Origin of the sequence: Bradyrhizobium sp. CCH5-F6, from assembly GCF_001556045.1 — a bacterium.
In the GTDB taxonomy this organism is placed as follows: domain Bacteria; phylum Pseudomonadota; class Alphaproteobacteria; order Rhizobiales; family Xanthobacteraceae; genus Bradyrhizobium.
This window is the reverse complement of the sequence record NZ_LSIC01000178.1, coordinates 115343-169336: the sequence shown is the minus strand read 5'-3', so window position 1 is coordinate 169336 and position 53994 is coordinate 115343. Positions and strand designations below refer to the sequence as shown.

The 53994-nt window shown below is 63.2% G+C and carries 62 protein-coding genes (2 of these 62 only partly in view); 29 read left to right on the top strand and 33 right to left on the bottom strand.

The genetic code is table 11. The features are described 5' to 3' along the window. The 5 genes from AX729_RS30765 to AX729_RS30745 all read right to left on the bottom strand — a co-directional run. Positions 1-636: the 5' portion of a BMP family ABC transporter substrate-binding protein gene (locus tag AX729_RS30765; protein WP_061027950.1), read on the bottom strand. 441 nt of this gene lie to the left of the window's left edge; 636 of the gene's 1077 nt are visible here — the first part of the coding sequence; its start codon is at positions 634-636; its stop codon lies off the left edge, out of view. A gap of 76 nt (positions 637-712) precedes the next feature. Then, positions 713-1630 (bottom strand): ABC transporter permease, encoded by a 918-nt coding sequence (locus AX729_RS30760; protein WP_061027926.1) that lies wholly within the window; start codon positions 1628-1630, stop codon positions 713-715. Further along, positions 1617-2708: an ABC transporter permease gene (locus AX729_RS30755; RefSeq protein ID WP_061027925.1), complete on the bottom strand. Its 1092-nt coding sequence runs from the start codon at positions 2706-2708 to the stop codon at positions 1617-1619. The genes AX729_RS30760 and AX729_RS30755 overlap by 14 nt, the downstream gene beginning before the upstream one ends. Further along, a complete protein-coding gene (locus AX729_RS30750) occupies positions 2692-4281 on the bottom strand; it encodes an ABC transporter ATP-binding protein (RefSeq protein WP_061027924.1) in 1590 nt (529 codons plus the stop codon). The genes AX729_RS30755 and AX729_RS30750 overlap by 17 nt, the downstream gene beginning before the upstream one ends. Before the next feature lie 120 nt (positions 4282-4401). Continuing rightward, complete coding sequence (locus AX729_RS30745; RefSeq protein WP_061027949.1) at positions 4402-4887, bottom strand: nucleoside deaminase; 486 nt, start codon at positions 4885-4887, stop codon at positions 4402-4404. Positions 4888-5277: 390 nt separating this feature from the next. On the opposite strand from AX729_RS30745, the gene AX729_RS30740 reads away from it, so the two are divergent. Together AX729_RS30740 and AX729_RS30735 are read left to right on the top strand one after the other, a co-directional pair. Continuing rightward, complete coding sequence (locus AX729_RS30740; RefSeq protein ID WP_061027923.1) at positions 5278-6552, top strand: allantoate amidohydrolase; 1275 nt, start codon at positions 5278-5280, stop codon at positions 6550-6552. Positions 6553-6649: 97 nt separating this feature from the next. Continuing rightward, positions 6650-8023 (top strand): hypothetical protein, encoded by a 1374-nt coding sequence (locus AX729_RS30735; RefSeq protein WP_061027922.1) that lies wholly within the window; start codon positions 6650-6652, stop codon positions 8021-8023. 8 nt (positions 8024-8031) lie between these two features. On the opposite strand, the gene AX729_RS30730 is transcribed toward AX729_RS30735, so the two are convergent. After that, entirely contained in the window at positions 8032-9351 is a 1320-nt protein-coding gene (locus AX729_RS30730) for a dicarboxylate/amino acid:cation symporter (RefSeq protein ID WP_061027921.1), read from the bottom strand. A gap of 183 nt (positions 9352-9534) precedes the next feature. On the opposite strand from AX729_RS30730, the gene map reads away from it, so the two are divergent. Continuing rightward, positions 9535-10284 (top strand): type I methionyl aminopeptidase, encoded by a 750-nt coding sequence (map, locus tag AX729_RS30725; protein WP_061027948.1) that lies wholly within the window; start codon positions 9535-9537, stop codon positions 10282-10284. 99 nt (positions 10285-10383) lie between these two features. On the opposite strand, the gene AX729_RS30720 is transcribed toward map, so the two are convergent. After that, positions 10384-10605, bottom strand: a complete 222-nt coding sequence (locus tag AX729_RS30720) for a hypothetical protein (protein ID WP_061027920.1) — start codon at positions 10603-10605, stop codon at positions 10384-10386. A gap of 359 nt (positions 10606-10964) precedes the next feature. On the opposite strand from AX729_RS30720, the gene AX729_RS30715 reads away from it, so the two are divergent. After that, on the top strand, positions 10965-11147 hold the full coding sequence (locus AX729_RS30715) for a hypothetical protein (RefSeq protein ID WP_061027919.1): 183 nt from the start codon (positions 10965-10967) through the stop codon (positions 11145-11147). Positions 11148-11166: 19 nt separating this feature from the next. Here the strand turns inward: AX729_RS30715 and AX729_RS30710 are convergent, their stop codons facing one another. The 3 genes from AX729_RS30710 to AX729_RS30700 form a co-directional block, all read right to left on the bottom strand. Further along, a complete protein-coding gene (locus tag AX729_RS30710; RefSeq protein WP_061027947.1) occupies positions 11167-12543 on the bottom strand; it encodes a VWA domain-containing protein in 1377 nt (458 codons plus the stop codon). 5 nt (positions 12544-12548) lie between these two features. Continuing rightward, on the bottom strand, positions 12549-13496 hold the full coding sequence (locus AX729_RS30705; RefSeq protein ID WP_061027918.1) for an AAA family ATPase: 948 nt from the start codon (positions 13494-13496) through the stop codon (positions 12549-12551). Between the two features lie 148 nt (positions 13497-13644). Then, positions 13645-13845 carry a hypothetical protein gene (locus AX729_RS30700; protein WP_061027917.1) on the bottom strand — a complete coding sequence of 67 codons (201 nt, stop codon included), beginning with the start codon at positions 13843-13845 and terminating at the stop codon, positions 13645-13647. 221 nt (positions 13846-14066) lie between these two features. Here AX729_RS30700 and AX729_RS30695 point away from each other — a divergent pair, with 221 nt between their 5' ends. Beyond that, the gene (locus tag AX729_RS30695) at positions 14067-15041 is read left to right on the top strand and encodes a quinone oxidoreductase family protein (RefSeq protein ID WP_061027916.1); all 975 of its coding nucleotides are present in this window, start codon (positions 14067-14069) and stop codon (positions 15039-15041) included. 38 nt (positions 15042-15079) lie between these two features. Here AX729_RS30695 and AX729_RS30690 read toward each other — a convergent pair whose 3' ends face one another. Both AX729_RS30690 and AX729_RS30685 read right to left on the bottom strand, forming a co-directional pair. Then, positions 15080-15355, bottom strand: a complete 276-nt coding sequence (locus AX729_RS30690; protein ID WP_061027915.1) for a hypothetical protein — start codon at positions 15353-15355, stop codon at positions 15080-15082. A 113-nt stretch (positions 15356-15468) separates the two neighbouring features. Next, positions 15469-16077, bottom strand: a complete 609-nt coding sequence (locus tag AX729_RS30685) for a S24 family peptidase (RefSeq protein ID WP_061027914.1) — start codon at positions 16075-16077, stop codon at positions 15469-15471. A gap of 168 nt (positions 16078-16245) precedes the next feature. Here AX729_RS30685 and AX729_RS30680 point away from each other — a divergent pair, with 168 nt between their 5' ends. After that, a complete protein-coding gene (locus tag AX729_RS30680; RefSeq protein WP_061027913.1) occupies positions 16246-16779 on the top strand; it encodes a GcrA family cell cycle regulator in 534 nt (177 codons plus the stop codon). Positions 16780-16825: 46 nt separating this feature from the next. Continuing rightward, entirely contained in the window at positions 16826-17401 is a 576-nt protein-coding gene (locus tag AX729_RS30675) for a hypothetical protein (RefSeq protein WP_061027912.1), read from the top strand. 43 nt (positions 17402-17444) lie between these two features. Here AX729_RS30675 and AX729_RS30670 read toward each other — a convergent pair whose 3' ends face one another. Further along, complete coding sequence (locus AX729_RS30670) at positions 17445-17801, bottom strand: hypothetical protein (protein WP_061027946.1); 357 nt, start codon at positions 17799-17801, stop codon at positions 17445-17447. 600 nt (positions 17802-18401) lie between these two features. Between AX729_RS30670 and AX729_RS30665 the strand changes: the two genes are divergently transcribed. Together AX729_RS30665 and AX729_RS30660 are read left to right on the top strand one after the other, a co-directional pair. Beyond that, positions 18402-18587 (top strand): hypothetical protein, encoded by a 186-nt coding sequence (locus AX729_RS30665; RefSeq protein ID WP_061027911.1) that lies wholly within the window; start codon positions 18402-18404, stop codon positions 18585-18587. A gap of 136 nt (positions 18588-18723) precedes the next feature. Further along, the gene (locus tag AX729_RS30660) at positions 18724-19065 is read left to right on the top strand and encodes a phasin (RefSeq protein WP_061027910.1); all 342 of its coding nucleotides are present in this window, start codon (positions 18724-18726) and stop codon (positions 19063-19065) included. Positions 19066-19357: 292 nt separating this feature from the next. Here AX729_RS30660 and AX729_RS30655 read toward each other — a convergent pair whose 3' ends face one another. The 3 genes from AX729_RS30655 to AX729_RS30640 all read right to left on the bottom strand — a co-directional run bounded on the left by AX729_RS30655 (position 19358) and on the right by AX729_RS30640 (position 22754). Beyond that, positions 19358-19675, bottom strand: a complete 318-nt coding sequence (locus AX729_RS30655; RefSeq protein ID WP_061027909.1) for a c-type cytochrome — start codon at positions 19673-19675, stop codon at positions 19358-19360. A 299-nt stretch (positions 19676-19974) separates the two neighbouring features. After that, on the bottom strand, positions 19975-20805 hold the full coding sequence (locus tag AX729_RS30645) for an alpha/beta fold hydrolase (protein ID WP_061027907.1): 831 nt from the start codon (positions 20803-20805) through the stop codon (positions 19975-19977). Positions 20806-20957: 152 nt separating this feature from the next. Further along, a complete protein-coding gene (locus AX729_RS30640) occupies positions 20958-22754 on the bottom strand; it encodes a ShlB/FhaC/HecB family hemolysin secretion/activation protein (RefSeq protein ID WP_061027906.1) in 1797 nt (598 codons plus the stop codon). Between the two features lie 131 nt (positions 22755-22885). Between AX729_RS30640 and AX729_RS30635 the strand changes: the two genes are divergently transcribed. Together AX729_RS30635 and AX729_RS30630 are read left to right on the top strand one after the other, a co-directional pair. Beyond that, positions 22886-24112, top strand: a complete 1227-nt coding sequence (locus tag AX729_RS30635; RefSeq protein ID WP_061027905.1) for a FecR family protein — start codon at positions 22886-22888, stop codon at positions 24110-24112. 58 nt (positions 24113-24170) lie between these two features. Beyond that, the gene (locus tag AX729_RS30630) at positions 24171-26912 is read left to right on the top strand and encodes an EAL domain-containing protein (RefSeq protein WP_061027904.1); all 2742 of its coding nucleotides are present in this window, start codon (positions 24171-24173) and stop codon (positions 26910-26912) included. Positions 26913-26927: 15 nt separating this feature from the next. On the opposite strand, the gene AX729_RS30625 is transcribed toward AX729_RS30630, so the two are convergent. Further along, positions 26928-27188 (bottom strand): hypothetical protein, encoded by a 261-nt coding sequence (locus tag AX729_RS30625; RefSeq protein ID WP_061027903.1) that lies wholly within the window; start codon positions 27186-27188, stop codon positions 26928-26930. Positions 27189-27446: 258 nt separating this feature from the next. Between AX729_RS30625 and rocF the strand changes: the two genes are divergently transcribed. Both rocF and AX729_RS30615 read left to right on the top strand, forming a co-directional pair. After that, positions 27447-28424: an arginase gene (rocF, locus tag AX729_RS30620; protein WP_061027902.1), complete on the top strand. Its 978-nt coding sequence runs from the start codon at positions 27447-27449 to the stop codon at positions 28422-28424. Between the two features lie 163 nt (positions 28425-28587). Next, positions 28588-28869, top strand: coding sequence for a hypothetical protein (locus AX729_RS30615; protein WP_156457294.1), 282 nt, complete (start codon positions 28588-28590; stop codon positions 28867-28869). A 71-nt stretch (positions 28870-28940) separates the two neighbouring features. Here AX729_RS30615 and AX729_RS30610 read toward each other — a convergent pair whose 3' ends face one another. Further along, positions 28941-29603: a phytochelatin synthase family protein gene (locus tag AX729_RS30610; protein WP_061027900.1), complete on the bottom strand. Its 663-nt coding sequence runs from the start codon at positions 29601-29603 to the stop codon at positions 28941-28943. 252 nt (positions 29604-29855) lie between these two features. Here AX729_RS30610 and AX729_RS30605 point away from each other — a divergent pair, with 252 nt between their 5' ends. The 4 genes from AX729_RS30605 to AX729_RS30590 all read left to right on the top strand — a co-directional run bounded on the left by AX729_RS30605 (position 29856) and on the right by AX729_RS30590 (position 31238). After that, positions 29856-30071 (top strand): dodecin family protein, encoded by a 216-nt coding sequence (locus AX729_RS30605; RefSeq protein ID WP_061027899.1) that lies wholly within the window; start codon positions 29856-29858, stop codon positions 30069-30071. Between the two features lie 162 nt (positions 30072-30233). Continuing rightward, complete coding sequence (locus AX729_RS30600) at positions 30234-30539, top strand: hypothetical protein (RefSeq protein ID WP_061027898.1); 306 nt, start codon at positions 30234-30236, stop codon at positions 30537-30539. A 153-nt stretch (positions 30540-30692) separates the two neighbouring features. Beyond that, complete coding sequence (locus AX729_RS30595; protein ID WP_061027897.1) at positions 30693-30872, top strand: hypothetical protein; 180 nt, start codon at positions 30693-30695, stop codon at positions 30870-30872. Positions 30873-30911: 39 nt separating this feature from the next. Then, entirely contained in the window at positions 30912-31238 is a 327-nt protein-coding gene (locus AX729_RS30590; RefSeq protein WP_061027896.1) for a GcrA family cell cycle regulator, read from the top strand. 181 nt (positions 31239-31419) lie between these two features. On the opposite strand, the gene AX729_RS30585 is transcribed toward AX729_RS30590, so the two are convergent. Both AX729_RS30585 and AX729_RS30580 read right to left on the bottom strand, forming a co-directional pair. Continuing rightward, positions 31420-32634, bottom strand: a complete 1215-nt coding sequence (locus AX729_RS30585) for a mandelate racemase/muconate lactonizing enzyme family protein (protein WP_061027895.1) — start codon at positions 32632-32634, stop codon at positions 31420-31422. Between the two features lie 147 nt (positions 32635-32781). After that, positions 32782-34068, bottom strand: coding sequence for an NRAMP family divalent metal transporter (locus tag AX729_RS30580; RefSeq protein WP_061027894.1), 1287 nt, complete (start codon positions 34066-34068; stop codon positions 32782-32784). 330 nt (positions 34069-34398) lie between these two features. Here AX729_RS30580 and AX729_RS30575 point away from each other — a divergent pair, with 330 nt between their 5' ends. Beyond that, the gene (locus AX729_RS30575; protein WP_061027893.1) at positions 34399-35832 is read left to right on the top strand and encodes a sensor histidine kinase; all 1434 of its coding nucleotides are present in this window, start codon (positions 34399-34401) and stop codon (positions 35830-35832) included. 161 nt (positions 35833-35993) lie between these two features. Here the strand turns inward: AX729_RS30575 and AX729_RS30570 are convergent, their stop codons facing one another. Next, positions 35994-36179, bottom strand: a complete 186-nt coding sequence (locus AX729_RS30570; RefSeq protein ID WP_061027892.1) for a hypothetical protein — start codon at positions 36177-36179, stop codon at positions 35994-35996. 574 nt (positions 36180-36753) lie between these two features. Between AX729_RS30570 and AX729_RS30565 the strand changes: the two genes are divergently transcribed. Next, on the top strand, positions 36754-37002 hold the full coding sequence (locus AX729_RS30565; RefSeq protein WP_061027945.1) for a DUF6894 family protein: 249 nt from the start codon (positions 36754-36756) through the stop codon (positions 37000-37002). A 72-nt stretch (positions 37003-37074) separates the two neighbouring features. On the opposite strand, the gene AX729_RS30560 is transcribed toward AX729_RS30565, so the two are convergent. From AX729_RS30560 to AX729_RS30550, 3 genes are all read right to left on the bottom strand, one after another. Next, positions 37075-37701 (bottom strand): general stress protein, encoded by a 627-nt coding sequence (locus AX729_RS30560; RefSeq protein WP_061027891.1) that lies wholly within the window; start codon positions 37699-37701, stop codon positions 37075-37077. Positions 37702-37713: 12 nt separating this feature from the next. After that, positions 37714-38034 carry a hypothetical protein gene (locus tag AX729_RS30555; protein WP_061027890.1) on the bottom strand — a complete coding sequence of 107 codons (321 nt, stop codon included), beginning with the start codon at positions 38032-38034 and terminating at the stop codon, positions 37714-37716. Between the two features lie 151 nt (positions 38035-38185). Next, a complete protein-coding gene (locus tag AX729_RS30550; RefSeq protein WP_061027944.1) occupies positions 38186-38386 on the bottom strand; it encodes a hypothetical protein in 201 nt (66 codons plus the stop codon). A gap of 128 nt (positions 38387-38514) precedes the next feature. Between AX729_RS30550 and AX729_RS30545 the strand changes: the two genes are divergently transcribed. Next, positions 38515-38742, top strand: coding sequence for a hypothetical protein (locus AX729_RS30545; RefSeq protein WP_061027889.1), 228 nt, complete (start codon positions 38515-38517; stop codon positions 38740-38742). Between the two features lie 392 nt (positions 38743-39134). Here the strand turns inward: AX729_RS30545 and AX729_RS30540 are convergent, their stop codons facing one another. After that, positions 39135-39461 (bottom strand): nuclear transport factor 2-like protein, encoded by a 327-nt coding sequence (locus AX729_RS30540; RefSeq protein ID WP_061027888.1) that lies wholly within the window; start codon positions 39459-39461, stop codon positions 39135-39137. Positions 39462-39589: 128 nt separating this feature from the next. Continuing rightward, a complete protein-coding gene (locus AX729_RS30535; protein WP_061027887.1) occupies positions 39590-40360 on the bottom strand; it encodes an EAL domain-containing protein in 771 nt (256 codons plus the stop codon). A 339-nt stretch (positions 40361-40699) separates the two neighbouring features. Here AX729_RS30535 and AX729_RS30530 point away from each other — a divergent pair, with 339 nt between their 5' ends. Next, the gene (locus AX729_RS30530) at positions 40700-40948 is read left to right on the top strand and encodes a hypothetical protein (protein ID WP_061027886.1); all 249 of its coding nucleotides are present in this window, start codon (positions 40700-40702) and stop codon (positions 40946-40948) included. Between the two features lie 26 nt (positions 40949-40974). Here AX729_RS30530 and AX729_RS30525 read toward each other — a convergent pair whose 3' ends face one another. Together AX729_RS30525 and AX729_RS30520 are read right to left on the bottom strand one after the other, a co-directional pair. Further along, positions 40975-41205, bottom strand: a complete 231-nt coding sequence (locus tag AX729_RS30525) for a hypothetical protein (RefSeq protein WP_061027885.1) — start codon at positions 41203-41205, stop codon at positions 40975-40977. Beyond that, positions 41202-41402: a hypothetical protein gene (locus AX729_RS30520; protein ID WP_061027884.1), complete on the bottom strand. Its 201-nt coding sequence runs from the start codon at positions 41400-41402 to the stop codon at positions 41202-41204. The genes AX729_RS30525 and AX729_RS30520 overlap by 4 nt, the downstream gene beginning before the upstream one ends. Before the next feature lie 702 nt (positions 41403-42104). Between AX729_RS30520 and AX729_RS30510 the strand changes: the two genes are divergently transcribed. The 3 genes from AX729_RS30510 (at position 42105) to AX729_RS40140 (ending at position 45699) form a co-directional block, all read left to right on the top strand. Further along, a complete protein-coding gene (locus AX729_RS30510; protein ID WP_245325470.1) occupies positions 42105-42980 on the top strand; it encodes a DUF4261 domain-containing protein in 876 nt (291 codons plus the stop codon). A 65-nt stretch (positions 42981-43045) separates the two neighbouring features. Next, on the top strand, positions 43046-43669 hold the full coding sequence (locus AX729_RS30505) for an imm11 family protein (protein ID WP_061027882.1): 624 nt from the start codon (positions 43046-43048) through the stop codon (positions 43667-43669). Between the two features lie 425 nt (positions 43670-44094). Then, positions 44095-45699, top strand: coding sequence for an AHH domain-containing protein (locus tag AX729_RS40140; protein WP_197433714.1), 1605 nt, complete (start codon positions 44095-44097; stop codon positions 45697-45699). A gap of 136 nt (positions 45700-45835) precedes the next feature. Here AX729_RS40140 and AX729_RS30495 read toward each other — a convergent pair whose 3' ends face one another. From AX729_RS30495 to AX729_RS30485, 3 genes are all read right to left on the bottom strand, one after another. Continuing rightward, complete coding sequence (locus AX729_RS30495; protein ID WP_061027880.1) at positions 45836-47365, bottom strand: FAD-dependent monooxygenase; 1530 nt, start codon at positions 47363-47365, stop codon at positions 45836-45838. A 223-nt stretch (positions 47366-47588) separates the two neighbouring features. Further along, entirely contained in the window at positions 47589-47933 is a 345-nt protein-coding gene (locus AX729_RS30490) for a response regulator (RefSeq protein ID WP_061027943.1), read from the bottom strand. Between the two features lie 142 nt (positions 47934-48075). Continuing rightward, positions 48076-48276: a hypothetical protein gene (locus AX729_RS30485; RefSeq protein ID WP_245325468.1), complete on the bottom strand. Its 201-nt coding sequence runs from the start codon at positions 48274-48276 to the stop codon at positions 48076-48078. 448 nt (positions 48277-48724) lie between these two features. On the opposite strand from AX729_RS30485, the gene AX729_RS40755 reads away from it, so the two are divergent. After that, complete coding sequence (locus AX729_RS40755) at positions 48725-49066, top strand: hypothetical protein (RefSeq protein ID WP_502686929.1); 342 nt, start codon at positions 48725-48727, stop codon at positions 49064-49066. Positions 49067-49208: 142 nt separating this feature from the next. Here AX729_RS40755 and AX729_RS30475 read toward each other — a convergent pair whose 3' ends face one another. Continuing rightward, positions 49209-49637, bottom strand: coding sequence for a hypothetical protein (locus tag AX729_RS30475; protein WP_156457291.1), 429 nt, complete (start codon positions 49635-49637; stop codon positions 49209-49211). Between the two features lie 276 nt (positions 49638-49913). On the opposite strand from AX729_RS30475, the gene AX729_RS30470 reads away from it, so the two are divergent. The 4 genes from AX729_RS30470 (at position 49914) to AX729_RS30455 (ending at position 53713) form a co-directional block, all read left to right on the top strand. Next, positions 49914-50342 carry a GNAT family N-acetyltransferase gene (locus AX729_RS30470; protein ID WP_061027877.1) on the top strand — a complete coding sequence of 143 codons (429 nt, stop codon included), beginning with the start codon at positions 49914-49916 and terminating at the stop codon, positions 50340-50342. A 234-nt stretch (positions 50343-50576) separates the two neighbouring features. Continuing rightward, the gene (locus tag AX729_RS30465; RefSeq protein WP_061027876.1) at positions 50577-51845 is read left to right on the top strand and encodes a CaiB/BaiF CoA transferase family protein; all 1269 of its coding nucleotides are present in this window, start codon (positions 50577-50579) and stop codon (positions 51843-51845) included. Positions 51846-51910: 65 nt separating this feature from the next. Continuing rightward, a complete protein-coding gene (locus AX729_RS30460; protein WP_061027875.1) occupies positions 51911-53140 on the top strand; it encodes an acyl-CoA dehydrogenase family protein in 1230 nt (409 codons plus the stop codon). A 9-nt stretch (positions 53141-53149) separates the two neighbouring features. Beyond that, the gene (locus AX729_RS30455) at positions 53150-53713 is read left to right on the top strand and encodes a flavin reductase family protein (protein WP_061027874.1); all 564 of its coding nucleotides are present in this window, start codon (positions 53150-53152) and stop codon (positions 53711-53713) included. Between the two features lie 16 nt (positions 53714-53729). Here the strand turns inward: AX729_RS30455 and AX729_RS30450 are convergent, their stop codons facing one another. Beyond that, positions 53730-53994: the final stretch of an NAD(P)-dependent oxidoreductase gene (locus AX729_RS30450; protein WP_061027873.1), read on the bottom strand. The gene runs 653 nt beyond the window's last position; only the last 265 of its 918 coding nucleotides appear in the window; its start codon lies beyond the right edge, outside the window; the stop codon is at positions 53730-53732.

The window sequence follows — 53994 nt, the reverse complement described above, 5'->3', positions numbered from 1 at the left end:
GATGACGTCGGCGCCCTGGTCGATCAGCGCCTTGGCGGCGTCGGCTTCCTTGCCTGGATCGAACCAGGTGTTGGCCCAGATGATCTTGACCTTGATGTTCGGGTTGATGGTCTGCGCTGCCAGCATCGTCGCGTTGATGCCGGAGACGACCTCCGGAATCGGGAACGAGCCGATGTAGCCGAGCACGCCTGACTTCGACATCCTGGCCGCGATCAGGCCTTGAATGTAGCGGCCCTGGTACCATTTGGCCGAGTAGGTCGACATGTTCGGGTTGCGCTTGTAGCCGGTGGCGTGCTCGAAATGCACGTTCGGATATTTCTTGGCTACCTTCAACGTCGAATCCATATAGCCGAAGGACGTCGTGAAGATCAGCTTGTTGCCGGCGCGGACCAGCTGCTCGATCGCGCGCTCGGCGTCGGGACCTTCGGGCACGTTCTCGAGATAGGTGGTCTCGATCTTGTCACCCAATTCCTTCACCAGCGCCTGACGACCGAGGTCGTGCTGATAGGTCCAGCCAAGGTCTCCAATCGGACCTACATAGATGAAGCCGACCTTCAGCTTGTCTGCGGCGGAGGCTGCGCTGACGTTCCCGGCAAGCAAAAGCCCGACAGTCAGTGCAAGAAGTGATTTCCACATCATCAATCTCCAAACGTCAGGGGAAAGCACGATCCGCGACGCGCGCGCCCCATCGCGCGTGCCGCGGAAACGGGACTCAGCGGTCAGGCACGAACACGGTGCCGAGCGCCGCCGGCGCTGTCGAACCGCCGGTCCGCGCGCGGGAGATCAGGACGAGCACGATGATGGTCGCGAGATAAGGCAGTGCCGACATGAACTGCGAGGGAATGCCGACGCCCCAGCCTTGCGCATGCAATTGCAGGATCGTCACCGCGCCGAACAGATAGGCGCCGGCCACGAGCCGGCCTGGCCGCCAGGACGAGAACACCACCAGCGCCAGCGCGATCCAGCCGCGGCCGGCGGTCATGCCTGGAACGAAGAACGGCGTATAGGCGAGCGGCAGATAAGCACCGGCAAGGCCGGCGCAGGCACCGCCGAACATCACGGCGAAGGTGCGGATGCGCAGCACGGGATAGCCGAGCGCATGTGCGGAGACGTGATTGTCGCCGCAGGCGCGGAGGATCAAGCCCGCCCGCGTGCGGTACAGGAGCCACCAGACGCCGGCGATGAGTGCAATGGAGAAATAGACGAAGCCGTTCTCGCCGAACAGCACACGGCCGATCAGGGGGATGTCGGTGAGACCCGGGATGCTGAGCTGCGCGGCGGGCGTGACGCGCTCGCCGACAAACCCGGCCCCGATCAGGCCTGACAGCCCAATGCCGAGGATGGTCAGCGCGAGCCCGGTCGCAACCTGGTTGACGGCAAGCCCGAGCGCCATCAGCGCGAAGACGAGCGACATCAGAGTGCCCGCGACCATGCCGAACAGCGCGCCGATGAAAATCGATCCGGTCAGCCAGGCCCCGGCAAAACCACAGGCCGCGCCGACGATCATCATGCCCTCGACGCCGAGATTCAGCACGCCGGAGCGCTCCGTCACGAGCTCGCCGGTCGCGGCGATCAGCAGCGGCGTCGACGCGGCGAGCACCGCGAGGATGATGGCTTCAACCAGCTCCACGGGTCACCTGTCGGTTCGGGAAGACCAGCTTGAAGCGGTACAGGATCAGGGAATCGCAGGCGAGCACGTAGAACAGCAGGATACCCTGGAACACCTTGGTGACGTCCAACGGGATCTTCATCGCGATCTGCGCCTGCTCGCCGCCGATAAAGGTCAATGCGAGAAAAAGGCCTGCAATTAGTATTCCAAGCGGATTCAACCGGCCGAGGAATGCGACGATGATTGCGGTGAAGCCGTAGCCCGGCGAGATGCCGGGCTGGAGATGCCCGACCGGACCTGCGACCTCGATGATGCCAGCAAGACCCGCCAGTGCGCCTGATATCGCGAAGGTCACGATGATCGATTGATTGACGTTGAAGCCGCCGAACCGCGCCGCGCGCGGCGCAGCTCCGACCACGCGGATCTCGAATCCCTTGATGGTCCGCGCGAGCAGGATCGCCACTGCGGCGACGACGAGCAGGGCGAGAACCGAGCCGATATGCAGCCGGCCGCCCTCGATCAGCAGCGGCACCGTTGCCACCGGATCGAACTCGGCCGTGGTCGGAAAGTTGAACCCGTGCGGATCGCGCCAGGGGCCGCGTACGAGATAGTCGAGCAGGAGGTCGGCGACATAGACCAGCATCAGGCTGGTCAGGATCTCGCTGGCGCCGAACTTCACCTTGCATATTGCGGGGATCAGCGCATAGAGCGCGCCTGCGGCCGCGGCGAGCATGAGCATGGCCGGCAGCACCCAGGCGCCCGCGTCGGTGCCCTGCGTCTTCACCGCGATCCAGCTACCCGCCACGGCGCCGATCAGGAATTGCCCCTCGGCCCCGATGTTCCAGGCATTGGCGAGATAGCAGAGCGACAGCCCGATCGCGATCATCACCAGCGGGGTCGCCTTCACCGCGATCTCCTGGAGCGAATAGCCGTCGGTCAAAGGCGCGATGAAATAGGCATGCAGGGCGAGCAGCGGATTCTTGCCGAGGATTGCGAACAGGACGACCATGGTCGCGATCGTAAGGCCGATCGCGATCAGCGGAGACACCAGCGCGATCGTGCTGGATCGCTCGGCGCGCTTCTCAAGCACCAGCTGCATGCGCGGCCTCCTCCGGCTCCAGGCTGCTGCCGCCCATCAAAAGGCCGAGCTTTTCGCGGCTCGCCTCGCTTGCTGTGAGCGGAGCCGAAAGCTTGCCATGGAACATCACGGCGATGCGGTCGGCGATCTCCGCGAGCTCGTCGAGATCCTGGCTGGTGACGAGGACGGCGGCACCTGCGGTTGCGAGATCGAGCAGCGCCTGACGGATGACCGCGGCGGCGCCGGCGTCGACGCCCCAGGTCGGCTGGTTCACCACCAGCACCGACGGATTGCGCAGGATCTCGCGGCCCACGATGAATTTCTGCAGATTGCCGCCGGAGAGGCTCGCAGCTTCCGGATCGCGCTTGGCCTTGCGGACGTCGAACGTCTCGGTCGTACGGTCGACCGCCCTCAGCGTGGCAGCGGTATCGATCAAGCCACGACGGACCATGCCGCTGGCGGCATGGCCGGTGAGCAGCGCGTTCTCCGACAGCTTCATGCGCGGCACGGTAGCGTGGCCGAGCCGCTCCTCGGGCACGAAAGCGGCGCCGAGCTTGCGCCGTTGGGTTACCGAGAGCCGGCCGGCGGCGATCCCTTCGATCACGACGGTGCCGGGATCCTCAGAGAGTCGTTCACCGGATAGCGCGGCGAACAGCTCATCCTGGCCGTTGCCGGCAACGCCGGCGATGCCGAGGATCTCGCCGCCCTTCAGCTCGAACGAGATGTGTTCGAGCCGCACGCCATGCGCGTCCGCGGGGGTCAGCGAGAGATCGTCGACGACCAGCCGCGGCACATTGGTTTTGCGGCCGGATGCGGCCTTCACTTCCTTGATCTCTCCGCCGACCATCATCCGCGCGAGCGAGGCCGCGGTCTCGAGCCGAGGGTTGCAGGTCTCGACCTTCCTGCCGCCGCGCAGGATCGTTGCGGTGTCACAGAGGCGCTTCACTTCCTCCAGCTTGTGGCTGATGTACAGGATGGCGCGACCCTCGGCCTTGAGCCGTTCCAGCACGATGAAGAGCTGATTTGCTTCCTGCGGCGTCAGCACCGCGGTGGGCTCATCCAGGATGAGAAACTTCGGGTCCTGCATCAGCGCGCGGACGATCTCGATGCGCTGGCGCTCGCCTACCGACAATTGCCAGACTTCGCGCTTGGGATCGAGCGGCAGTCCATAGGTCTTCGACACCTGTTCCAGCCGCGCCGACATGTCCTTGAAGGATTCCTTGCCGTCGAGGCCGAGCGCGACGTTCTCGGCGACGGTGAGATTGTCGAACAGCGAGAAGTGCTGGATCACCATGCCGATGCCGCGGCTGCGTGCTTCCGACGGGCCCGGCAACACGATTGGCTGGCCCTGCCAGCGGATCTCGCCGGCGCTGGGCTGGATCAGCCCGTAGATGGCTTTGACCAGCGTCGACTTGCCGGCGCCGTTCTCGCCGAGCAGGGCGTGAATTTCACTCGGCCGGATGTCGATGTCGATGGAATCGTTGGCGAGGAAATCGCCGTAACGCTTGGTGAGGCCGATCGTCCTCAGGAGCGGGATTTCGCCGGAATGCTGGCCATTGGGCGTCCGATCGGACGTTCGCTGGTGCGTTTGCATGCGTGAAGTGTCTCAATGGTGGGCCAGTTTGAACCGCTGCAAGATGTGAGGAAGCATCGTCTCCCGTTCAACGCTTGGCGCGTCAAACCTCCGCAGCATCATCTCCTTTTGCATGTACTGTTACTTCGTCCATGCGCCTGCGTGCAGCGCTTCAGCCTCCATCTCGAGCATCGGTCCGACGACCTCCGTCGGCCGCTGGCCACCGGCAAAGACCTGGCGGCAGGGCAGGTCGAGCGTCGGGTTCTCCGGATGGTTACCGGTGAGGCCGCGCAGGCGGTGCTCGCTGAGGCCAAAGACGACGCGGCCGATACCGGCCCAGTAGATGGCGCCAGCGCACATCGCGCAGGGCTCGGCCGACGAATAGAGCGTGGCTTTCGCCAGCACCTCGCGCCCGATGGTGCGGCAGGCCTGGGTGGCTGCGAGACGTTCGGCATGCGCGGTGGCGTCATGATCCGGCATGTAGCCGTTCTCGCTCTCGATGAGGACCTTGCCGTCAGCCGCAACGACGACACAGCCGAAGGGATGATTGCCGTGGGTGAGCGAACGATGTGCGACTGCGAACGACAGGCGCAGAAAGTGTTCGTCACGTTCGGATGCGCCATCCATTGCTGCTCCACGGTCAGTGCCCGCCCTGCGCAGGCCGACCAGGATGAAGTCGGCTTCGCTGGTCCGTGCTTCATACACAATTTGCCAGGGACAATCACCCAGCAGCCGGTCGGACGGTTGTTGACGAGAGTATCCCGTATAACCGCTTGAAAAACATCGCTTATGCGGCCTATTTAGGTGCTGATGAGGGAGAAGTGCCGGATGCAAGTGCAGACGTCAGCCCGCCTGCGCGCAGGACCTGCGCGGGGCTGCCTGGCGCGTACTCGCATTCATGCTAGTCACGCGCGTGTTGAAGCCGGCACCGGTACGTGATTCTGCCCGCGTAGGACTTATATCGATTGTCGCCAGGACAGCAGCTGTCGCGGTCCAGAGAAGAGGAAGTCTATCGGAATGGGGGCCGTTAACGCCGTTCAAAACCCATCTCTCGGCGAAACGATCGTGCGTCGGATCAACGATCTGGCCGCGATTTCGGAAGAGCCCGGCAAGCTCACGCGCGTCTATCTCACCAAGGAGCTGCGCGAGGCCGCGGACCTCATCCTGAGCTGGATGCGCGAGGCCGGCATGAGTGCGCATCTCGACGCGATCGGCAATGTCTGTGGTCGCTACGAAGGCGAGCGGCCGGGTGCGCCCTGCCTGATGCTTGGCTCGCACTACGACACCGTACGCGATGCCGGCAAATGGGATGGGCCGCTTGGCGTGATCACGGCGATCGCCTGCGTCGCAGATCTCAATCGCCGCGGCAAGCGCCTGCCGTTCGCGATCGAGATCGTCGGCTTTGCCGATGAAGAGGGGGTGCGCTTCGCCTCGACGCTGCTCGGCAGCCGTGCTGTGGCCGGCACATTCGACGAGAGCGTTCTGAACACCCGCGACCGCGATGGCGTGTCGATGCGCGAGGCGCTCGTGCAGTTCGGCCTCGATCCCGACCATGTCGGCGCGGCTGCGCGGGCGCGGCGCGAGCTGCTGGCCTATCTCGAGCTGCATATCGAGCAGGGGCCGGTGCTGGAAGCACGAAACCTGCCCGTCGGCGTGGTGACCGCGATCGCCGGCGCCACGCGGCTTGCCGTGCGACTGACCGGCATGGCGGGGCACGCCGGCACGGTGCCGATGGTGCTACGGCGCGATGCGTTGACGGGCGCGGCCGAATGCATCGGCGCGATCGAGCAATTTTGCCGGAGCGATGCGAGCGGGTTGGTCGGCACCGTTGGATACATCCACGCCAGTCCCGGCGCGACCAACGTCATACCGGGCGAGGTATCCTTCACCATCGACATGCGCGCGCCGACCGACATGCACCGCAAGCGCGCGGTCGCCGAAATCGTCAGGCAGATCGAGGCGATCGCAAGACGCCGGCAACTGGTGCTCCAGCTCGACGTCACGCACGAAAACCGCACCGCGCCCTGCGCGCCCTGGCTCAGGGAGCAGATCGCGCAGGCGATCGCTGCGGAAGGTTTCTCCGTGTTCGAGCTGCCCAGCGGGGCAGGGCACGACGGCATGGCGATGATCGACATCGCCGATGTCGGCATGGTTTTCGTCCGCTGCCGCGGCGGCATCAGCCATCATCCCGACGAGCACGTCGAGCTCGCCGACGCCGACGCCGGCGCGCGGGTGCTGCTCAGGGTGATCGAGAATTTCCAGACGCGGGAAAGCCGCGGCGGAGCGAGCTGAATAGCCGGACGGCCGTTTGTCATCAGGGCGAGACACGAATCAATCACGCTTGGAGCGGTGACCGGCCATCGCCGGGATCGCGAGACACCAAGTGCACATGAACAGCGACATTCCCCCGCCGATACATCGAGGAAGCCGGTTCTACCAGGGCGGGGCTGCGACCTTCGTCGCCAACGTTCTCCAGGCGGTCAATTTTCTCGGTGATCGGTTCCTGAGAGAGTCGCATCATCCGTTGTCGGTCATCGAGGGCCTCTATCGGCATTCGATGGACAGCGCGTTCTCGGTGACCGAGGCCTTCCTCGTCACGGGCGCGCCGCACGCCTCCGCCTATTATCCCCGTGACTTCGCCTGGTTCTATCCCGACGTTCTCGACCCCGAAACCATCATGGATTCGCAGGATGCGGTGCGGCGGGCTCGGCTGCTCGACAAGAGCGTCCGCTTGTTGCTGGAGGCGGTTCGCGCCGACGTCGTCACGACGACCATCGTCCCTGCGGGACGTGGCCGGTATCTCGGCGTGAACTACTTCTCGCGCCCGTCGGACACGCTGCTCGGCATCCTCGCCGGTCTCCGGCAGATGATCTCTGCCGAAGACAGGGCGGCACCCTATCTGGCGATGTCGCAATGCGCGCATGCCGGCCGCCTGTTGCTGGCCGAATATGGCGGTGACCTGAAGCGGGCGATCCTCCGGCTCGCGAGCGAGCTCGAACCGTTCGAAGATGGCGGCGCCAGGTACTTGCTTTGCGATGTCCGTGCGCCTCGCTCAGCGGCGACGGACACCCGCGCCGAGCGCCGGCGTTTCGTCACCAACGCTTGCGTCTACACGACGTTCGCCTGGGGCGTGCAGCTCGGCATCGTCGACGAGACCGAGCTGAAGCGACTGCTCGGACGCGACCTCGGGCAGTACAAGAGGGACCTGCTCCGGCTGTTCGGCAAGGAGGGCTATGTCAGGCATTCGCTGGACGGCGCGGCAGCGACGCCGGCGTTCTCGGTAGCGCTGGATTTCGTCAGCGTGCATCGCGGATTCTGGGATATGAGCGAGGCGAGCGAACGGGCGCTGTTCGCGGCGACGACCGATCTGGTCATCGCCGAACCGCGGTTTCGCATCCCAAGCACCTTCCACTTCCTGGTGTCGGCGGAAAATCCGCGCACCAAGATGATCCACAAGATCGCGGCTCCCGCCTATCAGGGACGTTCCTCCTGGCCGACGTTCAACGTCGAGTTCGCGGATCGCATGCTCGATTACGACGAATTCTCAGGCGGCGATACCTACCGGGCCTGCGCCCAGGGGATATTGAAGGACATTCGCACCGCGACCGAAGTCCACGGCGGATATCAAGAGCTGATTTCGGAACGGGGCCTGAAGTATCGCACCTGGGCCTATAAGGGCGCCGTGGCTCACTCGTGGTTTCCGCGTTTCCTGTCCGTCTGGAGGAGGGCGTATGGAGCGCCGCTCCTCCATTGGAATGACTGACTCGGACGCTACCCCGCGGTCACGTCCACCAGCTCGCCGCCGTCGAGCACCTTGGCCGCCTTTTCGCGGTCGAGGTCACCTTCCCAGGCCGCGACCACCACCGTCGCCACGCAATTGCCGGTGAGGTTGCCGACCGCGCGGGCCATGCCGATGAACCAGTCGACCGAGAGCACCAGCACAAGGCCGATCGCAGGAATGCTCGGCACGGCGTTCAGCGTCGCCGCCAGGATCACGATCGCCGAGCCCGGCACGCCATGCGCGCCTTTTGACGTGATCAGGGAAACGCCGAGCACCAGCAGGAGATCGCCGAAGGACAGCGGCGTGTTGGTGGCCTGCGCGATGAAGACGACAGCCAGCGTCAGATAGATCGAGAAGGCGTCGAGGTTGAAGGAATAACCGGTCGGGATGACGAGTCCGACGACGGAGTCCTTCACGCCCATCCGTTCCAGCTTCTTCATGATCTGGGGCAGCACGGCGTCGGAGGAGGCGGTCGCGAGCACGATGGTCAGCTCCTCGCGCAGGTAGGCGAGGAATTTGAGGATGTTGATTCCGGCAAGTGCCATCACGCCGCCGAGCACGCCGAGCACGAAGATTCCGACCGAGACATAGAACAGCGCGACCAGCGAGACGAGCTGCTTGAGTGAGCCGACGCCGTATTTGCCGACGGTGTAGGCGACCGCGCCGAGCACGCCAAGTGGAGCAACCCGAACGATGAGCCCCATGACGCGGAACAGCACGGTGGAGGCGGCGTCGATGATCGAGGTGACGAGCTTCCCCTTCTCGCCGCCGACCAGTGCGAGGCCGACGCCGAACAGGACCGCGAAGAACAGCACCTGGAGCACGTCATTGCGCGACAGCGCATCGAACGAGGTGGTCGGGATGACGTTGAGCAGGAAGGAGCCGATGCCACCACCCTGGAGCTTGTGGGCGTTGTCGGCATAGGTATTGAGCGCCTTGGCATCGAGCGTCGAGGGATCGATGTTCATGCCATGGCCGGGGCCGAACACGTAGGCCAGGATGAGACCTACCACGAGGGCCACCGTGGTCATTACCTCGAAATAGATCAACGCCTTGACGCCGACCCGGCCGACCTTCTTGAGGTCGCCGGCGCCGGCAATGCCATGCACGACGACACAGAACACGATGGGGGCCACGATCATCGAGATTAGCTTCAGGAAGGCGTCGCTGAGGATCTTGAGGCTGATGGCAAAGTCGGGGACGACCATGCCGAGGATGATGCCGAGGATCAGCGCGGCGAGGACCTGGACGAACAGCGAGGTGTACAGCGGCTTTGGCTCGGCGGCAGGTGCCGCGGCAATGGTCGACATGATAGCTCCCCCGTTTCTGACGACGTCTTGATCGTCAAAAAGGAGCAACTAACGTGCCAGATTGTCGCGGCCATTTCAGAATGTATGCAGGATGTCACCAAACCCGGGGATTCTGTTGCGCGGCCTCCTGTTTGTAAGTCGTCAGCAGAAGCGCTATGTCCTGCCTCTTTGAAAGAGCTCGATATGACAATCTCAAATGAGGATGATCTCGCCCGCCTGAAAGAGGTCGGGCGTATCGTCGCCAATACCCTCGAGGCGATGGGGAAGGCCCTTGAACCGGGCATGACCACCTCTGAACTCGATCAGATCGGGCGAAAACTCCTGGAGGCTTCCGGGGCACGTTCGGCGCCGGAGCTCGCCTACGACTTCCCTGGAGCGACATGCATCAGCGTGAACGAAGAGATCGCTCATGGCATCCCGGGGACGCGACGGATCGAGCGTGGTGACCTCGTCAACATCGACGTTTCGGCCGAGAAGAGCGGCTTCTTTGCGGATACGGGAGCTTCGTTCGCCGTTCCGCCCGTGACCCGTTCGATTGAACGTCTTTGCAGGGATGGTCGGCGGGCGATGTGGACGGGCCTCCAGCAGGTTGGAGCCGGGAGGCCGATTGCCGGCATCGGTCAGGCCATCGGGACCTTCGCGCGGAAGAACGGCTATACGCTGGTCAAGAATCTCGCCAGTCACGGCGTCGGCTTGTCGCTCCATGAGGAGCCGACGGAGATCGCAACATGGCCTGATCCCTCAGAACGTCGCATCATGAGCGATGGACTGGTGTTTACCGTCGAGCCATTCCTGTCCATTGGTGCGGAGTGGGCCGAGGACGGCGATGATCCATGGACGCTGTACAGCAGCCCGAAGGCGCCTACCGTTCAGTACGAACACACCGTCATCGCAACCCGAAACGGACCTTTGGTCGTGACTTTGGCCGGGTGATGAAATCCCCGCGACGCGCACTTAGTGGCGCCCAAGGATTATTCTCAAGAGATTGTCTTTCAAGCGCCCTTACAAGCCCGTTACGCACGGACGGCCTCGTCACGCAACGAGATCCAGTAGCCGGCACGACCCTCGCACCAGCACCTTGCGTCCTGTCGGCGTCATCGCAGGCACGCCATCGTTGACGACGACGAGGCCGAGCCTGACCAGTCCTTCGACGAGATAGGCTTTCGAGAGGCGGCCGTTCGATACTGGACTGCGAAGTGTGCGCAGCGCTTCCCACTGGTCCGGCGAAAGATCGAAGTCGACGTCGTTGCTCATACTGCCTCTAGCGATAGTGCCGTTTGCGCGACGCTGTTAGCGGCGCAGCATGAAGACCATGCGACGACAATGAGTCGGGAATTCGGTAAGTCGTTCAGAATGTCTCTTCACGAATTGCCGCACTTCATTGCGCCACAAGAGTTAAGAGCGTCGCATGGGAACAGCGCCCCGATCTCCGATCACCAATTGATGATCTGTGCTTGATGTTGCAGCGCGGATTGCCGCAGTGCACGGAAAGTAATGCTGTCCCATTCTGCGTCGCCATATGCACAGAAATACAGAAATGATGAGACGAGGCGTTCACGATTCTGCTAGGCTATCTTGCAGGGAATGGCTTCACACAACAGGAGTGTGAGTGCATGAAAAGGCTGATTCAAATTCGCAATCAGGAATTTTTGTGCCGTGAACGCGCCGCGCGCGATTCGGAGCGCCGGATGTTCTGGCTCGCGCGGGCCCAGGAATGGGAGCAGCGCGCGCTCGACGAGATCGCTTATCACTTTCGGGAGTGCAATCTCGTGCAGGCCGAGCGGAACGCCGCCTGACGCCGCTGGCAAATATTGCTTACTGATAAGTTGCCACGATATCGGACACGGCGCGCTCGAGCTGGTGCGCGGTGGCGCATTGGCGCACCACGCTGCAAAAGGTCGCGTAGCGCGGCATCTCGGAATCGCCAAAGCCCCACGCGAGCCGCCCTTCGGGGTTGAGCCAGACCAGCCGCTTCGAACGTTCGGAGATGCGGCGCAGGATGTCGGCGCGCGGGTCGAGATTGTTGCTGCGGGCATCGCCGAGCACGATCACCGTGGTCTGCGGCGTCAGCGAGCTCATGAACTGCTTCTCGAAATCGACCAGCGAAGAACCGTAGTCCGACGAGCCGAAGCCGACCTTGGACATGATCTCGGCCATCGCCTCCTCCGGCAACTTCGATTCCAGGATCTCGCTGACCTCGATCAAATGCGATGAGAAGGCGAACGAGCGGACGTCGTCGACCAACTCGTGCAGCGAATGGATCAGCAGCAGGAAGAAGTCGGACACCTGAGCGACCGAGCCGGAGACGTCGCAGAGCGCCACGATCTTCGGCCGGTCGCGATGTTTGCGCTTCCATGCCGTGAGGAAGGGGACGCCGCCCCAGGCCGCATTGCGGCGGAGCGTGCGGCGGACGTCGAGATGACCGCGGCGCTGGCGTTTGCGCGGCTTTGAATAGCGCTCGCGCAGCCGGCGCGCGATCCGGCGGATGAGTGCGCGCATCTCGGCGACCTGGCGCCGCTCGATGCGGGCAAGCGGCGCATTGCGCAGAATCTCGTTGCGGAGGTTTTCGGCCTCCTCGCGGGCATAGAGTGCAAGCCCCTGAGAGACCGTATCCCGCACGGCCTCGCGCAAGGCGTCCAGCGCGGCGCGCAGACGCTCGGCCAGTGCCGGGTTGGTCGCGGTCAGCCCGTCGAGATCGTCTCGCAGGCGCTGGAGGCCCATGGCGTCGAGGATGCGGCTGGAGAAGATGCCGCGCTGGGTGGAGTAGCGGATGTCGGAGAGCGAGGCTGCCCCGGAGGCGCTGGCGATGGCGGCTGCGATCGCATTGCGGTCCTGCGACAGCAGCATCTGCGCGAGCTGGCCTAGACCTTCGGGGGGCTGACCTTCCCCGGCGTCGCTGGGAGCGCCGGAAGAGGGCGACTGATCGGCGTCCTGCGGCGTGTCGTCGTTATCAGCCTCGGGCTGGTCCTGCCGCGGCTCCGGCTGACTGAAGAAGAGATCGAAGCAGTCGCCGAGCGCGAGCTTCTCGTCCTGCGACTTGGCAAGGGTCAGAAGCAGCGCGTCGCGCAGAACGGCGCGGTCCGAGATGCCGACCTGCGCGACTGCCCGCATCGCATCGATGCTTTCGGCGGGCGAGACGTGAACGCCGACGCCCCGCGCCGCTCGAAAGAAACGATGGAGGTTCTCGCGCATCGGCGTCAACCGAAGACGTTGGACCGTGCCGCCTTGGCAATGAAGGTCGTCACCTGCGGCGCCGCTGCCTCGATGTCGGCTTCGTATTTCAGGAGCACGTTGAGTGTGTCCTTGACGATCTCGGTGTCGAGCTCGGAAGCCTGAAGCAGCACCAGCACGCGCGCCCAATCGATGGTCTCGCTGACCGACGGCAGCTTCTTCAGATCCAGCGAGCGGATCTCGTGGATGAAGCCGACCATCTGCCGGCGCAGTGTCTGCGAGATGCCGGGAACGCGGCTCTCGACGATGCGCTCCTCGAGCCGCTGCTCGGGGAAGCCGATATGCAGATGCAAGCAGCGCCGCTTCAGGGCGTCACCGAGGTCGCGCTCGCTGTTGGAGGTGAGGATCACGGTCGGCGGCGTGATGGCCGACACGGTTCCGAGCTCGGGGATCGTGACCTGGAAGTCCGAGAGGATTTCCAGGAGCAGCGATTCGAATTCTGCATCCGACTTGTCGATCTCGTCGATCAGGAGCACGCAGCCGCCCGGCTGCTCCAGTGCCTGGAGCAGGGGACGCGGCTCGACGAACTCCTTGGAGAAGAACACGTCGCCGAAATCGTGGAGCTGATCGAGCGCCGCATGCAGCGTCTGCGCGCCGCCGAGAACCTCGCCGAGCTTGTCCTTCAGGATCTGCGTGTAGAGAAGCTGCTTGGCGTATTTCCACTCGTAGAGCGCCTTGGCCTCGTCGAGGCCCTCGTAGCATTGCAGGCGGATCATCTTCATGCCGCGCCAGGCGGCGATCGCCTTGGCGAGCTCGGTCTTGCCGACGCCCGCCGGGCCCTCGACCAGGATCGGCTTCTCGATCTGCTGCGACAAATACACGGCGGTCGCGATTTGCCGGCTCGCGATATAGCCTTGCGCGGCGAGGCCGCTCTCCACTGCCTCGATCGCGGTCGAGGCCTTCTGATCAGCCACGAAAGGGCGCTCCCAAAGGTCCTTGTTTGAGGCTTGTTCTGCCTGCGTTCCAGGCAAAGGACAAGCCTCGTTTGGGAGACATCAGACCCGCGTGAACGGCGTTTTTTCCGCTTAGCGCAAATAGTTGAGCGGTTCGTCGTTCGCCCGATCAGTGCCGCAGCAGCTCCGGTTTGCGGATGGTCTGTCTGACCTCGGCGCCGCAATCGGCGCATTCATAGACGAAGTCGATCTTGGCAAGGCTCCAATGCGGCTCGACCTCGCGCACATACATCGGCAGGAACCCCATACAGGTTGGGCAATTCACAGGCGCGATTTCGGTGTCCTGATGATGCTGAACGTAAGCTGGCATCTCGGCTCTCCTTTGCAGGCGACCCATCAAACCCCGCGCAAAAGCTACTGCCAGTCTCATCGGAGCCCTCATCAACTCTTTCGAACAGAGGCGGAACGAGGGACGTTTGTCGTTGGCTGTGACATTCCAGTTACGGATGGTACTGTAACGGGGCGGATCAGATGCCTATTTCGCAGGCCGGGATCACTGGATTTCACAGCAACGATAAGGGAGTAACGCCCATGACGCATGCCATTCGTTTTCACAAGACCGGCGGTCCGGAAGTCCTGGTCTGGGAGGAGGTCAATGTCGGCACACCTGGACCCGGCGAGGCGCGCATTCGCCACACCGCTGTCGGCCTCAATTTCGTCGACATCTACAACAGGTCAGGCCTCTATCCGGCGCCGTTGCCGAGCGGGCTCGGCAGCGAGGCGGCTGGTGTCGTCGAGGAGGTCGGGCCCGGTGTCACCGATCTGAAGCCGGGCGATCGTGTCGCTTATGGTGCCTCGCCGCTCGGGGCCTATTCCGAGGCGCGGCTGATCCCCGCCGACCGGCTGCTGAAATTGCCCGAGGGCGTCGACGACAAGACCGCGGCCGCGATGATGCTCAAGGGACTCACCACGCAATATCTGATCCGGCAGACCTATCGCGTGAAGCCCGGAGATACCATCCTGCTTCATGCCGCGGCCGGCGGTGTCGGTCTGATCCTGAGCCAGTGGGCCAAGCATCTCGGCGCGACCGTGATCGGCACCGTCAGCAACGACGAGAAGGCGAAGCTCGCCAAGGCGCATGGCTGCGACCATGTCATCATCTACACGCGCGAGGATTTCGTGAAGCGCGTCGACGAGATCACCGGCGGCAAGAAGGTGCCGGTGGTTTACGACTCCGTTGGCAAGGACACGTTCCTGAAATCGCTGGATTGCCTCGCCCCGCTCGGCGTCGCCGCGCTGTTCGGCCAGTCTTCCGGCGCGGTGGAGCCGCTCAATCTCGGCCTGCTGGCCCAGAAGGGCTCGCTGTACGTCACGCGCCCGACGCTGTTCACCTATGCCGCCAAGCGCGAAAATCTGGTCGCGATGGCGAACGAGTTGTTCGACGTCGTCAAGTCCGGCGCGGTCAAGATCGAGGTGCACCAGACCTATCCGCTGAAGGACGCGGCCAAGGCGCATGCCGATCTTGCGGCGCGCAAGACCACGGGATCCACCGTCCTCCTGGTCTGATGCTCGGCCGGACCGTGACGCAAGCCATCCGGCCTGCGTCAGGTCCGTTCGTGCTTGCGCAGATCGCGGGTGTGATCGAGGCGGATTGCCTGGAGATCGACGTCTTCGGGCGGGATCTGGGGCAGTGCGGCCTCGGTCAGGATGGCCTCGGTCACGTCCTCGACCGCATTCTCCACGATTTCGTGGATGAACGAGATGTTCCGGTATTCGCCCGAGGCGATGCGGGAGATGACTTCGCGCCTTGTGATTTCGGGGTCGACGACCGCCTCTCGGCCTCGCCGCCCATAGTCGATCATCACGACGAAATATTGCATTCAAACGATCCTGCCGCGCCCCATGGTCCCGGCGCGCGGCAGATTGTTTCTGGAAAGACGAATTTTGTCAACAACGATTTCCAAAAATCGGAAATCGCTCGCCGGGCGGCCGCTTACTTGCCTTTCTTGCGGGGACGCGCCGACTTCGCACGCAGCCGTTCGAGCTGCCCCTTCGGCATGGACAGGCAGATCTCTCCCACCCAGTCGAGCTTGACGCCGACGATCGGCTTGGCGTTGAAGCTCGTGAGATTGACGACGGAGGGCGATTTTCCCCTCTCGATGGTCTTCAGATAGCGCTCGCCGGTCTTGAGCCGGACCACCGCCTCTTCGCCGTAGAAGCTCGACAGCGGATGGCGCTGTTCCTTGTAGACCACGATCACGTCGCCGCTTTCGTATTTGGGCAGCATCGAATCGCCCACGATCTCGAACGCGATCGTCTCTTCCATGATCGGGAAGGGCAACGTGATGTCACCGAGGCCTTCCGGGGGGACCTGTTCATAGTCCGGCTCGATCACCGCGCCGGCGCCGACGCGGCCCATGATCGGCGCGAGATTGAGCTCGAGATATTCCATGATCGGAATGATCTCCGAAGCCTTCACCAGGCGCTCGCCGCCGAGAATTTCCGAGACCGCGCCGGGACGCACGCCCATGGCCGCAGCCAGGCCGCCCTTGCTCTTGCCCGTCTTCTCCAGGCCGCGCTCGATCATTGCAACGTCCAACATTGGTGATTCCCTCGATTGCACACCGTCTCGCCTCTTGTAATCCGAAATTCGGAATTGATGCAATTATGAATATCAGAATTATCGCTTGACTCCGTATTCGGAATAACGGAATGTGTGTCTTGTCTCCCGGTCGTTCGTTGAAGGGAGGCGCATCACAGGACAGCAAGCATGGAACCGGGCCATTGGCCGTCGGAGCACTCCGACGCGCTTCGCGATTATTTTCTCAAAGGCATGTCTTATGCGGAGATCGGCAGACAGATTAACGCAAGGTTTGGAACGGCTTACACGCGCAACGCGGTGGTCGGCCGCGCCAAGCGGCTCGGGCTCGTCGTGCCGGAATGGATGGCGAGTCCGGCGCTCGCGCCGTCTTTGCCGGCCGAGGCCGGCCTGCTTTCGCGGCGTCGGGCGGCGTTGCCGTACCTGAGCGTGCCGCCCAAGTCCGCAATGAAGCCAGCCGCGCAGGTCAAGTTGCGCTGTGTCGGCGTCCAGCCCCGCCTGGTCCAACTGGTCGAGCTGGAGCCCGCCGACTGCCGCTATCCCTATGGCGGCGACAAGGACGGGGAGGAGATCGCCTTCTGCGGTCACCCGCGCCAGCCGGGCTCGAGCTATTGCCCGCCGCATGCACGCCTGGCGCGCCGCTCCGGAGCGGTGTCCGCACGTCCCGCACGCCCGGTCGTGCTGAGGCTGGTCTCGGCCGCCTGAAGGTGCCGCCGTCCGTTCAATCGTCAGTCCTGCAAGGAGTATTCGAGTGGCTCGTGTCCGACGCAACAAGTCCTACAAATTGGCCCAGATCTACGACCGGCGGTCGCGGGAGGTGCCGTTCAATGCCGAGGTGGCGGAGGTGGAGGTCGACAATCCGCTCGCGCTCGATTCAGGCGAGAAGATCCTGGCCATCCGGTCGATCCGCGGTGATCCGCTCGGCCGGCTGCACGCGCATCACCAGATCGACGAGGCGCAATACCGCGGTGGGCGCGCCTTCCAGAACGATTGGGAGCGGGCGGAACGGGGCCCTCAGGCGGTGGATACGACTCGCGAATATGTCGATGGTGCCGGCACGCGCGAGCCCGTCACCGAAAGCCAGCGACAGGCGGTGTTGCGGCTGAACCGGGTCGAGCGCGAGCTCGGCACCGACGGCGCCGCGCTGGTGCACGACGTGCTTGTGCTGGGGCTGACCATGGACCAGATCGGGCAGCGGCGCGCCGTCCGTACGCAGCGGTGGAACGATTATTTTGCGCGGCGCTTTCGCGAATGCCTGGATCGGCTGGCGCTGGTCTACGGCTTTGCGACGGAGAGTGGGAAAGAACGTGGAGACCGGCGCAGATGATTGCGGCAGGCCGGCGGTCTCGGCCGCCGGCCTGCCCTGTTGCCTAGGGATGAGGTACAATCTTGTAGGGGGTGGCGTAGGGCTCGACCCGGAGCGAGGCGTTGGCCAGAAGCCCTATCTTGGCGGTCGGCGCCTGCTGTAGCTCGCCGTTCGGGCCACGATGCACATTGTATTGCCAGACGGTGAGATCGCCCTTCTGTGCCAGCGCGTGTGCCACGGCGCTCGCATCGTTGCCGCCGAGCGCCTGAAGCTCATCCGCGGACAATCCGACGATGATTTCGTCCTTGATGGTGACGATCTTGAACAGGTTCATCTTGGTCTCCTGCGCCCATGCGCCTTGTATCGAGAGGGTGAGAAGCGCGACTGCGCCGCCCCTGATGAGATCGCAGCGAGAAAGCATGCCGTCGTCCTTTTGGTGCTGACGCGCGCCCAAATCGAAATTTTCAGCCATGGCGCCCGAATCTGCGTGGCCGTGCCGCAACGGCTTGGTCGCTCGCATGCGGATGGCGGTTCACCGCGGAATTGCATCCCCGATGGAAACTGCGTGTGCGGTCAGGGCAAGGCAAGGTCGCCGTTCACGCTCGTGTACAACCGCCGAGATCGGGTTCAACAATTACGTGTATATGAACGGATCGCGAATTCCTGGGCGCATGCGCATTCGCAGTGGAAACAAGGCGAAACGCCGCGCCGATTGACGGCAATCAGGGGCTGTGCGTGATTGATGCCGCTTCTTGACGCAGGTGGGTGACTGAAGTCGATATTCCTGTTATCCGGAATCGCCGTGGTGCGATGAGACGAAAGCATCGTTGCAGCCACGGTCGGGGCTTGCCGGAAGAGTTGTTCCTTGTCATAACTGCAACCTTATGGTTGAGTCCGCTGTTGGGCGCAGTTCAGCGTGCCAGCCTGGCGGGCCCAAGGCTGAGAGTTCGTCGCATAGGCTCTATTGCGACGTTCGGTTCTTGAGTGGATCACGAGGGCCGATGCTTGTCATAGGTGCGAGATGAAGAACCTCAATTTCGCGGCTGAACTGCACCTCAAGCTCGGTGTGCCTGCAAGCGGCACCGTCGAAAGCCTGCGCCTGCTCCGCGCGTTCCTGAAGCTCGCACCTCGACAGCGTTTCGAGGTGATCCAGCTGGTCGAAGATCTCGCCACCGAAGAAGCTCTTCCCGAGCATCCCTTGTCCTGAGGCTGGCGGCGCGCCGGCCCTGTCTGCTTCCTTTTCCTGCCAGAGCCGGGTCCCACCGGCCTCGTTCCGAGGCTGGCCGCTGGAAGGCGGTCCGGCTAGTGTGGTATTCAGTTGGGAAAAAGGGAGGAGTACGACGATGATCGAACCGAAACTCGAGGTTCCGGCCGAACTGCGCGATCTGGCCGAGAAGACGATCGACCAGGCGGAAAAGGCATTCGGCATGTTTTTTGAAGCCGCCACCAAATCGATGTCGTCCGTTCCGGGCGCGGGGACGGAGGTGTCGAAGCAGGCGCTGGCTTTCACCGAGCAGAACATGAAGTCGGCCTTCGAGCATGCGCGCAAGCTGGTGCATGCCACCGACCTTCAGGAAGCGATGCGGATCCAGTCCGATTTCCTGCGTACTCAGTTCACCAGCGCCGGAGATCACATGCGCCAGATGACCGGCAGTCTCATGCAACCAGGCAAGGGCAAATCCTGATTCTCGGCCTGTGTACAACGTGCCCACAAATTGATCTTGTGTGGCGTGGAGATCCGCGCTTCGATGCTGGCGCAGGTCCATGATGGGCCACCGAATGAACTTCATTCGCCGTCCGTCATCCTTTCTGCTGATCCCTGCTGGTCCTCCGGCAGGGATTTGCATTTAAAGCAGGTGGCGATCTTCTGGCGGCGGCCGAAGCGCGACGGGATTGGGGCGATCGTGATCGCGCTTTGGGTGATCGTTGGAGCACGATCTTCTCGAAAAGCCGCTGCACGGCTTTCCGGATCACGCGCTAACGCAACGATGCGATGTAGGCCGCGATATCGCCGGCTTCGGTGCGGCTCAATGGAAAATTCGGCATCTTCGGGTGCGGATCGAGCAGGAAGAACGCGAGCCTTTCAGGACTGAAGTCCGGCCTGCGCGCAACGGATGCGAAGGAGGGGACGTCGGCGCTCGCCCGGGTCTGCCCGTTCGCCACGACGTGGCAGCTCGCGCACCAGCGCTTGGCGAGGTCGGCACCATGATCGGCGTCAGCCGCGAGAGCGGACGACGTGGCGGGGCCACAGAATACGCCGAGCAGGAGGCAAATCCGTCTTACATGCCGAGGCATAGGGCAATCTTTCTGCATTCACGTGCCGCGCTCATCCGCAGCAGGATCCCGGAAACTGCGAGAGATCGATGCGTGCGATGATCGACCGCAGCAGCCTGCGGGTCGAACGATAGAGATGCCGGACGAATGCCGGCGTTTCTGCCGAAGGCAGGCCAAGGCCTTTCGTGTCAAGGCCTTTCGTGTCGAGGCCTTTCGCATCAAGACTTCCGACATAGTGCGACACGTGTCTCTCCGGCGCCATATGGCTCTTCTACCGTGCCGCTTTGCAGCCGCCTTGATCTGCCGCAAGGCGGTCCCGGCTAATAGTCGCCCGGGTTCATGATCATTGGGCTCTTCGTATCCGCCGGCGCGAGCGCGCTGCTGGCGCTATCACGCAGGAAGCGGTCGAGCGTCTCCTGGATCTTCTCCTTGACCGAATTGGGACCGCGATCACTCATCTCCGTGTGCTGCGCGCCGGTGTGGATGATATCGATGCCGCGCGCCTTGGCCTCTTCCGGCGTCGGCAGCACGCCGGGATCGGTCACGAAATGCGGGTCCTTCGATCGGAACGACAGGATCTTCATGTGGTCGCTGAGCACGAAAGGCACCCGCAGATTGTCGAGCGTGATCACCTTCGACACCAGCTCCGGGTGCTGATGGGCGACGTACATGGAGACATCGCCGCCGTTGGAGTGGCCGACGAGGGTGATGTGGTCGTAGTCGAAGTTCTCCTGCCGCCTCTTCAATTCGCCCAATACGAAGAGAATGTTGGCTTCGCAGCGGATGTAGACTTCACGCCGGCCGACATATGGCTGACCGACGCGGGTCATCAACGGCGGATCGCTCGGCAAGTCCTGCTGGATGCTGGCGACCAGATAGCCTCGGGCGGCGAGGACGTTGGCGAGGAAGGAATATTCGGTGGCCTTGACGGTATTGCCGTTACTGATGATGGCGAGCGGGAGCTTCCAGAGGCCGAGATTGGCCTTGTTTTCGTAGTCGCGCCGCACGGCAATCTCCACCGAGATCGGCCGCTGGCGCGAGGCGTCGAACAGGGTCAAGGTCTCATGGCGGATTGCGAACTGGCTGACGACGAAATACTGCCCGAGACCAAGCACGCAGAGCAACGCCAGGATTGCAAACACCTTCCTCATGGTCCTGCCTCAAATCTCCTTTGACTGAACATGGTGATCGGGAACTCCCGGTCGAGCGATCGTGAGCAGGTTACGGGATTAAATTTAGGCAAGTCTGTGAGCCAGCCCCCAAGAAGCCGCCCGCCGGGTCGATCGATAGAAGGATGGGGCGGCTAGAGACAGTAGGCCCTGCCGCGCTCGGGGCAGACCCGGAACGCGCTCGACAGCGTGAAGAGGAAGCGCGGGCTGCGGCGCTCGTTGTCCGGCGCCCGGTAGCTCAAGGGGACAGCCACCCCGAGATCCGCCTGGAGATCGTAGGGCAAGAAGAACCGCACGCCGGCCCCGGCCGATGTCAGCGACAGGCCCTCGCCGAGGCGGTATCCGTCGTTCCAGACGGCGCCGGCGTCGCCGAAGACGTAGAGTTGATAGCCGGTCCAGTAGCGAAAATTGAGTGTCTGGTCGAAGCGCAACTCGAGCGAGCCGGCAAGACCGTTGTCGCCGCTGATCTCGGCCGCGCCATAGCCCCGGCCGAACGCCGCGCCGCCGAGATAGAATTGCTGCGAGGTGAATAGTGGCCGTGATGCCGTCTGGCTCGCAGCTGAGAGCTTGAGCGACCAGGCGTCGTTGAGCGTCTGGTAGCGCGTGAACCAGAGGTTCAGCACCGAGAAGTTCGACGATGCGCCGCCCCGAGATAACAGATCATCGTCGAAATGCGATGCGCCAAAGATGTCGAGACCCTGGCGGTAGGTCAGCGTCGCAAGATTGGTGCCGCCGAATCGATCCTGGAGCCGGTAATCGGCGGTCAGGCTCGCGGTCCTGATGTGGTCGTTATACCAGGTGCCGTAGACGTCGTGCTCGGACACGTTGCTGAAAGTCCCAGCCACGGTGAGCATCAGCCCCGAGGATTGCGACATCAAGGGCACGGTGCTTGCCCGCACCTCGAAAGCTTCGGTCGTGGTGATGTCGCTGTCGAGACGGCGAGCGTCGCCCGGCCGGACCGCGCTGTACAGGACGGAAGCGCCGACGCGCACACCGTCGACCCCGATGGGCGCGTCATAAGACAGGCGTGCGAAGCCGAGCTGGCGCGGGTCGTTGGCAATGGTCGACAGGTTGACCGCCAGCGCGTCGCCAGGTGTGAGGTAAGAGTTGAACGCGCCGGTCGCGTAGGTTTGCCAAGGGCCGACCGACGACGATCCGAGATTGTCCAGGCCCAAGGAGGAGAAGACGTGCCAGGTCTTCAAATAGATGGTCAAACGGAAACGGCCGGTCGTGCCGCCGATCTCCTCCAGCGCTGTGTCGGTGATCCGGACGCCCGGCCTGCCGTTGATCAGAAAGAGCTGCCGTTCGAGCGTTGCCAGCTGCGACGGTTGTTCGGCCAGGACCTGGGAGAGCATCGGTCTTACGCCGAACTGCTCGGCGCCGTCGCCCTTCAGTTCGGCCTCCACGATCGCGCCTTCGATGACCTGGATCCGGACTCGGCCTTCGGCAATGTCTTGCGGCGGCACGATGGCCCGGCTCAAGTGGAATCCGGCTTCGCGGTAGAGGTCGCTGATCGCGCCGGCGATCGCGGCGAGATCCGCCTGCGAGACCTTCTTGGCGAGATAAGGCCGATAGACCGCGGCGATGCGATCGGGGGAAATGGCGTGAGCGCCGATGACGCTGATCCCGCGCAGCACGAACTGCGACCTGCTATCGCCGCCGGTGTTGGACCCGTCGATGGCCGGCAGCTTGGGTGGAGGCCGGCTCAGCGACTCCCGTTCGGTTTGGCTTTCAAAGTATTTCTCCGGCTGGCGCGGGTCGAAGCCAGGCTGGTTCGCCCCTTGCGCGGAGGCCGGTGGAATTGCGGTGAAAAGGGGAGCGAGCAATAGCAATGCGGCAATGAGGCACCGCTTCTCGCTGCGCCTGCCGAACTGCTCTCCGTAGTTCGACGGAGAGCTCCCCAAGGAGCGGCAAGGGTTCGTTAGCGACATGATTTTTCATAATTTTTTATGGTCAATGATTGGTTAATGCGGCTTCTCCGCTGGCCGCTTCCTGCTAATCCTCTCTTGAGTGATTTCGAATACGCCTGAGGTCTGCCCGTCACGCGGACCGAGGGATCGTCATGTTCGGCAAAGTTGGAATGCGGTGCGCCTTGTTCGCGGCGCTGATCCTTGGAACGGCCTCCGGTGCATTCGCTGCCGATGATGGTGTCTGGTCCGTCAGCAAGTCCTCTGGCGAGGTCTGGCTCGCAACCAACGGCGCGCAGCAGGTGTCGTTGAGCCAGGACGGCACGCTGAAGCCCGGAGACACCATCCGCACCGGACGCAACGGCCGCGTGTTGCTCGTCCGAGGTGAGGAAACGATCCTGATCTCTCCCAACTCGGTGGTGGGCTTGCCTGCCGAGAAGAAGGACGGGCTCTCGACCACCATCATCCAGCAGGCGGGCTCGATCCTGCTCGAGGTCGAGAAGCGCAACGTCAGGCATTTCGAAGTCGAGACGCCCTATCTCGCCGCCGTGGTCAAGGGAACGCAGTTCAGCGTCACCGTGGGTGCCGGCAGCACCAAGGTCGGCGTGCTCCGCGGGCAGGTCGAAGTGTCCGACTTCAAGACGGGCCAGATCGCCCAGGTCATGCCCGGACAAGCGGCCACGGTGTTCGAACATGGCAAGTCCGGTCTCAGCCTCAGCGGTGCCGGGACGTTCAGTCCCATCGAGCACGGCAAGCCGCGCGCTCCCACGATCGAGCGAATTCCCGTGCCGAAGTCAGGCCTGTCGGCGCCGCGCAATGCGGCGAACGGCCATGCAATCCACGCGCTCGGCCCGATCGACAAGGGCACGAAGGCGGCCGTCGCACCGAAGCCATCGCATCAGGCGGCTGGCGCCCATGCCTCCAAGGCCGGAATCGTGCGCATCTCGAGCTCGCTCGGCGAGGTCAAGCTGAACATCCACAAGGTGACCCGCGGAGTCGCGCACGGCGCCGTTGCTCCCGGCCAGGTGCGCAACGCGAACGCCAACGCCGCGACCGGGACGGTGTGGAGCGACAGCAAGCCCGGTACTACCGCGTCCAACAGCGCCGTCCAGACGGCGGTGACGACCAGCAATGCGGCAACTTCTGTCAGCAACAGCGCTTCGAACCCGGGCGCGGCGATCGCCGCAGTTGCCGGCAACAGCGGAAACGCTGGCGGCAACGGCAATTCCGGCAATGGCAACAACGGCAATGGCGGCGGCAACAACGGCGACAACGGTAACAATGGTGCCACCGGCAACGGCAGGGGCAACAACGGCAACGGCAATGGGAATGGCGGCGGCAATGGCAGCAATGGTCATGGTCACGCCTACGGGAGACGCTGAGGCGATTTCCTAGGGGATGAGGGGCGTACCCGCAGAAGCGGGGACGGGGGAGGATCAAGTGAAACGCTATCGGCCGCATATTCTGGTTGTGATCGCGCTTGCGATCGTGCTGTCCACGGGATGGCATGGTTCGCTTCGCAACGCGCTCACCGACCTGCGGTTCGCCTGGCAATCGCGCGAGGCCAGCGGCAATGTTGTCGTCGTGGCTATCGACGCGCCGTCGATCGATCAGATCGGGGTCTGGCCCTGGCCGCGCCGGTTGCATGCGGAGCTGCTGCACAGGCTCGATGCGGCGGGAGTGCATGACATAGCCTTTGACGTCGATTTCAGCACGCCGTCCGACCCGGCTTCCGACGAGGCCTTCGTCCGGGCACTGCGGGATGTCGGCGGCTCGACGATCCTGCCCTCCTTCAAACAGCCGATGCCGAATGGTGGCGCGGTTCACGTCAACCGTCCCCTGAAGCAGTTCAGCAACCAATCGTGGCCGGCCGTCGTCAACGTCGCGGTCGAACCCGATGGGCTCGTTCGCCGCTATCCGTTCGGCGAGAAGCTCGGCGATGCCGTGATGCCATCGATGGCCGTCGTGCTGGCGGGACAGGACGTCAATCGGCGACCGCCCTTTCTGTTGGATTTCAGTATTCGTGCGGCCTCCATTCCCGCCGTCTCCTATGTTGACGTGCTGCGCGGCGATACCGCCACGCTCGCCAAGCTGAAGGACAAGAAGGTCGTCATCGGTGCCACGGCACTCGAGCTCGGTGACCGGTTCAGCGTCCCCAACGGCAAGATCATCTCGGGGCCGGTTCTGCAGGCGCTGGCTGCCGAATCGATCCTTCAGAACCGCATGCTGCGCTGGACGTCCGATATCGGCATGATCCTCGGCCTGGGCGCGATCTGCCTGCTGATGATGTATTCGTGGCGCCGCGTTGCACCGGGAATTCGCGTCGCAATCCTCGTCGCAGCCGGTGCGTCCGTCGAACTGGTCGCAGCCCTCGTGCAGGCGAGATGGCCGCTCGTCATCGACACATCGCTGCTCCACATCGCGATCATCGCTTATCTGACGGCAATTGCGCTGGACGAGATCGATTTCCGCCGCCTGCTCGGACGCATCGCCGAGAGCCGTTTTCATCGCATGGCGATGTCTCTCGGCGACGGGCTCGTCTGCACCGACGAGGAGCACCGGATCACGGTCTGGAATCCCGGAGCGAGTGCGATCTTCGGCTACATGCCGGCCGAGATCATCGGCCGCCCGTTCGAAACGCTGTGCGCTTTACCCGCGGACGGGAGTGCAAGGCCGTCGATGCACGACGCCGCGCGCCAGGCGCTTCTGGTTCCGGGCGGGGCTGTCGTCGTCGAGTTCGAGGGCCGGCGCAAGAACGGGGAAACCTTCCCGGTCGAAGCGAGCTTCTCGGGCTGGCAGGGAACGGACGGCTTTCAATACGGAGCGATCCTGCGCGATATTTCCGTGCGCAAACGTGAAGCCGAACGTATCCGCTATTTGGCCGAACACGACGCGCTGACGGGTCTTGCCAACCGGAACATGCTGCATGTGCGCCTCGCCGATCTGATCAGCGCGGCGGAGCAGCGGTCTTCCGGCGTCGCACTGCTCGTGCTCGGGCTCGACGGCTTCCAGGAGATCAACGACATGCTCGGACACTCGGCCGGCGACCTCGTGATCCGCGCGGTCGCCGAGCGACTCCGGCGCGAAGTCGATGGTAAGGCGATCGTCGCCCGGCTCAGCGGCGACGAATTTGCCATCGCGGTCGACTGCGCGGAAATCGGCGAGCCGATCGCAGCCTTTGCCGAGCGGATCGCCCACGCGTTCGAGGCGCCGCTCGCAGCGGGCACGCGGGAGCACCGCGTCGGGATCAGCGTTGGCGTTGCCGTCTATCCGGACGGCGGGCAGACGGCTGACGATCTCCTGAGCAACGGCCATCTGGCGCTGAGCCGCGCGAAGGCGACGCGGCGCGGCAGCCATGTGATCTTCGAAAGTGCGATCAGGCAGGAGCTCGAGAACCGGCTGACGCTCGAGAGCGAGCTGGCACTTGCCGTGGAGCGCGGCGAGTTCGAGCTGTTCTACCAGCCGCAGGTTCGTCTGATCGACGGCGGTCTGGTCGGAGCGGAAGCCCTCATCCGCTGGCGACATCCGGTGCGCGGCTACGTCTCGCCCGGAGAGTTCATGCCGGTGGTCAACACTTCGGCCCTGTCGGAGCGGATCGCGAACTGGGTGATGGAAACCGCCTGCCGTCAGGCGCGAGCCTGGGAATTGTCCGGCAACGGCGTGCGCGTCGCGATCAACCTCTCACCTTCGCAGCTCCAATCCGGCGATCTCGCGCATTCGGTCGCGGCGCTGCTCGAAATGACGGGCTTGACGCCGTCGCTGCTCGAAATCGAAGTCACAGAAGATATCCTGCTCCATGACGAACGCCGCGTGCTCGCCATGTTCAAGCGAATTCAGGAGCTCGGCGTCCGGGTCCTGTTCGATGATTTCGGCACCGGCTATGCGAGCCTGAGCTATCTCAAGAAATTTCCGCTCGACGGCCTCAAGATCGACCGCTCGTTCGTCTTTGGTCTTCTTGCGAACTCCGACGATGCTGCGATCGTCGGCTCGACGATCGGTCTCAGCAAGCAGCTCGGTCTGACGGTCCTGGCTGAAGGCATCGAGAACAAGGCAACTGCCGACTTCCTGGTCAGCATGGGATGCGAGGAAGGTCAGGGCTATTTCTTCGGCCGCCCGATGCCGGCCGAAGCATTCGCGAAGCAATTCCTCGCGGCTGGGCGCGAGGCTGCCAGCGCTGCCTGAGCCGCAGCCTCGCTTCTACCGCCGGCGCGCCACCGCCATTCCGAACAGGAAAGCAACGAACAGGCTGGCAAGCGGCGCTTCGCGGGTGACCGCTGCGACCGTCGCGAGCGCTCCGCCAGGCTTTCGCGATTCCTCGACGGCGGACGTCACGCGGCCGACGGCTGCGTGCAGGCCGCCAGCGACTTCACCGATCGTGCGGGAGACGTCCGACGCCGTATCGATGGCACGCTCGGCCATGCCGGGTTGGGACGTGGATTGCGGTATCTCCGTGCTCAAGGGCGCGTCCTCCAGGCCTGATTGATGGAAGCCGGCACCTTTGGCTATCCGCGCGAGCGCTCGTTTTGAACAGCGGGTCTGATGACCTTTGGCTATCCGCGACAGGCGCCGTGACTACGGCGGGTGCCGGCTCGGATGGCAATTCAGCGCAAGGGATTTTGTTCCGGAGGATATCGACCGGAGTGCACCTTCCCCGGGAAACGGCGGATGCGAATCTCTGTTAGGCTGGGTCAACCTTGCTGATGTCAGGAGACAGCCGTGACCGATCGAACCACGACGGATCGAGCCCGGCGCATCGCCTTGCTTGGCGCTCCCATCGACATGGGAGCTTCGCAGCGCGGCACCTTGATGGGGCCTGCGGCGCTGCGCACCGCAGGCCTTGCGACGCTGCTCGAAAGCCTGGATTTCGAGGTCGTGGACTACGGCGACCTGACCATCGCCGACGTTCGGGACCTCGCCGACAGGCCGCCCCAAAAAGCCAATCACTACCGCGAAATCCAGCGCTGGACGCGCGTTCTGAGCCGCAAGGGTTATGAGATCGCGACCACCGGCGCGCTGCCGATCTTCCTCGGCGGCGATCACACGCTGTCGATGGGCTCGGTCAATGCGATGGCGCGTCACTGGCAGGAGCGCGGACGCGAGCTGTTCGTTCTCTGGCTCGATGCCCACGCCGACTACAACACGCCGGAGACGACGATCACCGCCAACATGCATGGCATGTCGGCCGCGTTCCTGTGCGGCGAGCCTGGCCTCGACGGCCTGCTCGGCGACGATCCGCGCGCCTCGATCACCCCTGAAAGGCTGGACTTGTTCGGCGCGCGTTCGATCGACAAGCTCGAGAAGGAGTTGATGCGGGCGCGACGGATCAGGATCGTCGACATGCGCCAGATCGACGAGTTTGGCGTCGCCGTCCTGATCCGGCGGGTCATCGAGCGGGTCAAGGCGGGCAATGGCGTGCTGCATGTCAGTTTCGACGTCGATTTCCTGGATCCCAGCGTGGCGCCGGGCGTCGGCACCACTGTGCCGGGTGGCGCTACCTATCGCGAGGCACATCTGATCATGGAGCTGTTGCACGATTCCGGCGTGGTAGGATCGGTCGACATCGTCGAGCTCAATCCGTTCCTCGACGAACGCGGCCGTACCGCGCGCACGGCGGTCGAGCTGATCGGCAGCCTGTTCGGTCAGCAGATCACAGACCGGCCGACGCCGAGCAATGCAATTGCACCAGGCGAATAGGGCGTTCCCGAGAGCAAAGAAGGTCAGACGTCAAGGGCCTCCAACCAAGGAGTGCCGCAAGGACGGCGATTGCGAGCATCTGAGGGCGACTCCGTGGAACCAGGGGGGAACCGGGAGCTCGCGATTGAATTAACCTGAGATAGGACAATTGCGGACCCCTCTCATGACTGATCGTTTCGCGAATTCGCTCTCGACGGCGCTTCGTCACCCCGGCGTGATCGCGCTGATCGTCGCCGCGGTGACGATTGCAGCGATGCTGCTCGTCGATCACGGACCGTGGAGCCGCGCCAAGACCCAGCCGGCCCATGTCGCGATGTACGCAACCACCGGGGAAGCGGCGCGCGCCGCAGGCGCGGCCGTGCTTCCGACCGAACCGAAGTCACCGGTCGAGCCGGCACGGCCGGGGCCGAAGACATCTCCGACCGTCAATCCCGTGACGCCGTAGCCGGAGTCCTTGGGCCACTCGATCTGCCGACCATTTGGTAGAATGACCGATGGGCGACATGCAGTGGAACATCACTCTATGAACAGCAGCCCCCGCTTCTGACTGCCATCGAATGTATTGACGGCGTCGAACAGCCGCTTCCGTTCGACCAGCCATGGCGCAAAGTCGACGGTGACGTCGAGCACGAAAACGAGGTCCTCGGCTTCGAGATAGCCCCCGATTGGGGAATGATGTCCGCTACCGGCACCAAAAATCTGAGCGCGATCGAAGTTGACGATGTAGCGTCGGCCCAGATCGTTTGAGCGACGGAGATGCTCCAGAAACTGGCTCTCGCTGAGATCGCGTAAGACCGTGACCTTTCGGCTCGTGTTGGTCTGGGCGACTTTCGCCAGTTCGTCGAGCGTGAGACCCATGATGCATACGCCTGTCCAGCAACTCCACGTGCCGGCCAGCACCTTGCCCTCCGTCCTTGCCGCCTCGCCAAGCGACCGGTTGGCATTCGCAACAGCTGCAGGTCCGCAGCGGGAGCCGTTTGACTGCCAGTCAACATGTCTTTGGAATGTGACTGCCACGGGCAGTCGCCACGCCCGCTCCATCAGCTCCGGAGTTCGTGTTACGGATGACGCTATGGCGTCTGACGGCACGTGGGATTGCCCGACCACCAAGGCCCCGGCACAAACCAGAACCACGGCGATAACCAGGCTGCTGATACTGACGTAACGCCATCGCTTCATGAGTCAGAACCTCTGCGGCAATGACGACATTGGTCGGCAAGATATATCCTGAAGCTAACCGTCGGTTGGAGAGTCCATGTGGGCGTCCGTTGAGGGTTGCAATGCGGACGTATGCCCCGACGGAGGGCCGCCCAAGTTCTTCTCTGGGGAAGAAGTGACAGCCAACCGGACCCTTTTTCGCGGCATCCCGAGACGTATCAGCGTCGAGATACTGGTGCTAGATTTCCTGCTACTACTGAACAGGAGGACGATATGCCCGATAGCGTCTACAAGGTCATTGAACTGGTCGGTACCAGCAGCGACTCATGGGAGAAGGCGGCCGCCAATGCGGTCGAACGAGCCGCAAAGTCTCTCAGGGATCTTCGAGTTGCTGAGGTCGTAAAGCTCGATATGCAACTGGATGACAAGGGCAAAGTCGAGGCCTATCGCGCCAAGCTCAACGTATCGTTCAAGTTCGAGGGCTCCTGAGCCTCGGCACCTCGCCCCCATTTGCGGGGCGAGGATGGCTCACTGGAAAATGCCCGTTGCGCGGCGCCCAACCGGACGCTGTGGCCTATACAAAGAGTTGGTTCTGGTCCGACTGGGACCGATATGCTTTGATGCGAGGGGACGTGTGACGCGTGGTGGCCCATGTACATGGTCATTCGCAAGTACACCAAGGTTCGTTCGGTCGCGGACGCCGCGCGTCGCGCCAAGAGCGGCGTCGGTGAGATCCTGAGGCAATCGCAGGGATTCAGATCCTATCATGTGTTGGATGCGGGCGACGGTGTCGGTATCGCCGTGATGATATTTGACGACCGTGAAAGCGCAAACGCAGCGAATGCCAAGATACTTGCGTTCGTTCAGGCGAGTCTACATGACCTCGATCTTGGGGTTCCCGAAATCACGACCGGAGAGGTCCTGGTGGACATAGGACCCAATGGGTCTTCGGTTTGAAGTCGCCCCAAGCGTTATCGGTGGCGTGGCGGGTGCTGTCTTGCTCGTGCAGTCGATCTGATGTCACCCTCGCGCTTGCCACGATCGAGCCCATTCGCGAACCGCCCGTCAGGAATATTCGACTGCGTGTGCATATCGAGGAGCAGCAACTACATGAAGCAACACACCTCCGAAGCATCTTCCACCACAGCCAGCGGCTGGACACTCATGCTTATCGGCATCGTGATGCCGCCCCGGGATCCCGATGAAGACGATGAGGACGAAGAAGACGACGACGACGAGGAAGGTGATGCTGACGAACCAGCGGTCGTGCGCGAGCCGGACGAAGACTAGACTAGCGCGCGTCTGGCAGTCGGCGCTATAGTGTCTCTTATGGGTTGGGATGCGGAAGACATAGCGCTTCTGAAGAGGCTCTGGTTCGCAGGACAGAGCGCGGCGCAGATTGCCCGGCGTCTGGGATGCAGCCGTAACGCGGTCTGCGGCATGCTGACCCGCCTGAACCTGAAGCGCGGCCACAAGTTGCCGACAGCACGGCCCAAGATAAGGCCGGCCCCGAAGCTGAGGCCGTTGTCGGCACCCTGCGCTCGTTCGGTCACACAGAAGGTGCCGTTGAATACAGCGGAGAGGCAGCAGCCCAAGGAATTCAGCAGGCAGCAGCTTTACGCCATTCTGGCTGAGGCGGTCAAAAACACTGGCTAAGAGACCCGACCGCGAACGTCTTGCGCTACCGTCAGTGTCTTGGCGCCGTTTGACTGGTTCGGCCGTCTGTTCCTTCCCAAGCCTTGGTCGGCTTCGGGGCACGGCAATACTCTGCTTGAGCAGAGAATCTGCGCCAAGTCCCAAAAGCCGACGTCTGCGCCTTCATCAGTCCACGGTCTTGTCAGCTCTTGCGACCGTAATTGAGGAGCCCGCCGCTCGTCTTCGGCGGGTGCGCACGCAAGGCGTCCTCGTTCGGTTCGGTGCCCCAGCCGGGGCGGTCAGGGACGATCAGGTGCCCGTCCTGGATCTCCGGCTCGTGCGTGAACAGCTCGCGGTCCCAGGACAGACGGTCGATGTCGACCTCCATGATGCGCAGGTTCGGCACCGCGGCGCAGAAATGCGCGTTCATCATCGAGCAGAGATGGCCGTAGAAGTTGTGCGGGGCGACGTTGACCTCGAACGCCTCGGCAGCGGCCGCGATCTTCATCGATTGCCAGACCCCGTTCCAGGGCGTGTCGATGATTGCGACGTCCATGGCCTGCTCGTTGAAATAGGGCAGGAACTCCCGAAGACCGAGCAGCGTCTCGCAGGAGGAGATCGGGTGCGGGCTCTGCCTGCGGATGTAGCCGAGTGCTTCCGGATTGAAGCTGTCGATCTCGACCCAGAACATGTCGAGGTCGGAAATGGTGCGCAGGATCTTCAGATAGCCTTCGGTCTTGGCGTTGAAGTTGCAGTCCAGCAGGATGTCGACATCAGGACCCGCACCGTCGCGGATCGCTTCCAGATGCATGCGCAGGTCGCGCAGGATCTTGCGATCGACGTTGATCTCGGGCGCGAAGGGTGAGCCGAAGCCGGGGCGCCAGCCGGTCGGCTTGCCGTCGTCATAGGAAAAGATGTTGGTTTTGAGCGCGGTGAACTTCTTCTCGCGCACCTCGCGCCCCATGGTCTTGACGCCGTCGAGGCTTTCGATCGGCGGCTTGTACCAGGACGGGTGGTTGATGCGCCAGGTGGCGCAATGCGACCAGTAGACCCGGATGCGGTCGCGGATCCTGCCGCCGAGCAGCTCGTAGCAGGGGACGCCGAGAGACTTTGCCTTGGCATCGAGCAGCGCATTCTCGATCGCACCGAGGGCTTGCGCCACGACGCCGCCGGCCGCGGGACGCGTCGCCGCGAACAATTCGGCAAAGATGCGCTCGTGCCGGAAGACGTTCTGCCCGATGACACGGGCAGAGAGGCGCTGGATGGCAGCTCCGACGCCGGGCGAGCCGAATCCCTCGTCGAACTCGCTCCAGCCGACGATGCCGTCCTCGGTGGTCAGCTTGACGAAATGATAGTTTCTCCAGCCGGCGTCGCAGGCGAGAATCTCGATGCTTGTTGCTTTTGATGATGTGGTCATGTCGCTCCCTGTCGCCCGGCCGGGCCTTCCTGTGGCCCGATCTCGAGGCCGGGCCCTGACCGCATTGTTAGGCCAAGCGAGGACCGGCGTGAAGGGCGTAGCGATGGGGCCGGGGAGCGCGGACCGGCGGAGCTTTCGGCGGTCTCGTCAGCCGATCACCGACGAACCGAGCAGAGCGAGCACGGCCAGCGCCATGAGCGCGGTGCCGAGCCAGCCCAGCGCGATCAACCATGAGCGGGCCCTGAAGCGGCCCATGATCGCGCGGCTCGAGACGATCAGCATCATCATCGTCATGATGGGGACGGCGACGATGCCGTTGAGCACCGCGCTCCAGACCAGCATGTTGATGGAGTCTATTCCGGTAAAGCCGAGGCCGAAGCCGATCAGGGTAGCAGCCGCGATGATGGTGTAGAAGCCGACCGCTTCGTCCGGCTTGGCCTCCAGCGTGGCGTGCCAGCCGAAAATCTCCGCGACGCCATAAGCGGCCGAGCCCGCCAGCACCGGAATCGCGAGCAGGCCGGTGCCGATGATGCCGAGCGCGAACAGCGCGAAAGTGAAGTCGCCGGCGAGCGGTCGCAGCGCTTCGGCCGCTTCCGTCGCCGAATTGATCCTGGTGATTCCGTTCGCATGCAGCACGGAGGCCGTGGTCAGGATGATGAAGAAGGCGATGCCGTTGGACAGCAGCATGCCGGCAATGGTGTCCGTCTTGATGCGATCGAGCTCGTGAGTGCCGCCGCGCTTGAGCTCGCGGAGCGGCTTGTCGCGCCTGCCCTGATTCATCTCCTCGACCTCCTGCGAGGCCTGCCAGAAGAACAGGTAGGGGCTGATGGTGGTGCCGAGCACGGCGACCACCATCATGAAATAGTCGGCGCTGATGTTGGGCTCGGGCCACACCGCGGCGAGCAGCGCCGCGCTCCAGGGGATCTTGACCGTGAACGCGGTCGCGACATAGGCGAACAGCGCCAGGGTGAGGAATTTCAGCACCGGCGAATAGCGGCGGTAGGGCAGGAACACCTGGAGCAGGGTGGAGCCGGCCGCGAAGATCAGCGCGTGCTCGTGGTGCAGGCCCCCGATCACCAGCGAGAGCGCCTCGGCCATCGCGGCGATGTCGGCGGCGATGTTGAACGTGTTTGCGGCAACCAGCATCGCGACAAGCGCCAGGACCACCCAGCGCGGCGCGAGCTGCATGACGTTGGCGGCGAGGCCCTTGCCGGTGACGCGGCCGATCCGGGCGCTGACGAGCTGGATCGCGATCATGAACGGCGTGGTGAGGAATACGGTCCACAGCAGGCCGTAGCCGAATTGCGCGCCGGCTTGCGAATAGGTGGCGATGCCGGACGGATCGTCGTCGGCAGCTCCGGTGACGAGGCCGGGCCCCAATCGTTGCAGCAGCGTCGGCGCGGATTTCGTGGGGGCCACGGCGCTGTCGCTCATGGAAAGGCCCTCTGTTGGAAACGTTCTCAACAAATGCAGGTGCGAGAACAAAGGTTCCGGGCCACGGAGGCTATGGTGGTCTTGTTCCGGTAAAGCGAATTAGCCTTTTGTCCGTCGGGCAAAACAGGGGTATAAGTAGACCATCGCCAAGTCTGCGTTCGCTTACAGCGATGAGGATCAGCTAGGCTGAGGATGACGCGTGCCGTCGTCATTACGCATTGCAGGCAAGCGTGCGAAACGCAGAACAAGCACGAGGGTTCCGAGAGCGACCCAAAATAAGGCAGCAGTCGGACTCGTTGCCGTGTGCACGGTTTCCAGTTACCTTGCCGCATGTCCCTCCTGAATTTTCAACTCCCCGCACCGACGCCGACGCTGTTCGCTTCGTTCCTGACGCTGGACCAGGCGATTCTCGATGCGCTCCCGATCGGCGTCTACGCCTGCAACGTCGAGGGACAAATCGTCAGGGTCAACCACCGGGCCGTCCAGCTTTGGGGCCGGGCACCGAAGCTGCTCGATGCCGCGCAGAAGTTCTGCGGTTCATTTCGGGTCGAGACCCTGGATGGCGACTTCATTCCGCCGGAAGAGACGCCGATGGCGCGCGCGGTGCTCACCGGCCAGAGCTTTGAAGGCGTCGAGGCGGTCGTCCACAATCCCGATGGACGGCGGTGGGTGGCCCGCGTCAACGTCGCTCCGCTGCGCGACGAGGATGGCGAGATCGTCGGCGGCATCAACTGTTTCCTGGATGTCACTCACGAGCACGAGATGCGGGTTGCGCTCGAGCGGCAGCAGCGCACGTTCGATCTCGCCATGATCGCCTCCAGGATGGGAACGTGGCGCTACACCCTGGCCGACAACGTCTGCATCTACGATCGCAACGCTCAAGCGCTCTATGGCCTGACCGAGGCGCGCTTTTTCCACGACGAGGATGGCGTGAAAACCAAGTTCCATCCCGACGACATGGAGCTGATGTGGGCGCGCGTGGCCAAGGCGCTCGATCCCAAAGGGGATGGTCGCTACGAGGTCGAGTACCGCGTCAAGCAGCGCGATGGGAGCTGGCGCTGGCTGAGCGCCTGGGGCCTCGTGGAGTTCGAAGGCGAGGGCGCCGAGCGCAGGCCGCTCGCGATCGCCGGCGCCAGCCGGGATCTGTCCGAGCTGAAGCAGGCGGAAGAGCTGCAGCGGCTGCTCACCAACGAGCTCAATCATCGGGTCAAGAACACGCTGGCGACGGTGCAATCGATCGTCAACCAGACGCTTCGGGGCGCGGCCGACGTTGAGGCGGCGCGCAGAACGGTGAACGCGCGGTTGCTCGCTCTGGCCGGGGCGCACGATCTCCTGACCGCGCGGGCCTGGGCAGGCGCCGATCTCGCCGATCTGGTGACGCGGGTGATTGCGCCTTTCCCGGCGAGCCAGATCTTGCTCGACGGGCCTTCGCTGGTCGTCCTGCCGACCCAGGCTCTGGCGCTCTCGCTGGCCCTGCATGAGCTTGCCACCAACGCGGCGAAATACGGGGCGCTGTCCCGTCCCGAAGGCCGCGTCGAGATTTGCTGGATCGTGCGGGATGACGAGGTCGATCTGAGCTGGCGCGAAAGCGGCGGTCCGCTCGTTGCCTCGCCGAGCCGTCGCGGGTTCGGCAGCCGCCTGATCGAGCACGCCAGCCGCGACATGGCCGGGCGGTTCCGGCTGGAGTTCGATCCGTCCGGCGTTCGCTGCCGGATATCGGCCGCGCTCGCCGCGAACGATGAGGGAGAACGGGCCGTCGCCTGAGAGAGACGCAGATCAAACGCGAGCGAGTTCCGTAAATCAGAAGTATGATTCTGATTATCGAAAACGATCTTGCTCCGTCGGGCAAAACGCGGGTATAAGCAGATCATCGCGAGAAGCGACCGTGCCGACCCGCTCGTGTTCGCGCGTGGCGAGGCGCCGGGCTACTTGATGCTGACGAACATGCCCCAGGCGGCGGCCAGCGCGGCACCTGTGAAGACCACCACCGGATTGTCGCAGAAGGTGCGGCCATGCCTGCAAACGTCCGCACCGAATTGTCCAAGCTCATGATGGCCGGCTGAGTAGAACAGTCCAGACAACATCAGCAATGCAGCGGCGACGTAATACATCGCGATCTCTCCGACATCGCGCTCGCCTCCCGCGAGGGCGCGTGTGCCAGGATGATGCGAAGAGTTTGCATTCCGCCGAACCCGGCCGGTCGCATTTGAGACAAATGATGGCCGGAAGCTTTCGCAAATTTATCATATGTTATTGGAACTTTTGTTCACTTTGGCACTTAGGAACCCGGAAATTGCGGAGATTGAGCCGTGAGCGATCCCAGGGAAGCAGAGCCGCTTCTGCCAGGCCGTCCACAGCCGGGGCCATCCTGTCCGAACTGCAAGGTGCCCTCGCGCTTCGTGACGTCGGTTCTGGACGTGAAGCGCGACAGGTCCGTCTTGATCTACCGATGCGATACGTGCCGCGAAGAAATCTGGCGGTGAGCACGGCATGACCAGGTGAAGTGGCCGCGGCGATCTCGCCGCCGCAAAATGCCAAGCGCGAGCCGTTCGAAAGGCTCGCTCCCGGAAAATTACGGTCAGTAATCGACCCGAAGTGCCTTCGGCGCGCGGCTGTGGTCTGCTGCACCCATCTCAGGACTGGATGCCGCCGTGCTCTTTGCATCCCAAACAAAGGATGCTGCGCATGCCACGATACTATTTCGACCTGATGGAGGGCGATGTTCTCGCCGTCGATCAAGACGGCCTGGAGCTTTCCAGTCTCCGCGCCGTGCAGGCCGAAGCCGCAAAGTCGCTGGCCGACATGGCGCGGGACGCGGTGCACAGCTTTCCGCCGCCCTTCGGTCAGCACAAGATGGCGATCGAAGTCCGCGACGACATGGGTCCGCTATTGCAGGTCAAGTTCACCTTCGAGGTCGAAAGGCTGCGGGCGTAAACTCTTGGGCAGGTGCTCGATGCAAAAAGGCCCCGCAGCGCGGGGCCTTTGTCTTGTCGGTCTGGCCGAGGCCTATCGCCGCGTGCCCGCGCCGTAGAGCTCGCGCTCGCGGCCGATGTCCTCCGGCGACAGCGGCGGGCTCGCCGCGTCGAAGTCGTTCCAGCCGGACTTCTGCCAGACGGCGCTGCGCTCCTGAAGGTTGACGGACCGCTCCTGAAGCAGGGCATCGAGTCGTGCGCGATCGGTGTCCGCAACGCGCGCGGTGACGAGCGTGCCACCACGGCGAACGCCCTCCGCATAGCGCGATGCGTCTTCCTTGGAGACGCCCGCCTGCGTCAGCGCGCCGACGATGCCGCCGGTGGCTGCGCCGGCAGCCGCGCCGACAGCGGTGGCGGCGAGCCAGCCTGCGGCGACGACCGGCCCGAGGCCGGGGATCGCCAACAGGCCGAGACCGGCGAGAAGGCCTGCGGCGCCGCCGAGGCCCGCGCCGATGCCGGCACCCGTGCCCGCACCTTCGGCGCGGTCGTCGGTGCCGTCGCGGTCACGGTCGACCTTGCCCCCGGAGGAGCCGTACCAATTGTCGGAATTGTTGGCGACAATGCTGATGTCGGAGTGCGGTACGCCTGCAGCTTCGAGCCGGGTCACGGCGCGTTCAGCGTCGGCATAATTGTCGTACAGGCGAGAGATGGTGGTCGTCATGTTATGTTATCCTTACTTGGCCGGGTTCACGTTGCCCTGGAAGTCGACGCTGACGTCGGTTTTGGTGCCGGCCTTGTCGGCCTTGCCGCGCCAGACGCCCTCGTTGTCCTTCTGAAGGCCCGAGACGTTGGCGTAGCCGGCGTCCTCGATCCGCGACTTCGCCTGTCCCTCGGTGAAGCTGTTGCGGCCCGCGACCGGCTTGTTCGAGTTGTTCTGGTCCGAGCTGTTGACGGCGTTGTTTCCCGGCCCGCTTTGCGCAGGCTGCGACTGGGCGCTCGCGGGCACCGCGGCAAGCAGCAGCAAGGTTGCTGCCAGCAGAGTTGAACGTTTCATTTGTTGTCTCCTGCAAGTGATTGTGCCGGCGACAACAAGCGAGAGTCGAATTGGTTGCTACGGTGTGTAATCGTTCTCTGCGGCTCTTGGTAACGCGACAATGTCGGCCGGTCACGGCTGCAGCGGCGACTTGTCACTTCGAGGTTTGATGTCACTTCGAGGCTTGCGTTGTTTCGCCGTGGCTCCGCGTCGCAGGCTCCCATGGGGCGGGAAGGACGACGCGGATGGGGCGAGCCTCAGCGGAGCTCTGGCCGGCAGGGGCAGCCTGATCCTTGACGGGATCGGCCATCGCGACCGCCATCAAAGCAACCAGCATCGCCGCAGACGTCGTCACGAGTAGTAGATCGAACATCGAAACCTCCTGTTTGCGCACCAACGCAGTCGGCGGAAGTTGGTTCGGGTAGAACCGGGAACAAGTGGCAATTTATCGGGTTTGGAGAAGACAGGCCTGATGACCGGGCTGCTGGAGGAGGACACCCCATGAACATCAAAACGATGATTGCCGCCGCCGTACTGACGTCGGTCGCAGCTCCCGCGTTCGCGCAAACGTTCTACGTGGTGCAGGACGTCAAGACCAAGAAGTGCACCATCACCGAAGCGAAGCCGACAACGACGGAAACGACGGTCGTGAGCGGCGACACCGTGTACAAGACCAGGTCGGAAGCCGAGGCTGGCATGAAGACCGTCAAGGTCTGCACGACGAACTAGTCTAGTGAGAAGCGAGGCCCCTATTGCTTTGGGGCCTAGCCCGCGCGGAGCGATCCGACGCGGGCTTTGCTTTCTGCAAACACAATTGTCGAAGCCGGGGTTGCGGTCTGTCCGCAATTGCAGCCGCATAGGAACCTCGTCGGTCGCGGCTGATTGTCATCGCACCTTGAACGGCAGGCGAGGCAGCTCCAACCATGCAATCACGCTACCCCTTGTTGAAGAAGCGGACGGCGGAAGAGCATCAACGGTTGAAGGCCATGGCCGAAGCGGGACATCGACCTGACGAGATTGCCCTCGAGCTCAATCGGAGCGAAGCAGCGGTCAGGGTGCGTGCCTGGCAGCACGGCATTGCTCTGCGCTCCGTCATGGCGAAGCGCAGCAAACGGGGCGTGCTAGCTCGAGGGGCCGCACACGTGCGCGGCGATCCGTCCGACGGGATCGAAGGTCAGGTTTGCGCTGACGATGCCGCCGCGCGCGATGTATGAGATGACGACCGTCTCTCCGGAGGGCTGGAGATTGTCCAGGCCGGAGGCCGGATAGCGCGCGAGACGATCGAGCCAATAGGCACGACGGCTGTCCTCGTCCGAGCTCGTCTTGAAGCCGCCGCAGCCGCAATGGATGAAAGCGCCGTCGGCATACATTGCCAAGAGCGCCTCGATATCGCCGGCGCGGTAGGCATCGAGCCAATCCACCGCAGCGGCCATCGGGTCAAAGGACATGGTCCTACCTACCTGCCGTTGTCGTCGGCGGGGTGTTTAGGATCGCGATCATGAACGCTTCGTGAAGGATCTCACGGGCGGCCGTTCACCGATCCTGCCGGAAGGTGAACAGGGGGGTTCGGTATTCCTCACCCGGCCATCGAGACGTTCAGCGGCTCAAAGCCCCGCACCTTCGGCAGCGACATGAAGCCGGGCTTCGCGAAATGGTAACCCTGGAACAGCCTGATGCCGGCGGCCCGCAGGGCGGTCAGCTCGGCTTCGCTCTCGACGCCTTCGGCGAGGAGGGTGACGTCCAGTTCGCGGGCGATCGCGGCCAGCGCCGACACGATCACCTGCCGGGCATGGCTGAGATGGATGTCGCGCAGCAGCTCCATGTCGATCTTGATCAGGTTCGGCTGCAGCCGCGCGAGCAGGCTGAGGCCGGCATAGCCGGCGCCGAAATCGTCCAAAGCGGTCCAGAACCCGAGCGCCTTGTAGGTGCGGACGATGTTCTCGACATGCGCCGGATCGCTCATTCGCTCGTTCTCGGTGAACTCGAACATCAGGTTCGTCGCGGGGAAGTTCGCGCGCCGCGCCGCTTCGAGCGACTTCTGGATGCAGGCGCGCGGTTCGTATACCGCGTTGGGCATGAAATTGATGGAGAGGCGCGCCTGCGGGTCGTCGAACAGCTTGCCCGCCGTCTCGATTGCCATGACGCGGGCCGCCTGATCGAAGCGGTAGATCTGGTCGTCGGTGAGCTGGCTGAGCACGCTGTGCGCGCTCTCGCCGTCGGGGCCGCGCACCAGAGCCTCGTAGCCCCAGATGCGGTGCTCCGCCACGTCGACGATCGGCTGGAACGCCATCTTGAACCTGAACGGCAGCTCGGCACCGTCGCTGCATCCCGCGCACTTCACAACCATCACGCAATTCCCCGGCCTTTCGGTCGCGAGCCTACGGCACCGGGGTTAAGGAAGAGAGAAATGATGGGACCGGCGGGCGGAGAACCAGCGTCCAATTGTGCACACAAGAGGCGGACAACGAGGCGGGGACCGCCCACGAAACACGGCTGAAACAGTCCGGAAACCACATCGTCCTGAACTCCACGGTTGCCGCCGCCGACCAACGGAGCGAACAGGAGAGACAACCATGATCCAGATCGGTTCGAAGGAAGAAGTCGCGTTCCTGCTGGCGCTGTTCGGCACCCATACCCAGCCGGTCAGGCGGCCGACGCCGAAATCGCAGCAGAGGTGAGAGAGCCCATGCCCGGTTTGGCCGAATGCCAGAGCCTGTTGCGGCTCCTGATCGCAAAGGGCGATCCCAAGGCCATCCCGATCGCCAAGGGCGCCATCGACCAGTTTCTCAACACGGCGCCCGTCAGCGCGAGGGGGCGCGGCCTGCGCGTGCTCCAGCGCGACGCGCTCGACCAGCACGATGTCGCGGTCGGTGTGCAGCGCTCGTTCGCCGAGACGGTGGACGCCTATATCGAGCGCAAGCTGGCGGAGGAGTGAGGGACGCCGCGATCGCGGTCACGCGATCATTGATGCGTCAATGTCGGACGGGCACGCGCGGGCCTGCCGGCCGGCAGCGTCTGCTCGGGCTCCAGCACCGCGATCTTGCGGCCGAGCTGCCAGACTTCGACCTTGCCGTGGCGCGTGAACTGCTGCGCAAAGGTGAGGGCGGAGGAATCCGACGGGGCCTCGAACGCTTCGGCGGAGCGGAACACTCCATCCTCGCCGACGAGATAGGCGCGATATTGCTGGGTCATGACGGCGGCCTCAGGCCGGGCGAGCGCAGCCACGCGTCGATCTGCACGGCGGTCTCGTCCTGCCGCGCCTGGCGCAGCAGCATCTCGCGCCGGCGCCCCGGTGCCAGCGTGCGCGCTTCCTCGCGCAGGCGGGCGGCCTCCTCGGCGAGGCGTTCGTTGAGTGTCTTGGTCTGCTTGAATCGACGACGCGTCTGCATGGCGCATCTCCCATGTTGTGTACAGGGCGGGAGCGCAATTCGGCGTTCTCATCACCGACCTGTGCCAAGTGCCTTGCGGTGATGGGCTGATCATAGGCCGACGACGACGCAGAGTCAGTATCTTTTGATACCCACGTTCGAAGACTTTTCGAGAGGCTCAGGCTGCTTTTGTGCCGCTTGAGGTACTTACTCATCTTGAGCGCGAGACGTTTTTCGTCCGCACGAATTCGGAGCACACGTGCAATGAAAGCAGCGTTCAACATCGCCGAACAAGGCAACGGACGCTATCGCTTCTCACCATCCTGGACCGGGACATGGTGATCATCTTCGTCTCGTTCGGCATGCGGAAGTTCATGCACCAATCGGCAGGGCATCGCGCAGTTCGTCACCAACAGCCGCTCATCTCCTGGCTCCCGGCGTTCGGCTGCGCGGGGAAGCCCATGTGCTCGGCGTGACCGAATTCGCGATCGCCGCGCTGCTGATCGCTGGCGCCTTCATCTCTGGCTGCCCTCGGCGCTCGGTGTCGTGACTTCGCCGTCACCTTATCTTTCTTCACGACGCCCGGCGTCGTGACATGGAGCGATGGCGTGACTCTCACCGGCGAGTTGAAAGACGTCGTGCTGCTGGTTGTCTGCGTGGTGCTGTCGCTGGCGTCGCTTCCGGAGGCTGTGGGGCGGGCGCGATAGCCCCAAGAAGCGCCAATTGACATTGTTCTTCGTTTGTTCTAAGTGGCAAAAACTTCAACCTTTGGGCGAGAATCTCGCCCGAGCTTTCGCGGGGCAGTCCATGAGTAGCGCGCTTCTCGCCTTTGTCTTGTTGGATAGGCCGTTGACGCCCGATATGTCTGCCGTCGCCAAAATGCTTCGCTCGCGACATCCCGACTTGGCGACGCAGCCAGGCGAATTGGCGACGCAGCCAAACGAAGATGCGCAGCCGGATCGGGCAAACTCGCCCCTCCTTCGTTGCGGCAACGAACTTGTTGCGGTCATGTCGATGCCGGCCCCGATACCTGAAGATGCTGGACTGTGGGCGCGCGCTGCCGTGACGTGGCCGGAAAGCAAGGCGGTGGCAGCCCGGCATCGAGGCCACGTGATCGTGTCGCTGCTGGGGAAGTCTGCGGAGCAGTTGGTTGCCGCGCGCATCACGACCGCAGCCATCGGTGCGCTGATTGCGGCGGTGCCGGAATGTTGCGGCGTGGTGTGGGCTGGTCGGGTGGCGCGGCCGGCCGACCTATGGCGCGAGACGTCGTCCTGGTCGTTCGCGCCGTATCCCGACTACCCCTTCAGGCTATGGGTTGACATTATCCCGTTCCGGTCAGGTGCGAAGATCGGAGCGATCACGATGGGATTGTCCGCATTTGTCGGTCGTGAGATCGAGTTTGTGACCGGAAAGCTCGCGCTTCCGGCGTTGTTCGACAAGGTGGCAGGGCTTTCCGTGTATCTGATCGAGCACGGAAACGTTGTGAAGGACGGCGATACGATCGGAGCAAATGCGAGCGAGCGCATTGCGGTTCGCTACAGAAATTCCGAGATTTTCGGTGATTTGCCTGTGTTTTCCTGTACTGACGACTTTGCCTGAGTGGGCATCGTCAGCACAATGCTCGAGGTTGCACTAGACCCGCGTGTAGACGAGAGGCAAGGCGGATGGTTGATTCCCCTCCAGATAGCCGACGGCGTAAAGCAAAGGCTCATAAGTTCTATGTCGTAGGTCTGGACTTCAGGTTTCAAACGGCGCCCGGATTGGACATGGAGAATCTCGCAGCTATCGCCGGCGAGCGCAAAATTCTAATTCCTCCGAAGGAGCGGGGTTTCGTGTCCTTCCCTGAACCACCGCGGCTCGTGATCGACAAATCTCTCGGCCGAGCTCCTACGGACTGGGAGCTGTTTCACGACTACTGGCTTGCTTCCGACCGGATGAAGACCCTTCTTGAGACGTTGGATCCGGAGGGACTTCGTTTTGTTGAATGTGACACACGATATCCAGACGGCAGCCCAGCGCCGACCTATTGGCTTTGCGATGTCGTCCGGGTTCTCGATGCCGTCGACGAGGCCAATTCGGTTCTCGAGATCGAGTATCTTGCGCCCGATCGCAAGGTTTACAGATTTAGACGAAGAAGCTGCCTCCTGTTCAAGGAGGAGACCGTTGGGAAAGCTCATATCTTCAGGCTTTGCTTCTACCCAATGATCGTCTGCGACCAAGTCGTCAAGGATGCGTGCAAGCAAGCGGGCATCAGGGGCATCGGGTTCACCGATGCGACGAAGTACTGAGCTGATGTGCGTCTTCCGCAGACGGCTATCTTGCTCTCAAGGCGTCGATCATCGAGCCTTACGAATGTGGGCGTTGCCTTACGAAGGTAAGGCGTTGCGGCTCACGTCTGCTTGTTGATGCGTCAGACAAAACGCCGGCAGAGGGCAGTAATCCTAAAGGCCTTGGCCGACGCTCGCGAGTATATCGCGAGCTTTCTTATTGGCTCTTCTTCGCAGTTGGCGGCCTGCTTCGCGGCAGCCCACGCGAGAACGCTTGCTTCGGGCAATTGCGGAGAGCGGTTCATCATGAATCTCGCCGCTGCGACACCTCCCTAGCTGCCGCTTCTACAGCAAGACAAGCAATCAAAATCCTCGTCAGCATGCGGGCGCCAACGGTTTGGAGCCACGCCCATTCATGTCTTGACTCAACGCAGGAGAGTAGCAGGTTGTTTCAGATCCATCATATTCTGCCGCGGAGCCTTGCTCGTCATTTCACGCTGAAGGTCTTGGGTAATCGCTTCAACCTTGATGGCATCAAGAATTTAATCGATCTGCCCTCAAATAGCAAAGCAGCCCAAGAGCTGGGATCGAGCCCTCATACGGGAGGTCATCTCGCGAGCTATGGCAAGATATTTTGTACATTTCTTGGTGAGCTCCAATCGCACCCATCCTTTGCTGCCGCTCAGGATGGAGATGCTGGTGCCGTTGACCAACTATATGCGGAGCTGAGTAGCTTCCTCGCCACTGCGAAGCACGCGCTGGCGAGGGGGCATTTGCTCACCAATACACCCTTGGGGATGACACCCGAGGACGGAAACAAGCAAATTGAAGACTGGTACGCGAAATGGAGAACGTATCGCGAAGAACATCGAGACGATATTCAGCAGATGCAGGACATTGTCGATCAACTTCATGCTGCTGGCCAGTGGGACGGCGCTCTGCGCGCTCCTGTCCTCCTGCCCGACAGCACTCTCAGTCTCGCGGAAAAGATAGAGCTCCTAAAACAATATCCCACTAATGGACCCAATCGCTTACATTCACCTATTTCGCAACACTTCACCGCTGTTGGGCCTGTTCCCAATCTGCCTAGCCTCGTTCCCGCTGCTGTCGATGCACGCCTGCCGGGCTTTATTCCGCTTTCACCTGGAGATTTGAATCAACCGGAAGGCTTCACGCCAAGCAGTCCGCTTCTGAGCTATGGACTACCTGGCTTTTCCGCGACCAATCCGCAAGCTTTTGGGCACTTACCTCCTAGCGCGGCGATCTCTGAAGATCCGCTGGTGCTGAAATTTGACCCAGCAACCGGATGGGCACTTCCATTCTCCGAGCGCTCGCCGATACTGGACCCGGACCCTCCATCTCAGGGAACGCCGCCTGCCAGCCTTTACTCCGGAGCAGCACTCGCCGCACTTGTAGCGGTCGCTCCGCAGTTCTCGCCTCTTTGGGCGAGGATAGGAGCGGCCGCGTTCGCTGCCGGCGCACCAACGTTAGCAACCGCGGGGACCGGCGGTGGCGTATTCTCTACGGGCGCGCCTCCATATGATCCTTTCAAGAGAGATCAACCTGCCAACGGCGACATTGCCGGCGCAACGGCTGGGTCGTGGCCGCCCGAAGGTACACAAATTGACCAGGACACGATCTCAGCGGTGAACCGCGATGGAAATCAGAGCAAGACTTCGACAGGTATGCCAGCGCAAGGGTCCCAGGCGTTTGAACCCGAAGCCGCGCGCTCAGCTGCAGCAGTCGCGTCGGCCGACTTTCGGGGTCTCGCTCGTGTCAACGCGTCGAACGCGGGAAGCGTGTTCACCTCGGGCAGTGCACCGATTCCGTATCTGCCCTCCACCGAATTCAACGAGCGTTTCGGCAGTTGGAGCGTGCCATCCGTTGAGGACCGGCCACCGCCCGTGAGCAAGCCGATCGGAGCGTTCGCGGATGAGCCAAACTATCTCATCCCACCACCGATCTTCGGCGTGGATGGTCAGGGCAATCCGCATAACGACGCGGAGGAGTGGTTCTCGCGCTGGATACGGCCATTCATTCGCCCAGAGTGAAGGCTGATTATGCGGCCGTGCACGCCATCGATGGTTCGTTCGACACGTCGAGCAAAGCAGAATCGGATCCAATAGCTCGGATCAAGCCTGCGCGAAGCCGCGGAATTTCTATCTGAGCCGACGTAACGATTCTGCACTACGCCACAGCTGGTCCAAACCACGTCGTCAGCGCCTCCTTGAGGCCGCGGCCGCTCTCGTCTCCTACCCAGGCCACATGGCCGTCGGGCCGCACCAGCACCGCGCCGGGCGCGGTGACCTCTCCGATGGCCGGAAGCTGCCATGGGCCGTCGTAAGCGGCGGTCATGTCACTGATGCGATCCGCCCAGGGCGCGATGGCGAAGGGACGCTTGGCGAAATCGAGCAGCACGCCGCGCGCGCCGTGCAGCAGCGTGAACAATCGCTGCGGCCGGCCTTCGACCGTGAGATCGAGATCGGGCATGCGGCGGCCGAGCAAGGCATGGCCTTCGCCGAGATCGTAAGCGATGCCGAGCCCGCTCATCATCGCGCCGAAGCGCCGGCGCGGCGCGTCCATGGCGAGAAGCTCGGACACCACCTCGCGCGCGGCCTTGCGGCCGTCGTCGCCGCGGCGGAGCAGGGCGATCTGCGCCATGCTGTTGCGCAGCACGCGCGCGGCGACGGGATGGCGCTCGGCTTGATAGGTGTCGAGCAGGCTGTCGGGCGAGACGCGGTTCACCACCTGCGCCAGCTTCCAGCCGAGATTGACCGCGTCCTGCACACCCAAATTGAGGCCCTGGCCGCCGACGGAATGATGGATATGCGCGGCATCGCCGGCGAGCAGCACGCGTCCCCTGCGATAGGAGGTGGCCTGCCGCGCCGCATCGGTGAAGCGGGAGATCCAGGCGGGGTTGTGCACGCCGAAATCGGTGCCGTAGACCGCGGCGAGGGCGTCGCCGAGATCGCGCAAGCTGGGCGCGCCGCTGCGCACGAGCGTTGCTTCCGTCACCACGACCAGCACGCGTCCGCTCTCGGCCTTGCTGAGGCCGTGAAAGCCGAGCGCGTCGTGACGCAGGCCCCATGCGGGCTCCTCGCGCATCTCGACCTCGGCCATGAGATTGCTGAGCGTCGGATCAGTGCCGGCGAAATCGATGCCGGCCGCCTTGCGCACCAGGCTGCGGCCGCCGTCGCAGCCGACGAGATATTTCGCGCGCAACGTGCCGTCGCCGGAGAGCGTGACGTCGACACCGGTCTCGTCCTGCGCGAGGCCCGTCACCTCGAGGTTTCGATAGACCGGCACCGCGAGCTCTTCGACCCAGTCGGCCAGGATGCGCTCGATGCGGCTCTGCCGCAGCGCGAGCCCGTAGGGATGGCGGGTGGGGAGGTCGCTGATGTCGAGCCGCGTCCATGCAAAGCCCGCGAGCTGGGTGATCTGTCCTTCGCGCAGGAAGCGCCCGGCGACGCCGCGCTGATCGAGGATCTCGATGCTGCGTGCGTGCAATCCGCCGGCGCGCGTCTCGACCAGATCCTGGCTGGCGCGCCGCTCGACCACGGCGACGTCGACGCCGGCAAGCGCGAGCTCGGCGGCCAGCATCAGCCCGGTCGGGCCGCCGCCGGCGATGAGGACGGCATGATCGGCCGTCGCCGCATTCCTTTCGCCGGCGCGATGTGCCGCGTCGCGTGAGCGGGACTGTGGAAGCGATGTTGACATGGCGTGACCCCCTGACGTGTTGGTTGGGTCACGGCTTCTACGGCAGGGACGGGGACTTGAAGCAAGCCCCTTGCGCACCACATATCAAGCTGGGAGGAAGGCGCAGGTCGTCAGCGTCCGCCGCGTTGACACGTCGGGCAAAACACCGGCAGAATGGCATCATCGAAAAGTTTGGTTCAGCCCGCGCGGGAGCGTCCGCCGCGGGTTTTGTTTTGCGGCGCGCTCAGCGGAGGCCGACGGTTCGCCGCATAATGCTGGCGAGTTCCTCCAGCGAGAACGGCTTCCGGATCATCGGCAGACCGCCGCGCCGGGGTTCGCGCCCCGACAATTGCAGCACGTTCAGCTCGGGCCGCGCGCGCTTCGCCCGCTCGGCGAGCTCATGCCCGTCCATGCCTGGCATGTTGATGTCGGTGATGAGGATGGAGATGTCCCGATTCTGTTCGAGCCGGTCGAGTGCATCGGCGCCGCTCTGCGCGCTGACAACCTCGCAGCCGAGGTCTTCCAGCATGTCCACGATCACGTCGAGGACAGCGGGATCATCGTCAACGACGAGCACGGTTTGGTTCATCTTGCGAAGGCCTTCCATCGGAGGAAACGCGCGCGCCATATCGGCGTTCCCTGCCTTGGCGGTCGCGCGGGCCGATATTGTGTGTGCCGGGCAAGACACCGGAAAACCTGGCAGTCATCGGATTGCCAGCGAGCCGGGCGCTCTAATCATCCTTCGCCAGATCGCCGGGCCTGGCGGGAAGGCCGATGCTGCCGCCATCGCCGCGCACGAGATCGCGGCCGTCGTCTTCGTTGTCGCCGGCGCTCTCTACGATCGAATCCTGCGCGTCGTGTTCCTTGTCGCTGCGCGGCTGCGGTCCTGACGGATCTCGCGATGTCGGGGGTGGGGCAGTCTCGTCCATCATCGTTGGTCCTCCTGTCGGCTAACTTTCGCAGAGCCCAATCGTTCGTTTGACTCGTCGGGCAAAACACCGGCATGATGACATCATCGAGACGAGTTTGGTTCACCCGCGCGGAACAATCCGGCGCGGGTTTTTTCGTTCTCGATTTCGCAATCGGGCGGCGGCGGCGCATTGCGGCCACGCACTCGTCAAACCTGGAGCGCCGATCGGCGCGCCGCCGTCCGAACCATTGCTGGCCGTGCACGCGCGAACGTGCCGGCCCGCGGCGAAGGGCCAGCTGCCCGCGCCGCTGCGGTCTCCGGAAGACACGGAGATAGGGTTCGCGCCCGAAACGATCGCGCCTCATCGCCGCGATCTGCCGCGCATTTTCTTAGGGAGGAACGATGACCGCTTACCTGATATCGCTCGCGCTCGCAGGGCTCGTCGCAATCGTGCTGTGGGAGACGGTCTCGTGAGCAAGGACATCGTCGAATGCGAGCCCGAGCTCGCACCAGTCCGCTTGCCCGCGCGCGTGAAGACGCCGAGGGCGCGCACCCTGACCGAGATCCGCTCGCTGGCGCGCAGCCACAGCAGAACGGCCATCCGTGTCCTCGTCGGCATCATGCGCAGCGAGGACGCAACGCCGGCGGCGCGAGTCTCGGCGGCCAACGCCATTCTCGATCGCGGCTGGGGCAAGGCTGCGCAGCCGGTCGAGAACGGTGAAGATCAGCCGCTCGAACTGGTTCATCGGGTCGAGCGCGTCATCGTGCATCCGGACGATGCCGGCAATGCCGATGCCGAACGCGAGGCCTGAGCCGGCGAAACATCTCGATTCGGAAATTTCGATGTGTCGGTTGACGCGTCGGGCAAAACACTGGCAGAATGGCATCATCGAGTTTCAGTTGGTTGAGCCTGCGCCGAGTGATTGGCTGCGGGTTTATTCGTTCCGATGATCCCTAGTTCTTGCTAGGCTTGCCGGCCCGCCGCTGCCTTGCATAGGCGAGCTGCACCTGTTCGCTGCAATAGGACAGCTTTCGGCCGTCGCCGGTGAAATGTCCGTTGTTGATGATCCAGAGGATGACGGTCTTGTCGTCGATCTTCTTGAACATCAGGTTCTCGCGGTCCGGAGTGGTGTCCACATTCTGTACGCTGACGGCATTCGGGTCAGGAGCCGGCTGCACTGCGCAATCGGCGCCGATCCTGACGGTATCGGGAAGCTGAACCCGGGTGCGGAAAACCTCGCAACTGTTCGAGGCCGTCACGATCGACTTCCTTGCGAACGCAACGACCGTGTCGCTGAATTTCGCGCAACGCTCCTCGAAATCGGCCCCCACCGCGGCGTAGACGCCATCTTGCGGATGGGCGCTCTTGAGAGTGATCTCCACTTCGGCCTTCCGCTTGGCTTCTTCGGCCTTCTGCTTGGTCTCTGTCTTGGCTCTCAGAGTAGCCTCAGCAAGAGCGCGCTGGGTCTTCAGAGGGCAGTAGGCCGCACGCCATGGAGGATCCTTGAGCTTTCCATTCAGGCTCTTCTGGACGGAGATCGCCACCGGCCTGATGGGGGCTGTTTGGCTTGGTGTCAAGGTCGTGCTGGGCAAGTGAGCCTTCACGACGCGGGCAAGGCGGCGCTTGCGGTCACGTCATTCCCAGCAACGGTTCGATCCATGTACAGAATTCGCAATGTCGATGCATTCGATGACGACGTCGCCGATGCATTGTCCGACTTGCATCAGTTGACGTTCCTCGATTCCGCCGTCATGCCTAAATTCGAATCGGGGGCGTGGTGGCTCGTCTATCGCGGTGATGATGCAGTCGGTTTTGCCGGCGTCGTTCCGTCCACCCACGTGAGAAATGGCGGCTATTTCTCCAGGGTTGGCGTGTTGCAACGGCATTGGGGACACGGCCTTCAGCGCAGATTGATGCGTGTGGTGGAGGCGAGGGGACGCCGCATCGGATGGGACAGCATCGTCTCCGATACGACGGACAACCCGGTATCTGCGAACAACTTCATCAAGGCGGGCTATCGGCTCTTCGAACCCGAGGCGCCCTGGGCCTGGGCGCATACGCTTTATTGGCGAAAGTGGCTTCGCTGATCGGCGCTTCCGCCGCGCGGAACGCGCCCTCCGTGGCCTAGGCGATCAGTACGAGGCGTGGCGCAACCTCGTATGCCTGGAATGTCCGAGGACCCGGCAGCTTGACGGCTGCCGGGTCCCTTTTGCGTATTGAAGGGATGCGGGTGAGGCACTTGCGAAGTCGGCGGCGCCGGGCTTTAAGTTTGCTCTTGCGGAAATTCGGCGGCCACAAGCCGATGTAAGGGAGCGCTATCGATGCCGACAAAGCCTCAATTGCCGGAACGTTCGCCGCGAGGGGCGGGGCGGCCGGCTGCGCTCGATGGTCTGCTGGTCGTGGATTTCACGCGCGTGGTGGCAGGACCTGCCTGCACCCAGACGCTCGCCGATTTTGGTGCGCAGGTCATCAAGATTGAAAATCCCGACGGCGGCGACGACACGCGCGTCTATGAGCACGCGGAGGTCGGCGGCGAAAGCGCTGCCTATCTCAGCCTGAACCGCAACAAGCGCGGCATTGCGCTCGACCTTGCCGTGCCGGACGCCCGTGAGATCGCGCTGGATCTGATCCGCAAGGCGGATGTGGTCGTGGAGAATTTCTCGAGCGGGGTGATGAAGAAGTTCGGGCTCGACTATGAGTCGGTCGTGCCGCTCCACCCGCGGCTGGTCTATTGTTCGATCTCAGCCTATGGACGCACCGGACCGTTTGCTTCGCGGCCCGGGTTCGATCCCATCACCCAGGCGGAAAGCGGCTTCATGTCGCTCAACGGATTTGCCGACGGCCCGGCGGTTCGTACCGGTCCGCCTATCGTGGACATGGCGACGGGGATGTCCGCCTGCAATGCCATCCTGATGGCGCTGCTGGCGCGGGAACGGCTCGGCCGCGGCCAGCATGTCGAAGTCGCCCTGTTCGACGTTGCGATGGGGATGACGGGCTTCTACGGCATGGCCTATCTCATCAACGGCGAGAACCCCGGCCGGTTCGGCAATTCGCCGAGCGGGTCTCCCACCGTCGGCGTCTATGAGGCTTCCGATGGGCCTCTCTACATGGCCTGCGCCAACGACCGGCTCTACCGGCGGCTCGTGGTGGAGGTCCTGAACCGACCGGATCTCATCACCGATCCGCAGTTTGCCACGCGCAAGGCGCGTTCGGAGAACAAGGAGTTCTTGCGGGCAGCCATTGCCGAGGTCTTTGCGAGTGATACTCTCGAAAACTGGATGAGCAAAATGAAGCTCGCCAATATTCCGGTCGGCTATCTCCGGACGGTCAAGGAGGGGTTCAATGCGCCCGAGGCGCGCGAGCGCCACCGCTTGAACCGGATTCCGCACCCGACGGCGGAATGGGTGCCCAATATCGAGCCGCCGATCACAATGAGCCTGACCGGAGCGATCGATCCCGTTGCGGCACCTCTGTTGGGCCAGCATACAATGCAAGTCCTGCACGATACGCTCGGTTACGACGAACGTCGTATCGCCGAATTTGCCGAGAAGGGCGCCTTTGGCCCGGCGAAGCCTCCGACGTCGGCTTGAACTACGACCTCGGCTTGATTTAGCGAAGGTCCCGCCGCATAAATGTGTGAAAGCGAGGGACACGAATGGCGCTCGGTCAGGAGCCGCGCACGACTCACCCAACCGGACTGCAAGCCGGCGGAGAAGTCTATGCGGCGATGCTTGCGAAGGCTCGGGCGCTCCTGCCGCGACTGCGCGAGCGGGCCGCGCGGACGGAGGAGCTGCGGCGTCTTCCGCCGGAGACCGAAAAGGATCTCCACGACGCCGGCCTGTTCCGGATGCTCCAGCCCAAGCGGATCGGCGGCGCCGAGCTTGACTATGTCGCCCTCGTCGATTGCGCCGAACTGCTCGGGCAGGCGGACGCGTCGGTAGCCTGGAATCTCGCTAATCTCGCGAGCCATCACTGGATGCTCGGCATGTTCGAGCAGAAGGCGCAGGACCTGGTCTGGGGCCGTGATCCGGACGCGCTGATCGCATCCTCGTTTATCTTTCCGGCGGGACGGGCCACGCGGGTCGCGGGCGGATACCGGCTGCATGGCAGCTGGCCGTTCTCCTCAGGCGTCGCCTCATGCGAATGGAACATGCTGGCAAGCGTGGTCTACTCCGACGACGAGGCGGACGGCATCGAGTATCGAATCTTTCTGCTGCCGAAGGACGATTACAGGGTGCTCGACACCTGGAATGTCGCAGGATTGCGCGGGACGGGGTCTTGCGACGTGGAAGTCAGGGAAGCCTTCGTGGCTGACCACATGACGGTCCCGGTCGGCGACCTCGCCGGCGGCCCGACGCCGGGAAGCGCGGTCAATCCGAATCCGCTGTATGCGCTCCCCGTGTTCTCGCTGTTCCCATACGTTCTCTCCGGCGTCGCCCTGGGGAACGCGCAAGCGTGTCTCGACGACTATACGGACGTCGCACGTCATCGCATTTCAACCTACAACCGCGCGAAGCTGAGCGACTTTCAAAGCACCCAGATCAAGATCGCCGAGGTCTCGGCGAAGATCGACGCCGCACGCCTGATCATGCGGTCGGCGTGTCTCGATGCCATGGAGGACGCTCGGCGCGGTCATGTCCCTGAAATGACGACCAAGACCCGATACCGGCGCGATGGATCTTTCTCAGTGAACTTGTGCACGGACGCGGTCTCGATGCTGTTTGCCGCGAGCGGCGCGCGCGGCCTGTTCACGAGTGGCGTGTTGCAGCGGCAATTCCGCGATGCGCACGCGATCAACTCGCATCTGGCGTTCAACTTCGATGCGGCAGGGACCAATTATGGACGAGTGGCGCTCGGCTTGCCGTCCGAGAATCTGACGCTGTGAGGTCGGCCGATGAATGATCTGCCGAAGCAGCCCCGCGCTCCCGATCCCGCCAACGAGTTCGCGAGCGACAGCTCGCTGATCGATCCTCGCGATTTCCGCAACGCGCTTGGAACCTATGCGACGGGCGTGACGATCATCACGGCGGCGGCGCCTGACGGCAAGCCCTACGGACTGACGTGCAATTCGTTCGCCTCGGTCTCCCTGAACCCTCCGCTGGTTCTGTGGAGCCTCGTCGTCTATTCCTCGAGCCTTGCCATCTTCCAGAACGCCAGCCATTTCACCGTCAATGTGCTTGGTGCTTCGCAACAGGCGCTTGCGAACAAATTCGCAAAATCGTCGGACGACAAGTTCACCGGGGTGGACTGGGCGCCGGGCCTCGGCAACGCGCCGGTCCTCGCCGAGAGCGTCGCCAACTTTCAATGTCGTTCCGTCAATCGTTACTATGGTGGCGACCACGTGATCTTTCTCGGCGCGGTCGAGGCTTACACCTACAATGCGAAGGAGCCGCTGCTCTTCGCACGGGGAGCGTTCGGCCGCTTTATGACTGACGATGAACGCAAGAAGGTGCCCTGACCTTCTTCCAGTCAGCCTACACGGCGCGATGCTCCGGCGCTGATAGCTTGTAGATTTCAAGCGCGTCTGCGTCCGCTCCTCGCGCGGCCTTCGCCAGCCTGAAAAGTTGCGCCGCAAGCGAGGCCATCGGCACCGGCGTGGACGTCGCTTGTGCGACATCGGCGATGGTATCAAGATCCTTGAGCATCGTGGCGATGTGGCCGAGCGGCGGGCTGTGAATGCCCTGGACCATCCGCGGCACGAACAGCTGGAGAGGGATAGAGTCCGCGAAGCCGCCGGCG

Excerpts from the sequence above, each read along its gene's own strand:
- AX729_RS30465 (WP_061027876.1), top strand. The coding sequence starts at position 50,577 with ATGCCGACAAAGCCTCAATTGCCGGAACGTTCGCCGCGAGGGGCGGGG.
- AX729_RS30495 (WP_061027880.1), bottom strand. The coding sequence starts at position 47,365 with ATGTCAACATCGCTTCCACAGTCCCGCTCACGCGACGCGGCACATCGC.
- AX729_RS30665 (WP_061027911.1), top strand. The coding sequence starts at position 18,402 with ATGAAGAACCTCAATTTCGCGGCTGAACTGCACCTCAAGCTCGGTGTG.
- AX729_RS30535 (WP_061027887.1), bottom strand. The coding sequence starts at position 40,360 with ATGGTTGTGAAGTGCGCGGGATGCAGCGACGGTGCCGAGCTGCCGTTC.
- AX729_RS30610 (WP_061027900.1), bottom strand. The coding sequence starts at position 29,603 with ATGAAGCGATGGCGTTACGTCAGTATCAGCAGCCTGGTTATCGCCGTG.
- AX729_RS30755 (WP_061027925.1), bottom strand. The coding sequence starts at position 2,708 with ATGCAGCTGGTGCTTGAGAAGCGCGCCGAGCGATCCAGCACGATCGCG.
- AX729_RS30735 (WP_061027922.1), top strand. The coding sequence starts at position 6,650 with ATGAACAGCGACATTCCCCCGCCGATACATCGAGGAAGCCGGTTCTAC.
- AX729_RS30460 (WP_061027875.1), top strand. The coding sequence starts at position 51,911 with ATGGCGCTCGGTCAGGAGCCGCGCACGACTCACCCAACCGGACTGCAA.
- AX729_RS30470 (WP_061027877.1), top strand. The coding sequence starts at position 49,914 with ATGTACAGAATTCGCAATGTCGATGCATTCGATGACGACGTCGCCGAT.
- AX729_RS30505 (WP_061027882.1), top strand. The coding sequence starts at position 43,046 with ATGGTTGATTCCCCTCCAGATAGCCGACGGCGTAAAGCAAAGGCTCAT.
- AX729_RS30520 (WP_061027884.1), bottom strand. The coding sequence starts at position 41,402 with ATGCAGACGCGTCGTCGATTCAAGCAGACCAAGACACTCAACGAACGC.
- AX729_RS30745 (WP_061027949.1), bottom strand. The coding sequence starts at position 4,887 with ATGGATGGCGCATCCGAACGTGACGAACACTTTCTGCGCCTGTCGTTC.
- AX729_RS30700 (WP_061027917.1), bottom strand. The coding sequence starts at position 13,845 with ATGCCAGCTTACGTTCAGCATCATCAGGACACCGAAATCGCGCCTGTG.
- AX729_RS30740 (WP_061027923.1), top strand. The coding sequence starts at position 5,278 with ATGGGGGCCGTTAACGCCGTTCAAAACCCATCTCTCGGCGAAACGATC.
- AX729_RS30540 (WP_061027888.1), bottom strand. The coding sequence starts at position 39,461 with ATGTCCTTTGACCCGATGGCCGCTGCGGTGGATTGGCTCGATGCCTAC.
- AX729_RS30690 (WP_061027915.1), bottom strand. The coding sequence starts at position 15,355 with ATGCAATATTTCGTCGTGATGATCGACTATGGGCGGCGAGGCCGAGAG.
- AX729_RS30605 (WP_061027899.1), top strand. The coding sequence starts at position 29,856 with ATGCCCGATAGCGTCTACAAGGTCATTGAACTGGTCGGTACCAGCAGC.
- AX729_RS30530 (WP_061027886.1), top strand. The coding sequence starts at position 40,700 with ATGCCCGGTTTGGCCGAATGCCAGAGCCTGTTGCGGCTCCTGATCGCA.
- AX729_RS30640 (WP_061027906.1), bottom strand. The coding sequence starts at position 22,754 with ATGTCGCTAACGAACCCTTGCCGCTCCTTGGGGAGCTCTCCGTCGAAC.
- AX729_RS30660 (WP_061027910.1), top strand. The coding sequence starts at position 18,724 with ATGATCGAACCGAAACTCGAGGTTCCGGCCGAACTGCGCGATCTGGCC.
- AX729_RS30715 (WP_061027919.1), top strand. The coding sequence starts at position 10,965 with ATGAAAAGGCTGATTCAAATTCGCAATCAGGAATTTTTGTGCCGTGAA.
- AX729_RS30570 (WP_061027892.1), bottom strand. The coding sequence starts at position 36,179 with ATGTATTACGTCGCCGCTGCATTGCTGATGTTGTCTGGACTGTTCTAC.
- AX729_RS30615 (WP_156457294.1), top strand. The coding sequence starts at position 28,588 with ATGACTGATCGTTTCGCGAATTCGCTCTCGACGGCGCTTCGTCACCCC.
- AX729_RS30545 (WP_061027889.1), top strand. The coding sequence starts at position 38,515 with ATGAACATCAAAACGATGATTGCCGCCGCCGTACTGACGTCGGTCGCA.
- AX729_RS30645 (WP_061027907.1), bottom strand. The coding sequence starts at position 20,805 with ATGAGGAAGGTGTTTGCAATCCTGGCGTTGCTCTGCGTGCTTGGTCTC.
- AX729_RS30565 (WP_061027945.1), top strand. The coding sequence starts at position 36,754 with ATGCCACGATACTATTTCGACCTGATGGAGGGCGATGTTCTCGCCGTC.
- AX729_RS30655 (WP_061027909.1), bottom strand. The coding sequence starts at position 19,675 with ATGCCTCGGCATGTAAGACGGATTTGCCTCCTGCTCGGCGTATTCTGT.
- AX729_RS30585 (WP_061027895.1), bottom strand. The coding sequence starts at position 32,634 with ATGACCACATCATCAAAAGCAACAAGCATCGAGATTCTCGCCTGCGAC.
- AX729_RS30720 (WP_061027920.1), bottom strand. The coding sequence starts at position 10,605 with ATGAGCAACGACGTCGACTTCGATCTTTCGCCGGACCAGTGGGAAGCG.
- map (WP_061027948.1), top strand. The coding sequence starts at position 9,535 with ATGACAATCTCAAATGAGGATGATCTCGCCCGCCTGAAAGAGGTCGGG.
- AX729_RS30695 (WP_061027916.1), top strand. The coding sequence starts at position 14,067 with ATGACGCATGCCATTCGTTTTCACAAGACCGGCGGTCCGGAAGTCCTG.
- AX729_RS30670 (WP_061027946.1), bottom strand. The coding sequence starts at position 17,801 with ATGCTTTCTCGCTGCGATCTCATCAGGGGCGGCGCAGTCGCGCTTCTC.
- AX729_RS30455 (WP_061027874.1), top strand. The coding sequence starts at position 53,150 with ATGAATGATCTGCCGAAGCAGCCCCGCGCTCCCGATCCCGCCAACGAG.
- AX729_RS30550 (WP_061027944.1), bottom strand. The coding sequence starts at position 38,386 with ATGTTCGATCTACTACTCGTGACGACGTCTGCGGCGATGCTGGTTGCT.
- AX729_RS30580 (WP_061027894.1), bottom strand. The coding sequence starts at position 34,068 with ATGAGCGACAGCGCCGTGGCCCCCACGAAATCCGCGCCGACGCTGCTG.
- AX729_RS30635 (WP_061027905.1), top strand. The coding sequence starts at position 22,886 with ATGTTCGGCAAAGTTGGAATGCGGTGCGCCTTGTTCGCGGCGCTGATC.
- AX729_RS30730 (WP_061027921.1), bottom strand. The coding sequence starts at position 9,351 with ATGTCGACCATTGCCGCGGCACCTGCCGCCGAGCCAAAGCCGCTGTAC.
- AX729_RS30590 (WP_061027896.1), top strand. The coding sequence starts at position 30,912 with ATGGGTTGGGATGCGGAAGACATAGCGCTTCTGAAGAGGCTCTGGTTC.
- AX729_RS30685 (WP_061027914.1), bottom strand. The coding sequence starts at position 16,077 with ATGTTGGACGTTGCAATGATCGAGCGCGGCCTGGAGAAGACGGGCAAG.
- AX729_RS30525 (WP_061027885.1), bottom strand. The coding sequence starts at position 41,205 with ATGACCCAGCAATATCGCGCCTATCTCGTCGGCGAGGATGGAGTGTTC.
- AX729_RS30595 (WP_061027897.1), top strand. The coding sequence starts at position 30,693 with ATGAAGCAACACACCTCCGAAGCATCTTCCACCACAGCCAGCGGCTGG.
- AX729_RS30555 (WP_061027890.1), bottom strand. The coding sequence starts at position 38,034 with ATGAAACGTTCAACTCTGCTGGCAGCAACCTTGCTGCTGCTTGCCGCG.
- AX729_RS30710 (WP_061027947.1), bottom strand. The coding sequence starts at position 12,543 with ATGCGCGAGAACCTCCATCGTTTCTTTCGAGCGGCGCGGGGCGTCGGC.
- AX729_RS30750 (WP_061027924.1), bottom strand. The coding sequence starts at position 4,281 with ATGCAAACGCACCAGCGAACGTCCGATCGGACGCCCAATGGCCAGCAT.
- AX729_RS30490 (WP_061027943.1), bottom strand. The coding sequence starts at position 47,933 with ATGAACCAAACCGTGCTCGTCGTTGACGATGATCCCGCTGTCCTCGAC.
- AX729_RS30600 (WP_061027898.1), top strand. The coding sequence starts at position 30,234 with ATGTACATGGTCATTCGCAAGTACACCAAGGTTCGTTCGGTCGCGGAC.
- AX729_RS30680 (WP_061027913.1), top strand. The coding sequence starts at position 16,246 with ATGGAACCGGGCCATTGGCCGTCGGAGCACTCCGACGCGCTTCGCGAT.
- AX729_RS30560 (WP_061027891.1), bottom strand. The coding sequence starts at position 37,701 with ATGACGACCACCATCTCTCGCCTGTACGACAATTATGCCGACGCTGAA.
- AX729_RS30575 (WP_061027893.1), top strand. The coding sequence starts at position 34,399 with ATGTCCCTCCTGAATTTTCAACTCCCCGCACCGACGCCGACGCTGTTC.
- AX729_RS30485 (WP_245325468.1), bottom strand. The coding sequence starts at position 48,276 with ATGATGGACGAGACTGCCCCACCCCCGACATCGCGAGATCCGTCAGGA.